The following is a 50,791-nucleotide window of genomic DNA, read 5'->3' as shown; positions in this document are numbered from 1 at the left end:
CTTCGGGAGGCAGGGGCCGGAGGTTCGAATCCTCTCACTCCGACCAATTAATCAAGGCGCCCCAGGGCGCCTTTTTTGTTTCAATACAGGTGCTTGCGGGTCATCGGCGCTGACGGATCGGTGGCGACAGCGGTGATGTATCCGCCGGATCTCAAGCGCTCCTGGGGGGAAGCCCGAGAATCCGCCGCGCATCTGCAGGTGTCGCGACCGGGCGATCATGCTTGTGGCAAAGCTCAACCGTGCGTCTGACCAGCGCGGCATTCGAGGGCGCAAGCGTCTCCCGGTCCAGCCGGATGTTGTCCTCGAGCCCGGTTCTGCAATGTCCGCCCGTCTCGATGCACCACTCGTTGAGCGTGATCTGATGCCGTCCGATCCCGGCAGCGCACCATTCGGCGTCCGGCGTGAGGCGGCGGACGGTCTTGACGTAGAAGTCGAAAACCTCCCGGTCCACGGGCATCGCGTTCTTCACGCCCATCACGAACTGAATATATAGCGAACCCGGTATCCTGCCGTCGCGGTTCATGGCGGCCGCCTGAAAGATATGCCCCAGATCGAAGGCCTCGACCTCGGGCTTCACATCATACTTGCGCATTTCGGACGCCAGCCAGTCGATGAGTTCCGGGGCATTCTCATAGATCCTGTTGGGAAAATTGTTGGACCCGGTCGTGAGCGACGCCATTTCCGGCCGGAGCGGCAGCATCCCTCCGCGTTCCTTGCCAGTGCCGGTGCGCCCGCCGGTCGAGAACTGGATGATGATGTCGGGACAGTGCGTGTCGAGCGCCTCTTTGAGGCGCGCAAACCGTTCGGGATCGGTTGTCGGGCTCTCGTCGTCATTGCGGACATGGCAGTGGGCGATGGATGCGCCGGCCTCGTAGGCTTCCTGCACGGATTCGACCTGTTCCGACACGGTGATCGGCACGGCTGGATTGTCTTTCTTCCTGGGCACGGAGCCGGTGATGGCCACGCAGATGATGCAGGGTTTTGCCACGGCGATTTACTCCTGTTTGGTATCGATATCGGGGTGTGTTGCCCGGAAGATATCGGCGTCACGCCATTTGCGGCTCAGGGCGCCGAGTGCCGGGTAGCGGTCCATTTCAAGATGATCCGCGAGGGCGATTTCCAGGAAGTCATGCATGACGACCGTGGAAATGACCGTTTGGGGCAGATCGTCGCCTTCGGGGCGGTGCGAGAAATGCGCATCGAGCCAAGCCAGCCCCGAGCGCACCTGCCCCAGGTTATGATCGACCCAGGGTTGGTGGATCTTGTCCTCGGGGCGCATCACCATTTCGTAGCGGGCGGCAGCGGCCTTGTCCATGACACCGAGGCAGACCGCCAGAATGCGCAGATCCGCCCTGCGATCCGGTTCTTGAGGAGGCAGCAAAGCGCGCTTTGGCCCTGCGACCTGGTCGAGGTGGTCCAGGATGGCGCTGCTTTCGAACAGCACTTCGCCGTCGTCGAGGATGAGCGCGGGAATCCGGCCGACCGGGTTGACCTTGCGCACGTCCTCGAGATTGTGCCACGCGGTCAGCGGCCTGCGCTCGAACGGCATTCCCAGGACATTCAGGCTGACCGCTACGCGGCGGGTGTACGGGGAAAGGTATCGACCAATCAGGATCATGGGGGTCTCCCTTTTTCTGACGCGTATTCAATGGCTGTCCCAAGCATGTCCGCGTCCAGAGGCCGCTTGGCGATGCCGGTCATGAGGCTGTTGCGGTTTGCAATCGCGACCGCATGAAACAGGCCGCGAGGCCGACAGCCAGGCTTCCGAACAGGGCAATATCAAGCGCGACAGGCCGGCCGTGCTGGGTGAGGGTGACGTATCCGATGGCGACAACGAACAGGAAATAGCCCCGCCCGACCCATCTTAGCTTCATGAAGCAGAACCCGAATGCGGCGATGGCGCAGGCAAACTGCGTCGCGAGGACCTCGAGGATCGGCATGATGACCAGGAAATCGACATTCGGGAAATCCAGCAGCGGTTTGTTGAAGACGACCGCGAAGGGAATGATGAATGTCGTGCTGGCGATCTGGAGCGACCGAACAACCGTGGACCAGAAGGACGCGCGCGCCAGTTTCGCCGCTGCAAGAACCGATACGGCCACCGGCGGCGACAAGGTGGAGAACACAGCGAAATAGAACACGAAGAAATGGGCGCGCAGCAGGTCGACGCCCACCTCCTGAAGGAAAGGCACCACAGCGAGCGACGCCACCACATAGGCGATGGGCGTCGGAAGCCCCATGCCCAGCACAAGCGACAGCATCATCGCTCCGATCAGGAGAAGGATCTCGCTGTCGGGCAGCATGGTCGCCAGCAATGTCGCCAGGCGGCCGGACAGGTTGGTGCTGGTCATGACCTGTCCCAAGGGGCCTATCGCAAGGATGAGGAGCGACAACAGCGTGGTCAGAACCAGGCCTTCGCGAAGAGATGACACGAGATCGGCGGCGGAGGGGCGGTAGCGGCCCTGAAGAAGCGAGAGGCCCAGGGCAACGGCAATGCCCGCCAAAGCGGCATATCCCGCGGACCGGAAGCCCAGCAGAAGCCAGATCACGACAACGAAGGACACGAGGAAGGTGGGCGCCATCCGCCAGATCAGCTGATGATCCACGGGTTCATCGAGTTTCGGCAGGCCCCGGTAGAGCGCGTAGTTTCCCACCGCAAAAGCGACACCCGTGAGATAGAGCAGGCCCGGAATCAGTGCCGCAAGTGCGACCTGAACGTATGGAAGCCCGAGGAATGCCGCGATCAGGAAGCCGCCGAGGCCCAGGATGGGGGGAAGGATCTGACCCGCCGAGGATGCGGATGCCTCGATGGCGCCGGACATGGCTGCGCCGAACTTGTGGCGCTTCATCATGGGGATCGTGAAACGACCGCTCAAAACGACATTGGACACGGCCTGCCCCATGACGGCACCGATCGAGCCGCTCGCGATGATCGCCGGCAGCGCCGCACCGCCGCGCACTCTTCGTCCTGCGGCTTTGCCGAGTTCGATCGTCAGGCGGAGCATGCCTGCCCCTAGCAGGGTCGTTCCGAACAGGACAAGCAGGTAGATCTGGTCTGCGGCCACCCCGGAGAACTGGAAGAACCCCTGGTTCGTGTTCAGGGAGACGTAGTTCATGATGAAGGCGTCCGAGTATCCCGGATGCTTCAGAAGCGTAATCGGAATATGCTGGCCGAAGAAGAAATAGAGGATCGAACCGGCGCAAAGGCTGGCCAGCAGCAACCCCCAGTGAAACCAGGTGAGATAGATGATCCCGATCATTGTCAGGAAACCAGAGATGACCGTCACCTGATCGAAGAACGGGGCATTGAGGACGATCCAGTCCAGATACCATCGCAGGTATGCGAGTCCCGCCAGGCCGCAGAACAGGGCGAGAATGACGCCAACTTTCTGAAGGGCCGGGGCGCGCCTGGGGCTGTCGCCCTCCTCCGAGAGCTGCGTCGGGTTGCCGAGTTCGCTCAGCGCCAGCAGGCCACTCATCGCGACGATGCCGATCGCGAAGTTCACGTAGAATTCCGGCCCATGCGACACGAGGCCGAAGACGGAGACAGCGAGGTATCCCACGAGGCTCAACCCCACGAACCATACCGCGAATTCAACTAGGCGGCCGGATACGGACATTTTGGACATGGCTACAACCTGGTGAGACATCGATCGGTCCTATCTTCGAGACATCGTTGAAGCGGCAGAAGGCGTTCACGCCTCCTGCCTTCGCGGATTGCGGACAAGTGTTCAGTTATCGGGGTATTTGACCGGCGAGAAATCCGCTGCCCGCTCCCAGATGCCGAGCTCCTTGTAGGCCTTGATGGCGCCGGGATGTGCTGTTTCCTCGGAGAGACCGTCGATCATGGTGGCCTCCGACCAGAACTTCCAGAAGCCGGTGCCGGTATCACGCAGGGCCGGGCCATGCTTGTGCACCGCCATGACGAGCTTGTAGGCCTTGTCGTCAGGGAACTCGGGGTGAACCGCTTGATAGGCGCGGTTCACGCCAGCGAGGAAATCTTCCTTCTGACCGGGCATGCTGCCCGCCGGGACGTTGACCTTGATCAGCGTCATCCCGAACTCTTCGTTGACCGCATCGATCGCCTCCTCGGTCACGCCGAGATACGTGATCGCCTTGCCGGACGCCTCGATCTTGCTGGCAAGATCGTTGGTCCACCACAGATCGTTGTCGGCGTTGGTCAGAAGCGCCACAAGCGCCGCGTCGGTGGTGCCGTCGATAAGCTCCTGCGTCATCACGGGCGGCGTCACGTTGCGGATGTCGGTATTCTCATCCGTGATCCCGTATCCATGTTCCAGCAGAAGAGACGCAGCCATGCCCCAGTCGCTCTGGGTGGGCAGGCCAAGCGAGATGCGTTTTCCCTTCAGGTCCTCGATGGATTTGATCGAGGGATCAAGCGTGATGAAGAACTTCCCCTGGGCGACACCGCCGATACCGAACAGCAGCTTGAACTTGATCGGCACCGCCTGCGGCATGAACTTTTCAAGCCCTTCCCTGCCGCCCTGGAAAGCGGCCTGGATCACCGTGTCTTCAGTGCCGAAGACCGTTGTCTTCCAGCGCGCCTCTTCGGCCATGGCCCGGACATTATACATGAAGCCCGGGGTCTCCTGTGCGGCCGGCAGGATGTCGGACTCGTCTCGAGCCATCCGGGCCGCCAACACCGTGTTGGTCTGCACCACGCCGCAGCCAAGAGGACATGCCAGCATGGGGATGACCTCTTCGGAAGCGGCCATCGAGCCGGTCACGACACCCGCCGCGATCGTCGCGGCCGATACGAGGGACCGAATATTCCAAAATCTACCTTGTTTCATTTTATCCTCCCTTATTATGAATTTTCGCGCCCATGTTCTTCCGGGTGCTGTTGTCGGTCGCTTTGGTTTTTGCTCCACCTCCTCCGTTGGCGTTACTTGAGTGTCCGGCCGCCATCGACGTAGATGGTCTGCCCGGTAATGAAGCGCCCGGCGGGCGACATCAGGAGAAGAGCGCTTCCCAGAAGGTCGCCCGGCTCTCCGAAGCGCCCCATCGGGATCTGAGCGAGTGCGTATGCCCTGGTTTCAGGGTCAGCCAGCAAGGTGGTCTCGGTCATCGGAGTCCTGATCACCGCGGGGCCGATCGCATTGACGGTGATGCCCTTGCGGGCCCATTCCATCGCGAGAATCCGCACGAGCTGCGCCAGTGCTGCCTTGCTGGGCGAATAGGCCGCGTAGGTCTCGTTCACGACGCGGCTCGACACCGACGCCAGGTGGACGATCTGGCCGCCACCGTCCTGCGCCATCATGACCCGCGCCGCGCATCGGGAAAGGTAGAAGGCGCCGGTCACGTTGACGGCCATCGTCTGGACGAAGTCCTCAGACGACATCTCGACCGCGGGCGCGAACCGTGCGATGCCGGCACTGTTGAGAAGTGAATCCAGGCGACCGGCGCGTGACCGGATCAGTTGGAAAACATCCTCGACGCTCTGTTCGTCGGTCACGTCGAGGGACGTGGAGAAATGCCCGCTCCCCTCGAGTTGCGAAACGGCCTCTGCGGCCTCTTCGGTCAAGCTGTCGGCCAGCACGATGCGCGCGCCGCGTTGTGCCAGGCCTTTGGCAAGCTCGAGTCCCAGCCCGCGCGCACCTCCGGCGACGAGAACGACACGGTCCGAAACATCGAAGATGGGATCGGTCATGACCTAGGCGCTCGCGGCTCGACCCATCGGATCGTTTGGCTTGTGGTGCAGCATGGCGCGCGCATAGTCGATATCCGCGACCTCGCGCCCGAGTTCGTTGATGATCCGCCCGGCGCGTTCAACCAGTTGCCGGTTGCTTTCGGCAAGCTCGCCCCTGGCATAGAAAACCGTATCCTCGAAGCCGGTTCTCATGTTGCCGCCCATCGCGACGGCCATCGTCGTGAGCGGCAGTTGCGAGCGCCCGACCGATACGATCTGCCAGTTCGAGTTTTCGGGGATCGCCTCGAGCATCGTGAGCAGGTATTTCGGTTCGGCCGCCACGCCGCCATTGATGCCCAGGACGAAACTGAAATGCATCGGGTCGGTCAGGATGCCTTCGTCGCGAAGCTGCATCATGTTCAGGATATGGCTGACGTCATACACTTCGAGCTCGTTGATGATCCCGCGCTCGCGACAGCCGGTGATGAACTCTCGATTCCAGGCCTTGGAATTGTCGAACAGGAACTCAGCGTCCTTGTGCTGAAAGTGGAACGTGCCCGCGTTGACGGTCAGCATGTCCGGCGCCGGATCAAGGTCCAGCAGCGCCATCCGCTCGGCCTGCGTGAAGCCGGTCCAGCGGCCATCCCCCTCGCGCCGGATGCCGATTCCGTTTCCGACCTGGGTGATCATGTCGGGGCACCTTTCCTTGATGCCCGCGATCACCTCGCCGTAGATCACCGGGTCGCAGGAGGTGCGCCCTTCCTTGTCGCGCACATGGATATGGGCGATCGTCGCGCCCGCCTCGTAGCATTCGGCGAAGGCGTCAATGATGTCTTCGGGCTGTTCGGGAAGGGCAGCGTTCGCTTCCTTCCCATGCAATCCGCCGGTGGGTGCGACCGTCAGCACCACCTTGTCGGTTGATTGAAGTCTCGGTTTCATGCGCTTCCTCCCATATCCCCGTTCCCACCAGGATCGCGTGCCGTTCCCGTTCCCTGATGGCTCTCCCTAGTCTGGCGCGACACTGAAAAGGACCTGGCCGAACTCGACCAGCTGACCATTTTCGGCACCGATGCTCTTGATCGTTCCCGCAGTTTCGGCGTGGACCGTCGTGAACAGTTTCATGACCTCGATCATGCAAAGCGGGTCACCCTTCTGAATGCGCGAACCAACCTCGACGAAGGGGGGCTCATCGGGTGAGGGGGCAACGTAGAAGGTTCCGACCATCGGCGCGCGGACCAGCTCGCCGCCCGCGTCCGCAGAAGGCGCCGAAGCCGCAGGCGTCTCTGCGCTTGCCGGTGCCGCCGTGCTGGCCGGTGCCGGTTGCGCGCTCTCTGCCGCTGCCGGGGATGCCGCCGCCGTCGAAGCGACCGAACCCCCGCTGCCATGCCGCCGCACGACCAGTTTGACGCCTTCCGTCTCCAACACGACCTCGTCGCATGATGACGAGTCGATCAGGCTCAGAATTTCGCCTACTTCCCGATACTTGAGCATGGACCTCCCCTTATTCTTCTTCCATGAGCCAGGTTGCCGATATCTCTTCCGCCGCCTCCAGCAGCGATGGGACGTGCTCGACCGCCAAGGAGATCGGCATCCGCGCCTGTGGAGCGGACACCGCGATGGCGGCACAGACCTTGCCGCGTGAATCGCGCACCGGGACCGCCGCACAGACGACCCCGGCCAAGAATTCCTGATTGTCGATCGAATAGCCGGATGCGCGGATCTCGGCGAAATGCTCTTCCAGCCGCTCAGGATCCGTCATGGTGTTGTCGGTGTAGCCATGCAGATCCGACAGCGCCAACAGGTGTTCCCGACGCCGCTTGGGCTGATGAGCGAGAAGCATCTTGCCCATCGACGTGCAATGCAGCGGCACCCGGGAGCCGACGCTGAAGCGCAGGCCGAACGGCCAGGATGACTCGACACGATCCGCATAGAGAAGCGCCCCGCCGGAGATGAGCCCGAAATTGCAGGTTTCCCCGGTCACTTTCGAGAGCCGCTCGAGAACGGCGCGCTTGGACCCGTGCCGGACCGATGCCTGCACCACGTTCAGGGCAAAGCTGAATAGGCGGGGGCCGGGAACATACCCGCGCCCGCCCGGCTCGTGCACAAGCAGCCCGTCCATGTCCAGTTGATGCACGATCCTGTGCACCGTCGGCTTGGGCATGTCGAGCAAGACCGCCAGTTCCGAAGTGGTGAGCGGGCGGTCCGAGGAGCCGACGCACTCCATCACCGCGAATGTCTTTTGGGCAATACTGGTCCGGTCGCCTGCCGGGCTGCTGATGATGTCGGGGGCTGTCACGAAGTTGGTCTCCAGATGTCGAATCGAACTACAAAATACCAAACAATGAAATTTTTTGTTTTACAATATGAAATTTCGATTGCCATTGATCTTATTTCTGGCAGGTTAAGTGACATCGAAATCTGATCACTCGGGATTGATGTGAAGAAAGTTCTGATCGCAAACAGAGGCGAAATCGCGCTGCGCGCCGTGCGTGCCTGCAACGCGCTCGGCCTTGAATCGGTGGCCGTCTATTCCGCCCCCGACGCGGCCTCTCCGCATGTGTGGGCGGCCACTCATTCCGCATGCATAGGACCGGCGCCAAGCGCGCAAAGCTACCTGAATGCGGATGCGCTGTTGCATGTCGCGCTTTCTCATGGATGCGACGCTGTTTATCCGGGCTATGGTTTCCTGGCGGAGAATGCCGATTTCGCGGAACGCTGCGAAAAGGAAGGGCTGGTGTTTATCGGCCCTGACGCCGAGACAATTCGCCTGATGGGCGACAAGGCGGCCGCCAGGAAGACCGCCAAGAAACACGGTGTGCCCGTTGTTCCGGGTTCCGAGGGGGCCGTCAGCAGCGCCGATGCCAGCGCTGCGGATATCGAGAGCATCGGATTTCCGATACTCATCAAGGCGAGCGCAGGCGGCGGCGGCCGAGGTATGCGGATCGCGCAGACCCCCGAGGAGTTCCCAGGCCTTTTCGACCAGGCCAGCCGCGAGGCGGAACAGGCCTTTGGCGACCCGTCAGTCTATCTCGAGCGTCTGATATCGAAGGTCCGCCATATCGAGGTGCAGGTTTTCGGCGATGGGAAAGGCAATGCCGTTCATGTCGGTGAACGCGACTGCACCGTGCAGCGGCGCCACCAGAAACTGCTTGAGGAAGCCCCGTCTCCGGTTCTGACCGGGGAAGAGCGCGCGGAGCTTCACGCCAGTGCGGTGCGGCTTGCCGAAGGTGTGAAATATCGCGGCGCGGGCACCGTCGAGTTCATTTTCGACCCCCGAACGCGCGAGTTTTTCTTTATCGAGATGAACACCCGCATTCAGGTGGAACACCCCGTCACGGAGATGCTGGCCGGTGCGGATCTGATCGCGGAACAGTTTCGGATTGCGCGCGGTGAAGGCATCTCGGTTGAACCGCCGCAAAGCGGGGCAGGACACGCCATCGAGTTCCGGATCAACGCCGAGTCATTCGAGAACGATTTTCGCCCTTCCCCGGGCCGCATCCGGCAATGGGAACCGCCGCGCGGCCCAGGTGTGCGCATCGACGGGTTCGTCACATCAGGAAGCACGGTGCTGCCCTATTATGACTCGATGGTTGCGAAACTGATCGTTCATGGCGCTGATCGCGCGCAGGCTCTGGAGCGCGCGCGCGCAGCCTTGTCGACCTTCAGGGTCGAGGGCATCGAGACGACCCTCGGCCTGCATCGCCACATCGTCTGCAACCCGGATTTCATCGAAAGCGACATCCACACCAAGTGGGTCGAAGAACGCTTCCTGCCGCAACTTCACGGGAGAGACCAATGAACCGCTCCATCCGTCTTGTGGACGTAACGCTGCGCGATGCCCATCAATGTCTGTGGGCGACGCGCATGACGACGGGCATGATGCAGGACATCGCCCCTCGACTCGATCGTGCCGGTTTTGAGGCGATCGACCTTGTCGGCGGCGCGGTTTTCGATGTGTGTGTGCGCTACCTGCACGAGGACCCGTGGGAACGTATGCGGATCCTCAACAGCTGGGTGACCGAAACCCCGCTGATCATTCACACGCGCGGTCAAAGCCTGTTCACCTTCGAGTTCTTCCCCGACGATATCGTCGAACTGGCCGCCGAGCGTTTTGCCGCGAACGGTATGCGGTATCACACGCCGTATGACGCGCTCAACGACATGCGCAACCTGGAGATCCCCATTCGTGCCGCCAAGAAGCACGGCATTCATGTCGTGGGCGGCGTGGTCTTCACCTACAGCCCGGTCCATACCGACGACTATTACGTCAAGAAAGCCAAGGAGCTGATCGCGCTTGGCGTCGACGGGATCTTCCTGAAGGATGCCAGCGGCCTGCTGCGGCCCGAGCGCGTGGCGACACTTGTTCCCGCGCTCAAGAAAGTCATGGGCAAGATGCCATTGCAGATCCATACGCACTGCAATTCGGGGCTGGCACCCTATGTCGTTCTTCAGGCCGTCGAACATGGCGTGGACGTTGTGCATACGGCGACTTCGACGCTGGCGAATGGCGTTAGCCACAGCCCGACAGAAACGGTTGCCCGGAACCTGCGCCGCCGGGGTTTCGATGTTGAGATCGATCTCGGACCAATCGAGGAAGCCGCCGAGCGCCTGGCCTTCATCGCCGCGGCCGAAGACAAGCCTGTGGGCGAGGTGAAGGAATATGATGAATTCCATTTCTGCCATCAGTGTCCGGGTGGCATGGTGTCGAATCTTGCCTACCAGCTTGAAACGATGGGCCTTGATGGAAGGCTGAACGAGATTCTCGAAGAGGCATGGCATGTTCGCGAAGATCTTGGGTATCCGATCATCGTCAGTCCCTTCGCGCAATATATAGTCACTCAGGCGATCCTGAACGTGATGGGGCGCGATCAAGGCAGGGAGCGATATGACTCGGTTCCCGATGAAGTGCGGCTCTATGTGCGAGGCGGTTACGGTGAGATCGCGGGAAACATCGATGAAAACCTCTATGACAAGATCACCCGCGGGGCCGAGCCCATCACCGAGCGTCCGGGCGCACGCCTTGCGCCCGCAATCAAACGGCTGCGTGATAGCCGCGGACCGTTCGACAGTGATGATGATCTGCTGCTGGCCGCATTCTACGGCGAGCGCGAATACGGCGCCCTGAAACAGGCGGGCCCGATCGATACGAATTACCCGCTGGGAGAGACGCCCCTGCTGACCCTGATCAAGGGCATTGCGGCCAAGCCGGACATTTCGGGGTTTCACTACATCGAGAAAGCCGTTCGGTGACACGGCATTCCTGTTGCGCGCCGCTGACAGGAATGGTCCCGTCGATGCCGTTTCGGGCGGACCCGGCTGCGCCCTGCGGGTTCATCCGCCGTTAACCGGTTTTGGCGGAATGCATTGACCGCAAAGGGATTTCGTGGCTCAATCATTGCGGGTATTTTCGGGTTTAAGCAATGTTCATGATTGCAGGGTTGCTGGGTTTGATGGCGGTTGGGGCGACGGCCTTTTTCGGATTCGACTTCGGTCCGGAAGATGATCAGGATGCCTCGCTGTGGCCGCCGGAAACCGTGCATGCGGGCGGTCAGAAAACCGATCTTCTCGATTCCATTCCGGACGAGGCGGGGGACGAAGCGGAACCTGCTTCAGGCGATGAATCCGAAGGCGATGGCGCAGGCGAAGCCACGGACGATATCGCAGCCGCCTTGGCCGAAGAGCCGGGCGATGCGACCGGGGGCGAGGACCTTGCCGTGCTGCAGCCCGGCGCGCAGCCGGGCGAGATTGCCTGGGGCGATGATACTGACGATACGCTGGCGGGTGGCGAGGGCGACGACCAGATCAACGGCTATGGCGGCGACGACCTTGTCGAGGGCGGGTCGGGCGATGACCAGCTATACGGACAGGACGGGCAGGATACGGTTCTGGGCGGCGAGGGCGACGACCTGCTGCATGGCGAGGCGGGCGATGACGCGCTGGCCGGAGAGGGCGGCCAAGATGCGCTTTATGGTCATGGCGGTCAGGACACGATGTCGGGCGGCACGGATGACGACACGCTGCATGGCGGCGAGGACGATGATCTGCTCATGGGCGATGAGGGGAAGGATGCGCTGCATGGCGGGTTGGACGATGACACGCTGATCGGCGGATTGGGGCAGGATACGCTGTTCGGCGGGCCGGGCAGTGATGCGATCATCGGCGTAAGCGAGGGATTCGGAGCCCCGGATTTCGAGGATCTGGACGGGCGCGACTATCTCAATGGCGGCGATGACGACGATACGATCCTGATCGGCAAGGACGATATCGCCACCGGCGGCGCGGGTGCCGACAGTTTCGTGCTGGGTGACTGGATCACGCAGGAACATCAGGCCGAGATCACGGATTTCTCAGCCGCCGAAGACGCGCTGATGGTGATCTATGACGACAGCACCGATCCCGATCCCGAGCTGGCCATCGAACCCGACGAAGGGGATGCCGATGTGCAGCACCTCGTGCTGAACGGCGAGCGGATCGCGCTGCTGACCGGCGCGGCGGGGCTGAGCCTGAACGACATCACGCTGATCCCCGAAAGCGCGCTGCCCCACGCGCCGGTGATCTGACGACGGGTCCGGTTCCGGCTGCGGGTCCGCATCGGGACAGGGCGGCGATTGCCCCTTTCCTTTCCGGCCGATTTCTTCTATACGCGCCCATCCCCTGCCCTGAGCGGGGGATTTCTCCATAGGACCCTGCTGGACGACATCCCGGCTTGTGCCCTCGACCCTCTGACCAGAAGGAGACCCCGATGTCGATTACTGCTGAAGAAAAAGACCGCGTCATGAAGGAATATGCGACCAAGGAAGGCGACACCGGTTCGCCCGAGGTTCAGGTCGCCATTCTGACCACGCGGATTTCCACACTGACCGAGCATTTCAAGACCCACAAGAAGGACAACCACGGTCGTCGTGGCCTTCTGAAGATGGTCGCCCAGCGCCGCAAGCTGCTGGACTACCTCAAGGGCAAGGACGAGGGCCGTTACCAGGACCTCATCAAGCGCCTCGGCATCCGCCGCTGACGATTTCGGTCCTCACAGGACTGCCAGCGCCCGCTCTCGACAGAGCGGGCGTTTTGCGTTTGCGCGGGCCGCTGGCGGTGCGGATTGAGCGGCTTCGGTCCGATTCGCGGGGGCGGCTGTGATCGTTGCTTTCAAAATCGGCCAAACTCCTGTAATGCGCGCCCATCTGTGACGTGATGCCTTTGACCCCGGGCGCATGGGAATGGATTGGGGTCGGCGGCAATGGGGCCGCCATTGTAACGGGGGGCCGGGATACGCCCGGACATCCCCCAACTAGGAAAACACGATGTTCAAAGAAGTGAAAAAATCGATGCAGTGGGGGGAAGAGACCCTCACACTTGAAACGGGCAAGGTGGCCCGTCAGGCGGATGGCTCTGTCATCGCCACGCTTGGGGAAACCTCGGTCATGGCCAACGTGACCTTTGCAAAGGAACCCAAGCCCGGTCAGGATTTCTTTCCGCTGACCGTCCATTACCAGGAAAAATACTATGCCGCGGGCAAGGTGCCCGGCGGCTTCTTCAAGCGCGAGGCCCGTCCGACCGAAAAGGAAACGCTGACCGCGCGCCTGATCGACCGTCCGATCCGCCCGCTGTTCGTGAGCGGCTTCAAGCACGAAGTGCTGGTGATGTGCACCGTGCTGTCGCATGACCTTGTCAACGATCCCGACATGGTGGCGATGATCGCCGCGTCGGCTGCGCTGACCATTTCGGGCGCGCCCTTCATGGGGCCGATTGCGGGTTGCCGCGTGGGTTACGAGGATGGCGAATACATCCTGAACCCCGATGTCGAAGACATGCACGACCTGCGCAACAACCCCGATCAGCGTCTCGACCTTGTGGTTGCCGGCACGAAAGATGCCGTGATGATGGTCGAATCCGAAGCCTACGAGCTGACCGAAGACGAAATGCTGGGCGCCGTGAATTTCGCGCATGAGCAGATCCAGCCGGTGATCGACCTGATCATCGACCTGGCTGAAGATGCGGCCAAGGAGCCTTTCAACTTCACCCCGCCGGATTATTCCGAGCTCTACGACGCCGTGAAGGCCGCGGGCGAAGACAAGGTGCGCGCTGCCTATGCGATCACCGACAAGCAGGAACGCACCACCGCCGTCGCCGCCGCCAAGCAGGCGATCAAGGATTCGCTGAGCGAAGAGCAGCTTGAGGATGCCAATCTTGGCGCCGCGCTCAAGAAGCTGGAAGCCAGCGTTCTGCGCGGCGATGTGGTCAAGACCGGCAAGCGGATCGACGGGCGCGCGCTCGATACGGTGCGCGATATCCGTTCGGAAACCGGCTTCCTGCCGCGCACGCATGGTTCGGCGCTGTTCACACGCGGCGAAACCCAGGCGCTGGTCGTGACCACGCTGGGCACCGGCGATGACGAACAGATCATCGACGCGCTGCACGGGAACTTCCGTTCGAACTTCCTGCTGCACTACAACTTCCCGCCCTATTCGGTCGGTGAAGCGGGTCGCGTTGGCCCTCCGGGCCGCCGCGAGATCGGCCACGGCAAGCTGGCATGGCGCGCGCTTCAGGCGGTTCTGCCTGCGCCCACCGATTTCCCCTACACGATCCGCGTCGTGTCCGAGATCACCGAATCCAACGGCTCCTCGTCGATGGCGTCGGTCTGTGGCGGTTCGCTGTCGATGATGGATGCGGGCGTGCCGCTCAAGGCGCCGGTTGCCGGTGTGGCGATGGGCCTGATCCTGGAAGAGGATGGTGAATACGCCGTTCTGACCGACATTCTCGGCGACGAGGATCACCTTGGCGACATGGACTTCAAGGTGGCTGGCACCGAGAATGGCATCACCTCGCTGCAGATGGACATCAAGGTCGCGGGCATCACCCCCGAGATCATGAAGAAAGCCCTGGCCCAGGCCAAGGACGGCCGGATGCATATCCTTGGCGAGATGTCCAAGGCGCTGAGCGAAGCGGGCGATTTCTCGATCCACGCGCCGCGCATCGAGACGATGACCATCCCCACCGACAAGATCCGTGAAGTGATCGGTTCGGGCGGCAAGGTCATCCGCGAGATCGTGGAAGTGTCGGGTGCCAAGGTCGATATCAACGACGAGGGCATCATCAAGATCGCGTCGCCCAACAACGAGGCGATCCAGAAGGCCTATGAGATGATCCATTCGATCGTCGCCGAGCCCGAAGAAGGTGCCATCTACAAGGGCAAGGTCGTGAAGATCGTCGATTTCGGCGCCTTCGTGAACTTCTTCGGCAAGCGGGACGGTCTGGTGCATGTCAGCCAGATCGAAAACCGCCGCCTGAACCATCCCTCGGATGTGTTGCAGGAAGGTCAGGAAGTCTGGGTCAAGCTGCTGGGCTTTGACGATCGCGGCAAGGTGCGCCTGTCGATGAAGATGATCGACCAGGAGACCGGCGAAGAGGTCAAGAAAGAGGAAGGCGCAGAGGGCTGAGCCTTCTGCCGATTCCGCGACTAGAGCGAAGGCCCCGTGCGAATGCCGGGGCCTTCGTTGTTTTCGGCCTAATCGCGGCGTTTTGTCGCAGCGGATTTATGCCGATGGTAGGGATTTCCTTACGGGACAGAACCCGGTTTTTTCCCCATGATCGTAGGCGGAAGCGCGCATATTGTGAGTAATGTAACGATTGATTTGTTAACAGGTTCCGCCTGCGCCATCACTCACGGAGAATGCGCGACGGTTCGGCCCCGGCGGGTGTCCCTGCCGGGGCCTATTTGTGCGCATCCTCGAGAATCATGTCAGCGGCTTTTTCAGCGATCATGATGGTCGGGGAATTGGTGTTGCCGCTGACGATGGTCGGCATCACGCTGGCATCCACCACCCTCAGCCCGTCGACCCCCCGCAGCCGCAGCCGCGGGTCCAGTGGCGCGCTGTCATTCGCGCCCATATGGACCGTGCCGACCGGGTGAAAGATGGTCGTGCCGATATCGCCCGCGGCATGGGCCAGTTCGGCGTCGTCCTGCGCGGCGATGCCGGGTTTAACCTCTTGCGGGGCATAGCGGCGCATCGGGGCCTCATCCATGATGCGCCGGGCCAGCCGGATCGCGTTGGCGGCCACCTGCCGGTCGCCATCGGTCGAGAGGTAGTTCAGTGCGATTTCGGGCGCCGCGGCGGGATCGGGCGAGGTGATGCGGATATGTCCCCGGCTTTCGGGGCGCAGGTTGCACACGCTGGCGGTCATGCCGGAAAAATCATGCAGTGGTTCGCCGAAGGCATCGAGCGAGAGCGGCTGCACATGGAATTCCAGGTCGGGTGTCGCAAGGTCGGCGCGCGATTTCGCGAACGCGCCCAGCTGGCTGGGGGCCATCGACATCGGGCCGCTTCGTTTGATCATGTATTCCAGCCCGATCATCGCCTTGCCCCAAAGCGTCGCGGACAGCGTGTTGAGCGTCTTGGCCCCGGTCAGGCGCCAAGAGCAGCGCAGTTGCAGGTGATCCTGAAGGTTGCCGCCGATCGCGGGCATGTCGCGCAGCGTTTCGATGCCGTGCGATTGCAACAGATCGCCCGGCCCGATCCCCGAGAGCTGGAGGATCTGGGGACTGCCGATCGCCCCGGCGCAAAGGATCACCTCGGCGCGCGCGCGGGCGGTCTTGCGGCTGCCGTGCTGGTCGTACTCCACGCCCACCACGCGGCCCTCTTCCAGCAGCAGGCGCCGCGTATGCGCTTGCGTCTCGACCGACAGGTTCTCGCCCGAGGCGGCGCCCAGAAAGGCGCGCGCGGTGTTGAGCCGCCAGCCCTTGCGCTGATTGACCTTGAAATAGCCGACGCCCTCGTTGTCGCCGGTGTTGAAATCATCGCTCGCGGGCAGCCCGGCGGCTATTGCGGCGGCTTTCCAGTCGTCCAGGACATCCCAATGCAGACGCTGGTTATCGACCCGCCATTCGCCGCCCGCGCCGTGCATGTCCGACGCGCCATCGACGTAATCCTCTGAGCGTTTGAAATAGGGCAGCACATCGTCCCAGCCCCAGCCGGTATTGCCCATCTGCCGCCAGCCGTCATAATCCGCGGCCTGACCGCGCAGATAAAGCATTCCGTTGATCGAACTGCACCCGCCCAGAACCTTGCCGCGCGGATAGACCAGCGAGCGCCCGTTCAGACCGTCCTCGGGAACGGTGCGGAAACACCAGTCGGTGCGCGGGTTGCCGATGCAGTAGAGATACCCCATCGGAATTCGGATCCAGTGATAATTGTCGCGTCCGCCGGCCTCGAGCAGAAGCACCTTGTGACCCTTGCCGCTGAGGCGGTTGGCCAGAACGCAACCGGCGCTTCCCGCGCCCACGATGACATAATCCCATTTCATGGCGGAACGATTGACGATCGGGGCGGGAATGGCAAGATGCCGCGTCAGACCGGCAATGCCGTGGTGCTGAACACCGTGCGCAGCGCGAAGCTCGATTGCATCTTGGCGACGCTGGGCAGGCGCGTGAGGTATTGGCGGTGGATGCGGGCGAAATCCTCGGTGCTTTCGGCGACGACCTTGAGGATGTAATCGGCCGCCCCCGCCGTCAGGTGGCATTCCAGCACATCCGGAATTCGCGCAACGGCCTTTTCAAAGGCTTCCAGCACCTCGTCGGCTTGCGTGGCCAATGTGATCTCGACAAAGATGGTGGCCGAGACGCCCAGCTTGCGGGCATCGAGAAGCGCCACGTAGTCGCGAATATAGCCTTCGGCCTCGAGCCGCTGCACCCGGCGGTGACACGCACTGGCGGAAAGGTTCACATGCTCGGCGAGATCCGCATTCGAGATGCGGCCACGCCGCTGAAGCAGCTCGAGCAAGCGACGATCCATCGCGTCGAGGGCCATATGTGCAATACCTTTCACATTCGGGTCGATTATTGCGAAGGATATTCACAAAAACCCTGTTTTGGCGAGGGAAATTTCAAAGCAATTGCGCGGCGGGTGCGGCATGCTCCGCGCATCATCATGGGAGGGATTCGCACATGAAAATCGGTTGCCCGACAGAAATCAAGCCGCAGGAATTTCGCGTTGGCATGACGCCCAACGCCGCGCAGGAGGCCGTGGGTCATGGCCATGAGGTTTTCATCCAGGCTGGTGCCGGCAAAGGCGCGGGCTTTGAGGATGACGCCTATGTCGCCGCTGGCGCGCGCATCATCGACACCGCCGAAGAGATCTTCGCCACCTGCGACATGATCGTGAAGGTGAAGGAGCCCCAGGCCGTCGAGCGCAAGATGCTGCGCGAGGAGCAGCTGCTGTTCACCTACCTGCACCTTGCCCCCGATCCCGCCCAGACCAAGGATTTGCTGGCATCCGGTTGCACCGCGATCGCCTATGAGACCGTGACCGACCGCAATGGCGGGTTGCCGCTGCTGGCGCCGATGTCCGAGGTTGCGGGCCGCCTGGCGCCGCAGGTCGGCGCATACACGCTGCAAAAGGCCAATGGCGGGCGCGGTGTGCTGATGGGCGGCGTGCCCGGTGTCGGCCCGGCCAAGGTGGTCGTGATCGGCGGCGGCGTGGTGGGTACCCATGCGGCGCGCATCGCTGCGGGCATGGGCGCGAATGTCACCGTTCTGGACCGCTCGCTGCCGCGCCTGCGCTATCTTGACGACGTGTTCGGCGATACCTTCAACACCGGCTATTCATCCGCCGGCCTTCTGGCCGAGCACCTGACCGAGGCCGACATGGTGATCGGGGCGGTCCTGATCCCCGGCGCCGAGGCGCCCAAGCTGGTGCGCCGCGATCAGTTCCCGTCGATGAAGCCCGGCGCGGTGCTGGTGGACGTGGCCATCGACCAGGGTGGCTGTTTCGAGACATCCAAGGCGACAACCCATGCCGATCCGATCTACGAGGTCGACGGGATCATGCATTACTGCGTCGCCAACATGCCGGGCGCCGTGGCGCGCACTTCGACCATCGCGCTGGGCAATGCCACCATGCCCTTCATGCTGGCGCTGGCCGACAAGGGCTGGAAACAGGCCTGTGCGGACGATCCGCACCTGCTGAACGGCCTCAATGTCCATGCCGGGCAGCTGACCTATTACGCGGTCGGCAAGGCGCTGGGCATCGACGTGATCTCGCCCGAGAAGATCATCAAGAGCTGACATCGCAACCTTTGAACAGCGATGCGGGCCGCCCTTTGCCGGGGCGGCCCGTTTTCGTTCAGGTGGCGAAATGGCTTGAGGCATGGCCACCGCCCCGCTAGATCATCCCGCAAAGGAGCGCAGACCATGAGCCTCAATACTTTCGGACATCTGTTTCGTGTCACCACCTGGGGCGAAAGCCACGGGCCTGCTCTGGGCGCGACGGTCGATGGCTGCCCGCCGGGGATCGCGATTGACGAGGCGTTCCTTCAGCAATGGCTCGACAAGCGCCGGCCGGGGCTGAACAAGAACACCACTCAGCGGGATGAACCCGACGCGGTGCGTATCCTGTCGGGCGTGTTCGAGGGGCAGACCACCGGCACGCCGATCCAGCTGATGATCGAGAACACCGACCAGCGCTCGCGCGATTACGGCGAGATTTCCCAGACCTTCCGCCCCGGCCATGCCGACATCACCTATCACCTGAAATACGGGCTGCGCGATTATCGCGGCGGCGGGCGCAGCTCGGCGCGCGAAACGGCGGCGCGGGTGGCCGCCGGTGGCGTGGCCCGCGCGGCGCTTGACGCGCTGGTGCCGGGGATCGCGATCAAGGGCTACATGACGCGCATGGGTGACATGGCAATCGACCGCGAGCGGTTCGACTGGAACGCGATCGACGGGAATGATTTCTGGATTCCCGATGCCGAGGCCGCACCCGAATGGGAGGCCTATCTGAAGAAGCTGCGCAAGAACAAGAACTCGGTCGGGGCCGAGGTCGAGGTGGTCGCGCGTGGCTTGCCGGCGGGGCTGGGCGCACCGGTCTATGGCAAGCTTGATACCGACCTCGCCGCGGCGATGATGTCGATCAACGCCGTGAAGGGCGTCGAGATCGGCGAGGGCATGGCCGCCGCGCGTCTGACCGGGACGCAGAACGCCGACGAGATCTTTATGGGCGAACACGGCCCGGAATTTTCATCGAACCATGCAGGTGGCATCCTTGGCGGGATATCCACCGGGCAGGACGTGGTGGTACGCTTCGCCGTCAAGCCGACCTCGTCGATCATGACTCCGCGCCGCTCGATCCGCATGGATGGCAGCCCGACCGAGGTGGTTACCAAGGGGCGGCATGACCCTTGCGTGGGTATCCGCGCCGTGCCGGTGGGCGAAGCGATGATGGCCTGCGTGGTGCTGGATCACCTGCTGCTGCATCGCGGCCAGGTGGGCGAAGGTCCGCGCGGCAGGATCGGCTGAGACGCTGATTCGTTTCGCGTACCCTCAGGCGCGCACCTGTTTCTGGCGCGACAGCTGCACCGCCAGGATGCCCATCGTCACCACAAAGACACCCAGAATATCCCAGCGCCCGAGGCTTTCGCTCAGCACCAGCGCGGCGATCAGCACGCCGAGAAACGGGTTGAGAAAGTGGAAGGTCGCCGCCTTGATCGCGCCGATCCGGTTGACCAGACGGAACCAGACCAGCGTCGCCGCCAGCCCCGGAACGAGCGTGGTATAGACGAAGGCCGCAACCAGTTGCCAGCTCCAGTCGACCTCGAGGGTTTCGGTCGTGAGCCCGGCGAGGCCCAGAAAGAAACTGCCGACCAGCATCTGCAAGCCCACCACCATCAGGAAGTTCCCCCCCGATGTCGCCCCGCGCACCGACAGCGTGGCCAGCGTCAGCGCCAGCACCCCGGCGAAGCACAGCGCGACGCCGTAGATATCCGCGCCGCCCTGAAGACGCGAGCCCATGATGATCGCCACACCGATCAGCCCGGCCACCAGCCCCAGACCACCCAGCCAGCCGCTGCGCTCGCCGAAAATCACCCAGCTGGCCAGCCCCACCATCAGCGGCATGGCCGAGGCGATGATGGTGGCCAGCGAGGCTTCGATGGTCTGCATGGCGACGAAGTTGAGCCCTAAATACAAGGAGTTCTGGCAAACCCCGAAAATGATCGTCGCGCGCCACTGGCCGCGTGTCAGCCGCCAGCTCTGACGCAGGGCCAGCGCGATGGCCACCCCCATCAGTCCAGAGATCAGGAACCGCAGGCTGAGCGCTGTCAGCGGCGGCGCGGCGGCCACGATGATCCTTGCCGAGGTGAAGGCGCTTGACCACATCACCGCAAAGGCCACACCCATAGCGATTGCCCGGATGTCCATCGTTGTCGTCTCCTGAAACTGAAAAGGGCCGCCCTGTCGGGGCGACCCTTTCGTAAACCAGTGGTCTTTGCAAGGTCAGCCGTTCACGCTGTCCTTGAGGGCCTTCGCGATGGTCATCTTGACCACCTTGTCGGCGTCTTTCTTGATCTGCTCGCCGGTGGCGGGGTTGCGCACCATGCGCTCGGGGCGCTCGCGGCAGTAGATCTTGCCGACACCCGGCAGGGTCACGGCGCCGCCGTTCGACACTTCGCGCGTGATGATGTTGATCACGGCATCCAGTGCGGCGTTCGCGGATTTCTTGTCGCTGCCCATTTCCTCGGCCAGAGCGGCAACGAGTTGGGTTTTGGTCATCGGTTTTGCCATTTCATGGTCTCCTTCAACTGCCCGGTCTTTGGGCCTCGTGTGCAGAATTTAACTGTATGTTGTGACCAAACACAACGAATAGTGGCGAAAAGCAAGCCCTTTTCCTGCATTTTGGGGGGATTTTGCCGATCTACAAGAAGGCTGTTTCGTTGAAGCTGCGCAATTTCCGGCTGTGGATACGTTCAAGGGGCATCTGCCGCAAGGTTTCGATGGCGCGAATACCGATCATCAGGTGGCGCGCCACCTGCGTCTTGTAGAAATCCGAGGCCATGCCGGGCAGCTTCAATTCGCCATGCAGCGGCTTGTCGGAGACGCACAGAAGCGTGCCGTAAGGCACCCTGAAGCGGAAACCGTTGGCGGCGATCGTGGCGCTTTCCATGTCCAGCGCGATGGCGCGCGACTGGCTCAGGCGCTGCACCGGCCCGGTCTGGTCGCGCAGCTCCCAGTTGCGGTTGTCGAGGCTGGCCACGGTGCCGGTGCGCATCAGCCGCTTGAGGTCATACCCCTCAAGCTGGGTTTCGGCCTCGACGGCCTGTTCCAGCGCGATCTGGATTTCCGCCAGTGCCGGGATCGGCACCCAGGAGGGCAGGTCGGCATCCAGCACGCGATCCTCGCGCAGATAGGCATGAGCCAGCACGAAATCGCCCAGTTGCTGCGTGTTGCGCAGCCCCGCGCAGTGGCCGACCATGATCCAGGCATGCGGGCGCAGCACCGCGATATGGTCGGTCGCGGTCTTGGCGTTCGAGGGGCCGACGCCGATATTGACCAGCGTGATCCCCGACCCGTTCTCGCGTTTGAGATGAAAGGCGGGCATTTGCGGCTGCTTATCGCAGTGGGGCATCACGTCATCGGGGCCGGTGACGATGGTGTTGCCGGTGCTGACGAAGGCGGTGTAGCCGCTGTCGGGATCAGCCAGCATGCGCCGGGCATAGGCTTCGAATTCCGAGACATAGAACTGGTAGTTGGTGAACAGGACGTGGTTCTGGAAATGCTCGGGATCGGTGGCGGTGTAATGCGACAGCCGCGCCAGCGAATAATCCACCCGCTGTGCGGTGAAGGGCGCCAGTGCCTCGGCGCCATCGGGGCCGGGCTGAAAGGTGCCGTTGACGATGTCATCATTCGTGGTGCCAAGGTCGGGCACATCGAAAATGTCGCGCAGCGTGAACTTTGCCGCGCCTTCCTGCGGGACGGTGATGCCGGGATCGTTGGCGACGGCGAAATGGATCGGCATCGGCGTATCGGAAACCCCGATCGTCACCGGAACGCGGTGATTGTCCAGCAGCAGGCCGATCTGCTGGCGCAGGTAATGGCGAAACAGGTCGGGCCGCGTGATCGTCGTGGCATGGGTGCCGGGTGCTGCGACATGGCCAAAGCTCAGCCGGCTGTCCACCTGCGCATGGCTGGCGGTGGTGATGCGGATCTCGGGGTAATAGGCGCGGATGCGCTGCATGGGCAGGGCGCCGCGCAGGGTATTGGCGAACTCGTCGCACAGGAACCGCGCCGCGCCCTCATATAGCACGATCAGCCGTTCGACCGCCGCGCGCGCGTCGGTAAATTCTTCCGATCCGGGCAGATCGGGTGTTCTGAACCCGGCGGGGCTGTCCGTCGCCATGACGCGTATTCCTTCACGCTGTTCGGATATCGCCCCCGCACGTTGACACGGCCACTGGCGGCGATCAAGCTGATGGGCGAAACGGATGCGCGCGGATGGGAAACTCATGGATTACGAAACCGTCACTCCCGAGGCGTTCGGCGCATCGCTGCGCGGTTTCGGCTTCAATATCCTGGTCAGCGACGTGTTGCGAACGGCGGAGTTCCTGCGCACGGTCTTTGGCCTCGACCTGCACCGCGTCAGCGCGGATTTCGCCATCGTGGCGCAAGGCGACAGCGTGATGCAGCTGCATGGCGACGGCACCTACCACGCGCATCCGCTGCCGGGGCTGCTGCCGGAGAATCCGCCGCGCGGCGCGGGGATCGAGATCAGGCTTTATGATTGCGATCCCGACCTTGCCGCCAGTCGCGCCGAGGCCGCGGGCGGCACGATCCTGCAACCACCCACCGACAAGCCACACGGGCTGCGCGAGGCGGTGATCCTGTGCCGGGATGGCTATGCCTGGGTGCCTTCGCGCCCGCTGAACGAATCTGACCAAGGAGAGACAACATGAGCGTGACGCAACTGACCCCGAACCTAGATCATCGGGCCGAGCGGGTGGATCTTGCCGCCGCGTTCCGCTGGGCGGCGCGGCTCAACATGCACGAGGCCGTCGCCAATCACTTCAGCCTGTCGGTCAGTGACGATGGCACGAAATTCCTGATGAATCCCAACCAGATGCATTTCGCCCGGATCAAGGCCAGCGACCTGATCCTTGTCGATGCCAACGATCCCGAGACGCTGCAAAGGCCCGGTGCGCCCGATCCCACCGCATGGGGGCTGCATGGCGGGCTGCACCGGCATTGCCCGCAGGCGCGCTGCGCGATGCATGTGCATTCGATCCATGCCACCGTGCTGGCCAGCCTTGCCGACAGTTCCCTGCCGCCGATCGACCAGAACTGCGCCACCTTCTTCAACCGCACCGTTATCGATGACGGGTATGGCGGGCTAGCCTTCGAGGACGAGGGCGAGCGCTGCGCGCGCCTGTTCGACGATCCGGCGCGAAAGGTGATGATCATGGGCAATCACGGGGTGATGGTGATCGGCGACAGCGTGGCCGACACGTTCAACCGGCTCTATTATTTCGAGCGCGCCGCCGAGACCTATATCCGCGCGCTGCAGACCGGGCGCCCGCTGCGCATCCTGCCCGACGAGATCGCTGAAAAAACCGCGCGCGAGATCGAATCCTATCCGGAGCAGGGCGAACGCCATCTTGCCGAACTGCGTGCGATCCTTGACGCCGAAGGGTCGGACTACGCCGCCTAGGTTCAGGCCGGGCGCAGGCCGGTTTCCACCAGAAGGCCCTTGCGCTTGGCCTCGTAATAATAGCCGCGCGCATACCACATGATCGCGGCGTCCGGGTCACCATCGGCCACCATGTAAGCGCCGCGCAGGTATTTGCCCGCGTATTTCAGGTTGGTTTCGGCATCCAGCAGGTCATCGGGCTGGCCGCGGAATCCCATCGTGCGCGCGGTCTGGGGCAGAATCTGCAACAGCCCGTAATAGGGGCCGTTGCGCGCCCAGGGGCGATGCGTGCTTTCGCGGATCGCCAGGCGGTGCACCAGCGACCGGGGGATCTCGTAATGATCGGCGTACTGGTTGATCAGGCGGCGCAGTTCCGGGGTCTCGTTGGGATAGAGCGGCGTTGCCATCATGTTGCGGGTGGCGGTCGTCGGGGTCTGGCGCGCGCCGCAACCGGCAAGGGCTGTGGCAAGGCCAAGGCCAAGAACGAGGGCGGAACGTCGGCTGTAACGCTGCATGAGGCCTCCGGGCTGTTGCGCGATGCAATCTGCCCGGATCGGCGCGTATGCGCCAGCCTCTTTGCACGCCATCCGCGAAAGATCGCCCATGCGCCCTTGCCTTTGGCGGGATGATGGCCAATTCATCCCCCATGACCAAGACACTTCTTTCCTTTGGCCACGGCTACAGCGCGCGTGCGCTGACACGTCTCCTGCTGGATGCGGGGGGCTGGACGGTGTTTGGCACTACCCGCAGCCCCGACAAGGCCGAGGTCTTGCGGGGCGAGGGCGTCCATCCGATCCTGTGGCCCGATGGCGACATGCGCACGGCGCTTGAAAGCGCGACGCATGTCCTGATCTCCGCCGGACCGGATGCCGATGGCGACCCGGTGCTGAACCACTGCCGCGACGAGATTGCCGCCATTGCACCAGGGCTGGAATGGGCCGGTTACCTTTCGACCACCGGCGTTTATGGCGACCATCAGGGTGACTGGGTCGCCGAGGACACGCCGCTCACGCCCTCGACCCGGCGCGGCCAGATGCGTGTCGCGGCCGAGGCCGCATGGGGCGCGGTGCCCGGCTTGCCGCTGCATATCTTCCGGCTGGCGGGAATCTATGGCCCCGGCCGCGGCCCCTTCGAGAAGGTCCGCAAGGGCACCGCGCGCCGGATCGTCAAGCCGGGGCAGGTTTTCAGCCGCATCCATGTAGAGGATATCGCGCAGGTGCTCGCGGCTTCGATCGCGCGCCCCGATCCCGGCGCCGTCTATAACCTCTGCGACGACGACCCGGCGCCGCCGCAGGACGTGATCGCCTATGCCGCCGAGCTGCTGGGCCTGCCGGTGCCGCCCGAAGTGCCCTTCGATCAGGCCGAGATGAGCCCGATGGCGCGCAGCTTCTATGCCGAATCCAAGCGCGTCGACAACAGCCGCATCAAGCAGGATCTGGGCATCCGGCTGATCCATCCCGACTACCGTTCGGGGCTGCGCGCGCTCTTGAAGGACAGCGGCGGCGCATGATGCCATGCGGCAGCGTGGCGCGCCCGGTGAGGTGATTTACCCTATGGCGTCACATCGCGCGACCGCTAAGCTGACCCTTTGAGGTCGCGGGTTTCGGGATGCGTATTCATATTGGTCTTCTTCTGATTTCTTTCATGCTGTTGCCCGATACGGGGCTGGCGCATGCGTCGGAGCAGGGCTTCGTGCTGCTGCTGCCGACCGATATCTATATCGGTGCCGGGGTGGCGGCGGTGGTGCTGACGCTGGTGCTGCTGGCGTTCCTGCCGGGTTGGGTGGCGGCGCGGCTGTTCCGCCCGGTCGGGATTATCCACCGTCCGCGCGGGATCGGGTTGCACCATGTGACAAGCTGCCTGTCGGCGCTGCTTCTCTGGGCGCTGGTCTGGCGCGGTTTCACCGGGGCGCATGACCCGACGGTCAATCCCCTGCCGCTGTTCGTCTGGACGCTGTGGTGGGTGGGCCTTGTGACCTTGCAGGGGCTGCTGGGCGATCACTGGCGCTATACGAACCCCTGGACAGGACCGGCGGCGGTGCTGGCGCGGCTGACCGGGTCGCGCGCGCCGCTGCGCTATCCTGCTGCGCTGGGCCACGGGCCGGGAATCGTGATCTTCCTGGGCTTCGCGTCCTTCCTGCTGGCCGATCCGGCCCCGGCCGATCCGCACTGGCTCGCCAGCGTGGTGGGCGGCTACTGGTATCTGACGTTGATGGGGGTCACGCTGTTCGGGCCAAGATGGCTGTTGCGGGCCGAGGCGCTGAGCATCCTCATGCGCTGTTATGGCCGCATGGGCCTGTTCGGGCGCGCGCGCGGGCGGATCAGCGCCGGGCTCTGGGGCTGGCAGCTGTCGTCGCTCGGGCGCGTGCCGCTGGGGCTTGCGCTTTTCATGGTGCTGCTGCTGGGATGTGGCAGTTTCGACGGCGTGAACGAGACCTTCTGGTGGCTCGCCGTCCTGGGGATCAACCCGCTGGAGTTTCCGGGCCGGTCCGCCGTGGTGACGCAGAACCTGATCGGGCTGGCACTGGCCAATGCGGCGCTGATCGCGGTCTTCGCCACCTGCCTCTGGCTGGGCGAGCGGATCGCGGGCACGCGCCGCTCCGCTGGCGATGCGTTGCGCCTTTTCGCGCCTTCGATCCTGCCGATCGCGCTGGGCTATCACCTGGCGCATTACCTGACCAGCTTCCTGGTGGATGGCCAATATGTGCTGGTTGCGCTCAGCGATCCGCTGGGGCGCGGCGATGACCTGTTGAACCTGGGACCGTTCTTCGTGACGACCGGGTTCCTCAACACGCCCGCCACGGTCAAGGCGATCTGGCTGACACAGGCGGGGGCCGTGGTTCTGGGCCATGTGATCGCGATCCTGCTGGCCCATGCGCAAGCGGTGCGCGCCTATGGCAGCAACCGGCGCGCGGTACTGGCGCAGGCGCCGGTGGCCGCCTTCATGATCGCCTACACTTTTTTCGGCCTCTGGCTGCTGGCGTCGCCGCGTGGCATATAGGCCGTCTCAGGGTCTGGACATTCACCGTCCCGCTTCGCAGACTCCGCGCCAACGGGGCCTCGGCGGGTCGGCAGGCCCCAAAACCGGGAGAGACAAAGGCATGACGACCAAGACCACCAAAGGCAGCACGCGCCGCGCCGCGCTCAAGACCCTTGCGGGCGGTGTCGCCGGGGCGGCCAGCCTGCCGCTCTGGGCGCGCTATACCCATGCGCAAAGCAGCGAACCGATCCGTATCGGTTTTCAGGTGCACCGCACCGGCATCGGCGCCGCCTACGGGCGCTGGTATGACCGCACGACCCAGGCGGCCACCCGGCTGATCAACGAGGCCGGCGGCATCAATGGCCGCCCCATCGAGATCATCGCCGAGGATGACGGCACCGATCCCAAGCGCGGCGCCGAAGTGGTCGAGAAATTCGCCAACCAGCATGGATGCGACATCGCCTTCGGGACGCTGTTCAGCCATGTGGTCACGGGCTCCGCGCCGCGCGCGGGGGAACTGAAACTGCCCTATTTCGTGGTGTCCGAAGGGCATCACGTCGCTTCGGGCAGTCTCAACCGCTACACGCTTCAGCCGGGCATCACCGATGTCAAAAGCCAGGTGTTGTCGATGGCGCCCTTCGTGGCCGAGAACCTTGGCAAGAAGGTCACGATGATCTTCCCCGATTATGCCTTCGGCCACGATCACCGGGATTTCTTTTCGCAGGCAATCGAGGCGCATGGCGGCGAGGTGGTGGCCAAGCTGGCGATACCGCCGACGGAAACGTCCTTTACCCGCTATTTCCCCAAGATCCCGCGCGAGACCGAGGTGATCTATCACGTCATGGTCGGCCCCGGCGTGCTGACCTTCGTCAAGGAAATGGGCGAGTTCTTCGGCCCCTCCGCGCCGCAGCTGTTCGGCTTCATCGACAGTCTCGAGGCGGTCGCCATCGACAGCCCCGGCCTCGAATTCCTGGAAGGCAGCCACTTCTGGGAAGGGATGCCGCGCCACCGCCAGCCCGACCAGACCGAATTCGAGACGTTTTACCGCGAGCAGGTGGGTGTTGATGATCGCGGCGCGTCGGTCAGCGATCCGACGGATGTGTCCACGTATGGCCATATGTTCGGCTGCTGGGAGACGCTTCACGTGGTCAAGGCCGGGATGGAGGCCGCAGGCTATCAGGGGCCGGGCGACCGCCCCGCGCTGATCGAGGCCATCGAGGCGATGACCGATCTGCCCCATTCCAGGGAATACCCGCAAGGTCCCAAGGTATTCAACGGCAAGACCCACCAGGTGTTCGGCCAGCAGCACATCACGCGGCTGGAAAAGGGCAACCTGGTCAAGGTGCATACTACCTCGATCGAGGACACGTTCTATCCCGACGAGGTCGACTACACCACGCAGCCGCTTTGACGCTGCTTTGGCGCGGCCCTGCGCGGGCCGCGCCGACCGTCCGGCGGGTTCAGAACACCACGCCGGGCAGCCACGTCGCCAGCGCGGGCACGGCCCAGATCACGGCGATGGCCACAATCTGCAACAGGATGAACGGCGCGACACCCTGATAAATCTGCCCGGTGGTGATCTCGGGCGGGGCGGCGCCGCGCAGGTAGAACAGCGAGAACCCGAAAGGCGGCGTCAGGAAGCTGGTCTGCAGGTTGATCGCGATCAGGATCGCCAGCCAGACCGGATCATGCCCCATCAGGATCAGCACCGGAGCGATCAGCGGCAGCAGGATCACGGTGATCTCGACGAAATCCAGAAAAAAGCCCAGAACGAAGATCATTGCCATCGCGAAGATCAGCGCCCCGGTCGGCCCGCCGGGCATGGATTCAAGGATGTGTTCCACGCGCTCTTCGCCGCCCAGCCCGACGAAAACCAGCGAAAATACGCTGGCCATCAGGATCGTGGCAAAGATCATCGCGGTCACGGTCATCGTGCTGGTGACCGCCCCGGCCAGAACATCGCGCTGTCCCAGGCGGCGCAGTGACGCCAGAATGGCCGCCATGCCGACCAGCGCCAGAACTCCGTAAACGGCACCCAGCGCCCAGGCTCCCGTGCCCGCGTCGCTGCGTTGCAGGCGCACCGGCGCCAGACCGGCGGCAAAGGCCAGGATCAGCAGCGCCGCGACACCGGCGCCGATCAGGCGCGGGCTCACGCCCTGGCGCGCGCCTGCCATCAGGATCGCGCCGATCGCGCCTACCGAGGCCGCTTCGGTCGGGGTGGCGATGCCGCTCAGGATCGCGCCCAGCACCGCGATGATCAGCCCCACGGGGGGCAGGATCGCGCGTCCCACCTCGCCAAGGCCGGGGCGGCCTTCGGATGCGGGCGCGGGAGGCATGTCCTGCGGGCGGATCACGCCGCGCGCCAGAACGTAGAGGATATAGATCGCCACCAGCGTCAGCCCCGGCACCAGCGCGCCGGCAAAGATCTGGCCGACCGATATGGTCTCGACGGAAAACTTGCCCTGTTCGTATTGCGCCTGCTGATAGGCGCTCGACATCACGTCGCTCAGGATGATCAGAAGGGTCGAGGGCGGGATGATCTGCCCCAGCGTTCCGGCGGTGCAGACCAGCCCCGAGGCCAGTCGCGGATCGTATCCGGTGCGCAGCATGGTCGGCAGCGCAATCATGCCCATGGCGATCACCGTGGCGCCGACGATCCCGGTCGATGCCGCCAGCAGCGCCCCCACCAGGATCACCGATATCCCGAGCCCGCCGCGCAACTGTCCGAAAGTGCGGCCCATCGTGTCGAGCAGGTCCTCGGCGATGCGCGAGCGTTCAAGGATCACGCCCATCGTCACGAAAAGCGGGATCGCGATCAGCACCTCGTTGGTCAATACGCCGAACACCCGTTGTCCCAGCGCGCCCAGCAGGTTGATGTTCATCGCGCCGCTGGCCCATCCCAGATAGGCAAACAGGATGGCGGTGCCGGAAATGGCAAAGGACACCGGGAAGCCGGACAGGATCGCGCCCATCAGTGCGGCGAACATCAGAAGGTCAAGGTATTCAGCGATGATCATGCCGTGCGCCCCTCTTGAAGCCTCAGAAGGTTGCGCAGGAAGCAGGCCAGCGACTGCACGATCAACAGGATGCAGAACGCCGGGATCAGGGTCTTGAGAAGGAAGACTGCCGGGATGCCGCCCACCGAAATCGCGCCTTCATGGATCGCCCAGGCGTTGCGAACCGACGGCCAGGACCAGTAAAGCAGCGCCAGAATCGAAGGCACAAGCAGCACCGCGTGACCGATCACGTCGATCCAGGCCTTGCCGCGTGCGCTGGCGCGTGCCTGGAAGATGTCGACGCGCACATGGTCGTCCACCAGCAGGGTATAGCCCGCGCCCAGCATGAACAGCGTCGCATGCATGTAAAGCACGCTTTCATTCACCGCGATTGAACTGAATCCATAGACATAGCGCATCAGAACGATGGCGAACTGCACCAGCACCATCAAGATGGCCAGCCAGCGCACCGTGCGCCCGACTCCGCGGTTCACCATGTCCAGCCGGTCGGCCCAGCGTTCCATCAGCAGCCCTCACCCTCATGCGTGTTGTGGCCGCCCTGCGGCCGATGCGGCCCGGCGCGCATGGTCCTGCGCGCCGGGCCTGTGGCTCCGTCAGTAACCCAGCACCTTGGCGCGGGCGTTCATATGCCCGTTATCCGCATAGGTCATATAGGCACCGACCGAGTCGCGATAGGCCAGGAAGCTCTCGGTGATACGCCCGACCAGCTCGTCGCTGTCGCCGCGCAGCTCTTCGATCACGTCGGCGGCGGCATCGCCCATCGCCATCACCACCTCGTCGGGCAGCTTGCGGGGGATGACGCCTTCGTTGTCGACAAGCTCCTTGAAGGCAAGGGCGTGCTTGGTCTCGTACTCGGTCCACACGTCGTTATAGAGGCTGGCGCAAGCGGTGCTCACGACGCTCTTCAGGTCGTCTGGCAGGGCGTTCCACGCATCGGCATTGACGCCGCATTCCTCGGCCGACGAGGGCTCGCCGACGCCGGGCCAGTAATAGTTCTTGGCCAGCTGGTGGAACCCGAGCGCGGAATCCGTCCAGGGGCCGATGAACTCGCCCGCATCCAATGCGCCCGATTGCAGCGCCTGGAACATCGCCGGGCCGGACATCGCCTGCACCGCCATGCCGATCCGTGCACACATTTCCGAGGCAAGGCCCGTGGTGCGGTATTTCAGCCCCTTGAGATCGTCGACCGAGTTGATCTCGTTGCGGAACCAGCCGAACCATTGCGGCCCGGAATTGCCGCACAGGAACGGCTTGATGCCGAAACGGCCATACATCTCGTCATAGAGTTCCTGGCCGCCGCCATGCACCATCCAGCCGACCTGTTCATCGGCGCGCAGGCCGAAGGGCTGGGAACCGAACAGCAGGATGCCCTTGGATTTCGAGCCCCAATAGGCGGGAACCGCGTGATAGATATGCGCGGTGCCTTCGGCCACGGCATCGAACACGCCCGGTCCGGGCACGATCTCGCCCGCCGCATGGAGTTTCACCTCCAGCCGGCCACCCGACAGGGTGGTGATCCGGTCCGCAAGGGTCTGCGCGGCAACGCCCGGCCCCGGCAGATTCTTGGGCCATGCGGTGACCATCGTCCATTGGGTGATGTCCTGCGCCACGGCGGGTGCGGCCAGCGTGCTTGCCGCCGCGCCGATCGTGCCGGCCTTGATGAAGTCACGTCTTTTCATGTCAGTACCTCCTTGATTTGATAGGGTTGTTCATTTTGTCGTTCCCGGTTCTTCAGCCGGATTTCTGCTGTTGGCCTCGAGCAAGTCAAGAGTGATCGGGCAGCGTTGCCCATCATGGAACGCCTCCAGCACCTCGCCAAAGACCTGCCCGCCGCCAGCTGCCTCGAAAAGCGTCATGGATGAGCGAAGCTTGAGCGCATCCGTCGGGCCAAGAATGGCCTCGGGGTCGCGGCCCGCATGGGCCAGCATCGCCTGCGAAATGTCTTGCAGGCGCGGGCCAAGAATTGGATCGGCCAGAAAGGCGCGCGCCTCTGCAAGGTCCGCGATCCCGTATTTCTGCGCCGTCGCCGAGCGCCCCAGCCCGCGCAGCTGCGCAAAGACGAACCACATCCAGTGGCTGTCCTTGCGCCCTGCGCGGATTTCCTCCAGCGGCCGGGGCCAGACGCGCGCCTGCGCTTCGATGAAGCGCAGGAGGCTCACTTGAGGATGCCCGGCAGGTTCAGGCCGTGTTCGCGCGCGCAATCCAGCGCGATGTCATAGCCCGCATCGGCATGGCGCATGACGCCGGTGGCCGGGTCGTTCCACAGAACGCGTTCGATGCGGCGGTCGGCGTCTTCGGTGCCATCGCAACAGATCACCATGCCGGAATGCTGGCTGAACCCCATGCCAACGCCGCCGCCGTGATGCAGGCTGACCCAGGTCGCGCCGCTGGCGGTGTTCAGAAGCGCGTTCAGCAGCGGCCAGTCGCTCACGGCGTCGCTGCCGTCCTTCATGCCCTCGGTCTCGCGGTTGGGCGATGCGACCGAGCCCGAATCCAGGTGGTCGCGCCCGATCACCACGGGGGCCGAGAGTTCGCCGTTGCGCACCATCTCGTTGAAGGCCAGCCCCAGCTTGTGGCGCAGGCCCAGCCCCACCCAGCAGATCCGCGCCGGAAGCCCCTGAAAGGCGATGCGCTCGCGCGCCATGTCCAGCCAGTTATGCAGATGCGGGTCGTCGATCAGTTCCTTGACCTTGGCGTCGGTCTTGTAGATGTCCTCGGGGTCGCCCGACAGCGCGCACCAGCGGAACGGCCCGATCCCGCGGCAAAAGAGCGGGCGGATATAGGCGGGCACGAAGCCGGGAAAGGCGAATGCGTCCTCCATCCCCTCGTCCTGCGCCACCTGCCTGATATTGTTGCCGTAATCCAGCGTCGGCACACCTGCGTTCCAGAAATCGACCATCGCCTGCACCTGCACCCGCATGCTCGCGCGGGCGGCCTTTTCCACGGCCTTGGGTTCGGTTTCCTGACGCGCGCGCCATTCGGCCACGGTCCAGCCCTGCGGCAGATAGCCATGCACCGGGTCATGGGCGCTGGTCTGGTCGGTGACGATATCGGGGCGCACGCCGCGCCTGACCAGTTCGGGAAAGACATCGGCTGCATTGCCGATCAGCGCCACGGATTTGGCCTCGCCCGCGCTGGTCCAGCGCTCGATCATTTCCAGGGCCTCGTCCAGATCGCTGGTGATCTCGTCCACATAACGCGTGCGCTTGCGGAACTCGGCGCGGCTTTCGTCGCATTCCACGGCCAGGCAGCAGGCCCCGGCCATCACCGCCGCCAGCGGCTGCGCTCCGCCCATGCCACCCAGGCCCCCGGTCAGGATCCAGCGGCCCGTCAGGTCGCCGTCGTAATGCTGGCGCCCGGCCTCGACGAATGTCTCGTAGGTGCCCTGCACGATGCCCTGGCTGCCGATATAGATCCAGGACCCGGCGGTCATCTGGCCATACATCATCAAACCCTTCTTATCGAGCTCGCTGAAATGGTCCCAGTTGGCCCAATGCGGCACCAGGTTGGAATTGGCGATCAGGACGCGCGGCGCGTCCTTGTGGGTGCGAAACACGCCCACCGGCTTGCCCGACTGCACCAAAAGGGTCTCGTCCTCTTCCAGCCCCTTCAATGCGCCGACGATGCGGTCGAAATCCTCCCATGTGCGCGCGGCGCGTCCGATGCCGCCATAGACCACCAGCTCATGGGGGTTCTCGGCCACATCCGGGTGCAGGTTGTTCATCAGCATCCGCATCGGGGCCTCGGTGACCCAGTGCTTGGCGCTGATTTCGGCGCCGGTATCGGGATAGATATCACGCGTGTTGTGACGGGGATCGGTCATGTTTGGTCCTCCCTCAATGGGCCAGCAGATGGCCGGCAATGATGTTGCGTTGAATTTCGGACGAGCCTTCGTAGATGCGCATGATCCGCAGATCGCGCGTCAGCCGTTCGATGGGGAAATCGCGGGTATAGCCATAGCCGCCGTGAATCTGCAGCGCGGTGTCGGCGACCATGTCGGCGGCCTCGGAGGCCTTCAGCTTGGCCATCGCCGCCGCATCCGAAAACCGCTCGCCCAGCTCGCGCTGCCGCGCCGCTTCCAGCGCCATCAGCCGCGCCGATTGCAGCTCCAGCGCCATGTCGGCCAGCATCCAGCGGATGCCCTGCTTGTCGCTCAGCGCCTCGCCGCCGATCACCCGCCCCTTCGCGTAATCGCTGGCGGCATCCAGCGCCGCCTGCGCCATGCCGATACATTGCGCGGCCACCTCGACGCGGCCATTGTCCAGCACCTTCATTGCCGTCTTGAAGCCCTGTCCAGCCTCGCCCAGAAGCGCATCTTCGGGCAGTTCGCAATCGATATTGAGCGTGAACACATGCCCGCCCTTGAGGCCCATCGTCCGCTCGGGCGCGCCTGGCTCGAACCCCGGCGTGCCCTTCGGAACCACAAAGGCCGAGATACCCCGATGCCCGGCCTCGGGATCGCTCACCGCATAGACCACGACGAAATCCGCGATCCCGCCATTCGAGATGAAGCATTTCGTGCCCTTGAGGTGCCATCCGCCATCCGTGCGCCGCGCGCGGGTCTTCATGTCGGCGGGGTCGCTTCCGGCGGTCGGCTCGGTCAGCGCGAAGGCGCCCAGCATCTCGCCCGTGGCGGCCTTCGGCAGGATCGCGGCGCGCTGCGCGTCGCTGCCACCGATCAGGATCGAATCCGTCGCCAGGTAATGCGCCGTCAGCGCCGATACCGTCGAGCCACAGCCACCGGCCACGATCTCGACCGCCCGCAACAGCGCCTGCGCCGAAATGCCGGCGCCGCCATGCGCCTCGGGCAGGTTCGCGCCCAGCAGACCGGCTTCGGCCAGCACCTCGATCTGCGCATGAACGAAAGCGCCGGTTTCATCGGTCTCGGCCGCTTTCGGGGCGATCCGCTCGGCGACGATCCGCTCCAGCATGTCGCAAAACAGCCGCTCTTCCTCGCTGAGCATGTGAAACAGCCCGCTCATGTCAGCACTCCCGCTTTTCTCAGGTCATCCAGTTCAGCGGCATCGACACCGCACAGGTCGCGCAGGATGCTTTCGCCATCCGCGCCCAGTCCGGGGGCCGATACGCGCGCGGCGGGCTTCTCGTCGTCAAAGCGCACCGGCTGCGCCACCACGGCGGCGTGTCCCAGCACGTCATGGGGCAGATGGGCGATCAGCTCGCGGCTCTGCGCATGTTCGCTGGCGCTGGCCTGCGCGATATCCCAGATCGGCGCGCTCGGCAGCTGTGCCTCGGCCAGGGCCGTCATCGCCGCTTCGGTCGATCTTGCGCGGCTCCAGCCTTCGATCATCGCTTTCAGCTCGGGCTCATGGGTGGTGCGCGCCTCGTCCGTGGCAAAGCGAGAATCCTGCGGCAGGTCCGGCTGCCCGATCAGCTCGGCAAGGCGCGCGAATTGCGCGGGCGTCAGCACGGCGATCACCACCTGCCCGTCCTGTGTTGCGAAGCAGCCGAACGGGGTCGACAGCGGATGCCGGTTGCCCACGCGCTGCGGTGTCTCGCCACCGTAAAGATACTGCGCATGGCTGGTGGTCAGCAGCGAAAACAGCGCGTCATACATCGCCACGTCCAGCGTCGCGCCCTGTCCGCTGCGCGCCTTTTGCACCAGCGCCGCCATGATCGCCCAGGATCCGAACAGGCCGCCCATCAGGTCGGCGATCGATTCCCCGGTCTTCAGCGGCGCGCCACCCTCTTCGCCGGTGGCCGCCATCAGCCCCGACATCGCCTGCACCACAAGGTCATAGGCGGGCAGGTCGCGAAACGGCCCGGTCTGCCCGAAACCCGAGATCGAGCAATAGACCAGCCCCGGATGATCACCGCGCAGCCTTTCAGGCCCCAGCCCGATCTTTTCCGCCACGCCGGGTCGGAAATTCTCGACCACCACGTCGCAGCCCGCCGCGATGGCGCGCGCCAGCCGCAGGCCCTCGGGGTCCTTCAGGTTCAGGGCGATGCTCTTCTTGCCCCGGTTGTTGAGGGTGAACAGCGCGCTTTCCCCCTCGTTGAAGGGGCCGATATGGCGGTAATCGTCGCCGCGCGGCGGCTCGAGCTTGATGATCTCGGCGCCGAGGTCGGCCAGCAGCGCGGTGCAATATGGCCCTGCCAGCACGCGAGTCAGGTCCAACACGCGGATACCTTCAAGCGGCTTCATGACAGCGCTCCGCTGCGGCCCAGATCGTCCAGCCGCTTCAGGATGTCCGCCAGATGCGGGCGCAGCGCCCCGGCGCGCTCGTGCAGATAGGGCCAGGGCGGCGATTCCTCCATATAGGTCGATTGCGCCAGCTCCATCTGGATCGCGTGCAGCCCCTCGGCGGGGCGCCCGTAATGGCGCGTGGTCCAGCCGCCCTTGAACCGCCCGTTCATGACGCAGCTATAGCCTTCGGCGGCCCGGCAGGTGGCGTCCACCGCCTCGGCCACGGCGGGCGCACAGGTCGCGCCCTCATTGGTGCCGATGTTGAAATCGGGCAGGGTGCCCTCGAACAGGAAGGGAATGTGCGAGCGGATCGAATGGCAGTCATAAAGGATCGCGACCCCGTGGATCGCCTTCACCCGCTCCAGCTCGGCATCAAGCGCGGCGTGATAGGGCGCATGCCATGTTTCGCGCCGGTATTCGACTTCGCCTCCCGATGGCGGTTCATCCCAGATCGCCTCGCCATCGAAATCGGTCAGCGGCACCAGCCCGGTGGTGTTCTGCCCCGGATAAAGGCTCTGGCCGGACGGGTCGCGATTGGCGTCGATGACATAGCGATGGAACGTCGCGCGCACCGTTGTCACGCCTTCCAGCAAGCCGTCATAGAGCTTGTGAATGTTCCAGTCGGTATCGCTCAGCCCCTTGCCGCGCGCATTGAGCCTGGCGCGGATGTCCTGGGGCACATGCGTTCCGGTATGGGGCAGGCCCAGAACCACCGGGCTTTCGCCGCGTGTCACCTCGACCGGATTCATCGCGCCATTCCTTCTTCTGTTCCGAAATATCCCGGGGTGAATTGGCCGCAGGCCAAGAGGGGCAGCGCCCCTTTCTTCCTTGCCCCGCTGCGCCGCCGCCGGCCGCTCACAGCGTCATCTCCAGCCCGGCGGCCACCACAAGATCGCCCTCGCGAACAAGCGCCGCCGCCTCCTGCAGGTCGGGCGCCAGATAGCGGTCCGCTTCCAGCGCCGGGATCGCTTCGCGCAGCCGCGCGATCACCCTTTGCAACGGCGCGCTGGTTTTCAGCGGCGCGCGAAAGCCGATGCCCTGTGCGCCGCAGATCGCCTCGACGCCAAGGATCGTGTTGAGGTTCGCATTCATCCGCGCCAGGCGCCGCGCGGCATGGGCGGCCATGCTCACATGGTCCTCCTGGTTGGCGCTCGTGGGGGTGCTATCGGTGGTGCAGGGATTGGCCAGGTGCTTGTTCTCGCTCATCAGCGCGGCGGTCGTCACCTCGGCGATCATCAGCCCCGAATTGAGCCCCGGCGCAGGCGTCAGGAAGGGCGGCAGGTCAAAGCTCAGGTTGGGGTCCACCATAAGCGCCACGCGGCGCTGCGCGATGGCGCCGATCTCGGCGATGGCCATGGCGATCTGGTCGGCGGCGAAACCCACCGGCTCGGCGTGGAAATTCCCGCCCGACACGATGCGCCCCTCATCGACCAGGACCAGCGGGTTGTCGGTGACCGCGTTGGCCTCGATCTCCAGCACCTCGCCTGCGCGGCGCAAGAGGTCGATCGCCGCGCCGCTCACCTGCGCCTGGCAGCGGATGCAATAGGGGTCCTGCACGCGCGAATCCCCCTCGCGGTGGCTTTCGCGGATCTCGCTGCCATCCATCAGCGCGCGCTGCGCGCGGGCCGCGGCGATCTGGCCGGGATGGCCGCGCAGCGTGTGGATCGAATCGATCAGAGGCGCGGTCGATCCCATGATCGCATCGGTCGACAGCCCCGAGGTCACGATACAGCCCTGCGCATTGCGCCATGCATTCCACAGCCCCGCCAGCGCGCAGGCGGTCGAAAACTGCGTTCCGTTGATCAGCGCCAGCCCCTCCTTCGGGCCAAGCACGATGGGTGCAAGCCCCGCCTGCGCCAGCGCCTTGCCACCCGGAAGGCGCGTGCCATCGCGAAGCCTCGCCTCGCCTTCGCCGATCATCACCGCCGCCAGATGCGCCAGCGGCGCCAGGTCGCCCGACGCCCCGACCGAGCCCTGGTCGGGCACCACCGGGGTGACATCACGCGCCAGCATTTCCTCGATCAGGGTGATCGTGCGCCACGCCACGCCCGAGGCCCCGCGCCCCAGCGACATGAGCTTGAGCACCATCATCAGCCGTGTGGTGGGCGTGTCCAGCGCCTCGCCCACGCCGCAGCAATGCGACAGGATGAGGTTGCGTTGCAGGGCTTCGGTCTGATCGGCGGGGATCTTGACGCTGGCCAGCTTGCCAAAGCCCGTATTGACCCCGTAAACCGCTTCATCGCCCTCGGCGGCCTTTTGCACCAATGCGGCGGCCGCCTCGACAGCGGGGCGACAGGCGCGGTCCAGAACCACGCTCAGGCTGCCCCGCCAGATCGCTTCCATCCGCGCCAGCGTCACTTTGCCGGGAACCAGCGTCTCGGTCATCCTTCACCTCCGAAAATCCGCCGGTAAAGCGGGTTGAAACCGATGCGATAGGCCAGCTCGGCGGGCTGCGCCGCGTCCCAGATCGCCAGATCCGCGCGCCGGCCCGGCGCGATCGTGCCGCAATCATCCAGCCCCAGCGCTTTTGCGGCGTGGCAGGTGACACCGGCCAGCGCCTCTTCTGGCGTCATGCCGAACAGCGTGCAGCCCATGTTCATGCTCAGCAACAGCGACGACATCGGCGAGGAACCGGGGTTGCAATCGGTCGCCAGCGCCATCGGCACGCCATGTTCGCGAAAGGCCGCGACCGGGGGTTTCTGCGTTTCATGAAGCGTGTAGAACGCGCCGGGCAACAGCACCGCGACGCTGCCCGCCTCTGCCATCGCGGCGGCGTCGTCCTCGTTGGCGTATTCCACATGATCGGCCGATAGCGCGCCATAGCGCGCCGCCAGCCGCGTGCCGCCGATATGGCTCAGCTGCTCGGCATGAAGCTTGACCGGCAGGCCCAGCCGTTTCGCGGTGTCGAACACACGTCCGATCTGTGCCGTGTCAAAGGCGATGCCCTCACAGAACCCGTCCACCGCATCGACCAGCCCCTCGGCGGCGGCGGCCTCCAGCGCGGGCAGGCAAATGTCGTCGATATAGGCGTCGGGGCGGCCCTTCATCTCGGGGGGCAGGGCATGTGCGCCAAGGAAGGTGGTGACGATCCTGACCGGGCGCAGCGTCGCGATCCGGCGCGCGACGCGCAGCATCCTGAGCTCGGTCTCGATATCGAGACCATAGCCCGATTTCACCTCGATCACGCTTGCGCCCTCGGCGATCAGCGCATCGGCAAAGCGCAGCGCACCGGCAAGCAGCGTGGCTTCGTCGGCATCTCGGGTGGCGCGCACGGTCGACACGATCCCGCCACCGGCGCGCGCGACTTCCTCGTAGCTTGCACCGCCAAGGCGCATCTCGAATTCGCCGGCGCGGTCGCCGCCATGCACGATATGGGTGTGGCAGTCGATCAGCGCCGGAGTCACCAGCCGCCCGCCCAGATCCTCGGTCGTTGCCCCGGCATGTTCGGCGGGCAGGTCCGCGGCGGGACCGACCCAGCGGATCAGGCCGTCTTCGATTGCGATTGCCGCGTTCTCGATCAGGCCATAGGGCCTGTCGCCAACCATCGTCGCCACTGTCGCGTTTTGCAGGAGCATTGCACAACCTTGTTGATCTGCGAGTCGTTTCATGTGATTATGTCTATACATATTCCAACGGTCAAGACGGGAAAATGGCGATGACACGAATCTGGGCTGAACAGGCGCTTTTGCCCTCGGGATGGGCGCGCGACGTGGCGGTGGAGCTTGACGCGGCGGGGTGCATCGCCTCGGTCGCTGATGGGCAGGAGCCGCGCGCGGATGATTACCGCAGCGGCATTCTTCTGCCCGCGCCCGCCAATGCCCATTCCCATGCCTTTCAACGGGCGATGGCCGGTCTCACGGAATCGCGCGGCCCCGATCCGCGCGACAGTTTCTGGACCTGGCGCAAGCTGATGTATCGCTTTCTTGACCGGCTCGATCCCGATCAGGTGCAGGCCATCGCCGCACTCGTGCAGATGGAGATGCTCGAGGCGGGCTATGCCACCAATGTCGAATTCCACTATCTTCACCATGCCCCCGGCGGCGTGCCCTATGACACCCTGTCGGAAATGGCGCAGCGTATCGTTGCCGCCACGAATGAGACCGGCATAGGCCTCACGATCCTGCCTGTGCATTACCGCTTTGGCGGCTGCGACGGGCGCGAGCTGACCGCCGGACAGATCCGTTTCGGCAACGATCCCGACCGCTTCGCGCGGCTGGTCGAAGAGTCCCGCGCGGCGCTTGGCGCGCTGCCGGATGACGCGCGCCTTGGCGTCGCGCCCCACAGCCTTCGGGCCGTGACCCCCGAGGATATCGCCCGCGCGCCCGATCTGGCGCAGGGCGGGCCGCTGCACATGCACCTTGCCGAACAGGTGGCCGAGGTCGAAGAGGTGCAGGCGGCCCTGGGCGCGCGCCCGGTGGAATGGCTGCTCGACAATGCGCAGGTGGACGGGCAATGGTGCCTCATTCACTGCACCCAGATGCAGCCGCATGAAACCGAGGCGCTGGCGGCCTCGGGCGCGGTGGCGGGGCTGTGCCCGATCACCGAATCAAGCCTTGGCGACGGCATCTTCGATGGTGTGCGCTGGTTGAATGCGGACGGGCGCATCGCGGTCGGGTCGGATTCGAACATTCGCATCGCCCTGTCCGAAGAACTGCGCACGCTGGAATACTCCCAGCGCCTGCGCGACCGGTCGCGCGCGGCGCTGGCCAATGCGCAGGCCAGCACCGGGCGCCGCCTGTTTGAAGCGGTCTGCGCTGGCGGCGCGCGCGCTTCGGGGCGCGACAGCGGGCGCATCGCACCCGGTGCTCTGGGCGATCTGGTGGCGCTCGATGCGGGGCATGTGGACCTTACCGGCCAGAGCGGCGACATCCTGCTGGATTGCTGGATCTTCGCGGGCAATGACGCGATGGTGCGCGATGTCTGGTCCGCGGGGCGTCACCTTGTGCAGGGCGGGCGCCACCATGCGCGCGACCGTATCACCGCCGCCTATGCACGCGCGATGGCGCCGCTGCGGGGGGCGCTCTGATGGCCACCGGCGCGCCGCCGCCCAAAGGCTGGCAGGCCATCCATGACGAGGTGCTGCGCCGCATCCATGCGCGCGACTGGCCCCCCGGCCATGTGATCCCCAACGAGGTGGACCTTGCGCGCGAGTTCGGCTGTGCGCGCGCCACGGTGAACCGCGCGCTGCGCGCCCTGGCCGAGGAAGGCATCCTCGAACGCCGCCGCAAGGCGGGCACCCGCGTCGCCCTGCACCCGGTCAGCCGCGCCACCGTCGATGTGCCGGTGATCCGCCGCGAGATCCAGGAGCGCGGCCAGCGCTACGATTACCGCCTGCTCGACCGCGGCACCGCGCAGCCCCCGGCGGCGATCCGCGCCACGCTGGGCGCGGGCGAGGCGCTGCATGTCACCGCGCTGCACAGCGCCGATGGCGCGCCCTACGTGTTCGAGGATCGCTGGATCAGCCTGACCACCGTGCCGGACGCGGCGGCGGAATGCTTCACGTCGCTCAGTGCCAATGAATGGCTGCTGGCGCGCGCGCCCTATACGCATGGCGATATCGCCTTTTCAGCCGAGGCCGCGTCGGATCGCGATGCCGAACTTCTGGACAGCTCCGCCGGAGCGCCCCTGTTCGTGATCTGGCGCACCACCTGGGATCATGACCGGGCGATCACCACCGTGCGGCTGGCCTATGCGCCGGGCTATCGCATCCGCACGCGGATCGGCGGCGTGGCGGCTGGCGGCGGTCAGGCCTGAACCGCCTGTCGCGCGCGATCAGCCGTCGTTCTCGCGCGCATAGACATCCTCGTAACGGATGATGTCGTCCTCGCCGAGATAACTGCCGGTCTGCACCTCGATCAGCGCCATCGGCACCTTGCCGGGGTTCTCCATCCGGTGCACCGCGCCCAGTGGCACATAGACCGACTCGTTCTCGCTGACCAGTTTCACCTCGTCGCCGATCGTCACCCGCGCGGTGCCCGAGACGACGATCCAGTGTTCGGCGCGGTGAACATGGCTTTGCAGGCTCAGCGCCGCGCCCGGCTTGACCACGATCCGTTTGACCTGGAAGCGCTCCGACAGGGCCAGCGTCTCGAAATAGCCCCAGGGCCGGTGATCGCGGGCAAAGCTGTCGGCCTGGCTCACGCCCTTGGCGCGCAGCGTCTTGACGACCTGTCCCACGTCCTGGGTGCGCGACATGTCGGCCACCAGCACCGCGTCGGGCGTCGCCACGACCATCGTGTTGCTGAGCCCGAGGCCGACCACCTCCAGCCCCTCGCTTTCCGAGCGCAGCAGCGTGTTCTCGCAATCTATCGCCGTCGCCGGCCCCGACAGGCACACGCCATTCTCGTCCGACCCGGCCTCCTGGCTGACCGCTGCCCAGCTGCCAAGGTCCGACCAGTGATGCGCATAAGGCACCACCGACAGGTTCCCGGCGCGTTCCATCACCGCGAAGTCGATCGAGATGCTCTCCGCCTTGGCCCAGGCTTCGGGATCGAGCCGCAGAAAGCCAAGATCGGGGCGGGCCTTTTTCACCGCATCGCGCACCGGGGCCATCAATTCGGGGGCATGGGCCTCGAAGGCGGCAATCACGTCGCGCGCGGCAAACAGGAAGATCCCCGCGTTCCACAGGAAATTGCCCGCCTCCAGCATGTCGCGCGCGACATCTGCATCGGGCTTCTCGACGAAACGGCGCAGCGCCACGGCGCGGCCCGACCCGTCGGGCGCCTCGCCCAGTTCCAGGTAGCCATAGCCGGTCTCGGGATGGGTCGGCGTGATCCCGAAGGTCACCATCTGCCCGCTCGCGGCGGCCTCGGCCCCGGCGGCGATGGCGGCGTGAAAGGCACCGGTATCGGGGATGACGTGATCCGACGGTGCCACCAGCATCAGCGCGTCGGGGTCGCTCGCGGCCACATGCAGCGCCGCGGCCAGAACGGCGGGCGCGGTGTTGCGCGCCTCGGGTTCGATCAGCACCGCGCCCGGCTCGACACCGGCCTCCAGCATCTGCTCGGCCACCATGAATCGGAAATCGGCATTGGTCAGCACCACCGGCGCGGCGAATGACAGCCCCGCGCCTTGCCCGCTCAGCCGCTTGGCGCAGCCCTGCAGCAGGCTTTCATCGCCCAGGATACGGGCGAACTGCTTGGGATAGCCCTTGCGCGACAGCGGCCAGAGCCTCGTGCCCGAACCGCCGCAAAGAATGACCGGAGTGATCGTCTGCATCTGTCAAAAATCCCGTCGCATCATGTGAACGCCCGCATTGTCCTGCCGGTCCTTTGGGGCAAGCCAAAGGCGCGCCGCGGGCATTCTGTTGACCTTCGCGCTCAGCTTTCGCGCTCCACTGCCGCCACCACATCGCCCAGCACCCGATCCAGCAGCGCCGGATCGACGGCCTCGGCCATGACCCGGATCAGCGGCTCTGTCCCCGACTTGCGGATCAGGAGCCGGCCGTCCTTGCCCAGCGCCTTTTCGCCCTTGGCGATGGCCTCCTGCACCGAATCCGCGTCCAACGGGGCCTTGTCGGGCTCGTAGCGGACATTGATCAGCTTCTGCGGCACCGGCTTGAACACGCGGGCCAGCTGGCTGGCATTCTGGCCGGTCTCGACCATGCAGGCCAGGAATTGCAGCGCCCCGATCAGCCCGTCGCCGGTGGTGGCGTAATCGGTCATCACGATATGCCCCGATTGCTCGCCGCCCAGAGAATGCCCGCCCTGTCGCATCGCCTCGACGACATGGCGGTCGCCCACCGCCGTGCGCTTGAGGTCGATCCCGTGGCCGTTCAGATGCCGTTCGAGGCCAAGGTTGGACATCACCGTCGCCACCAGCGTATTGCCCGCCAGACGGCCCTGTTCGGCCCAGCGCGTGGCGATCAGGCCCATGATCTGGTCGCCATCGGCGACATGCCCCTTCTCGTCGATCAGAACCACCCGGTCGGCATCGCCATCAAGGCATATGCCGATATCGGCGCGGGTCTCGATCACCTTCTTGGCGGCGGCATCGGGATGGGTCGAACCGCAATTGCGGTTGATATTGGTGCCGTCCGGCTCCACGCCGATGGCGATCACCTCGGCGCCCAGCTCCCACAGGACGGCAGGCGCGGTCTTGTAGGCGGCACCATTGGCGCAATCCACCACGATCCGCAGCCCGTCCAGACGGCGGCGCGACGGAAATGTCGTCTTGGCATATTCCACGTAGCGCCCGCGCGCGTCGTCGAACCGCTTGGCACGGCCGATATTCTCCGGTGCGGCGGCCTTGATGCCGTTCTCCATCAGCGCCTCGATCCCGGCTTCGGCCTCGTCGCTCAGCTTGAAACCGTCGGGGCCGAAGAACTTGATCCCGTTGTCCGAGGCCGGGTTGTGGCTGGCCGAGATCATCACCCCGACATCGGCACGCAGACCATGCGTCAGATAGCCGATCGCCGGGGTCGGCATCGGCCCCAGCAGGAACACGTTCATCCCGGTCGATGTGAACCCGGCGGTCAGCGCGTTCTCGATCATGTAGCCCGAAAGCCGCGTATCCTTGCCGATCACCACCCGGTGCTCCTGCGTGTCGCGCCGGAAATAGCGACCCGCCGCCGCGCCGAGCTTCAGTGCGATCTCGGCGGTCATCGGCCAGCTGTTGGCGCGTCCGCGCACACCGTCGGTGCCAAAGAGTTTCTGGGCCATTGGCCGTGGTCCTTCGTTCCTGTCATGCCTCTGGCATGGTTTTGCCGCTTCTCCTTACCCGTGTGCCGCGCTCCTGTCCAATGGCGGATGCGGGGCGCGGCGGCCTGTTCCGCTGCCCCGGCGGGCATTCGCGCCACGCCCCGCGCGCCTTTCTCGCGTCGTCGATTGACGCAGGCGCGGGCGAACTGCATTAAAGGCGCGCGGGGAATGCGGGTCTTGAAAGGTATGCGGTCATGAAAATCGCGATGATCGGAACGGGCTATGTCGGGCTTGTCTCGGGGGTGTGTTTCTCGGATTTCGGGCATGACGTGGTCTGCGTCGACAAGGACCCCGACAAGATCGAAAAGCTGGAACGAGGCGAGGTGCCGATTTTCGAGCCCGGTCTCGAAACGCTGCTCGAAAAGAATGTCGAGGCGGGCCGCCTCTCGTTCACCGGCGACCTCGCGCAGGCCGTGCGCGGGGCCGAGGCGGTGTTCATCGCGGTCGGCACGCCCACGCGGCGTGGCGATGGCCATGCCGATCTGGGCTACGTGATGGCCGCCGCCGAGGAAATCGCCCGCGCCGCCAGCGAATATGTCGTCATCGTCACCAAATCCACCGTTCCCGTCGGCACCAACCGGCAGGTGAAACAGGCGGTGAAAAAGGCCAATCCCGATCTCGACTTCGATGTCGCCTCGAACCCCGAGTTCCTGCGCGAAGGGGCGGCGATCGAGGACTTCATGAAACCCGACCGCGTCGTCGTCGGCGTGCAGACAGACCGCGCCGCCGAGGTGATGGCCGAGATCTATCGCCCGCTCTACCTGCGCGAGTTCCCGATCATGACCACCGATCTGGAAAGCGCCGAGATGATCAAATACGCCGCCAACGCCTTTCTGGCGACCAAGATCACCTTCATCAACGAGATCGCCGCCCTGTGTGAACGCACCGGCGCCGATGTGAAACAGGTGGCGCGCGGCATGGGGCTCGATGGGCGCATCGGCAACAAGTTCCTCCATGCCGGTCCCGGCTATGGCGGCAGCTGTTTTCCCAAGGACACCCGCGCGCTGGCGCGCACCGGGCAGGAACATGGCGTGCCGCTGCACATCACCGAATCCGTGATCGCCGTGAACGAACAGGTCAAGCGGCGGATGACCGACAAGCTGCTCGACCTTTGCGGCGGTTCCTTCAACGGCAAGACGGTGGGCGTTCTGGGGGTCACCTTCAAACCCAATACCGACGACATGCGCGAGGCGCCCTCGCTCTCGATCGTGCCCGCGCTGGTGGGTGGCGGCGCCAAGGTGCGCGTCTGCGATCCGCAAGGGCGGCGCGAGGGCGAAAACCTGTTGCCAGGCGTGAACTGGATGGATGACCCCTATAAATGCGCCCACAAGGCGGATCTTCTGGTGATCCTGACCGAATGGAACGAGTTCCGCGCCCTCGATCTCAAGCGCATCGCGCGCAAGATGGCCACGGCGCGGCTCGCCGATCTGCGCAACATCTACACCGCGCGGGATGCGAAACGCGCGGGCTTCCTCGCCTATGAAAGCATCGGGCGCGCGGGCTATATCGCGCCCGACGCCGACGAAGCCGAAACCGGCTAGGCGCCCGGCGCGATCAGGATCGCGCGGAAATCATTGACATTCGTCAGGGTCGGCCCGGTCACCACCTGGCCGTCGATCGCGGCGAAAAAGGAATGCGCGTCGTTCTGCGCCAGCGCCCTCGCCGCATCCATCCCCGCCGCCCGTGCGCGCTGCAACGTATCCGGCCCGATATGCGCCCCCGCCACCTCGGCGGCGCCATCGACCCCGTCGGTGTCGCAGGCCAGCGCGTGAATGCCCGCCGCGCCCTCCAGCGCCATCGCCAGCGCCAGCGCGTATTCCGCATTCGGCCCGCCCACGCCCTCGCCGCGCCGCGTCACCGTCAGCTCACCCCCCGACAACAACAGCACCGGCGCATCCCCCGGCGCCAGCGCGTCGCGGATCTCCAGCGCCAGCGCTGCGTGATCGCGCCCCAGCTCGCGCGCCTCGCCCTCCAGCGCATCGCCCATCACGCGCACCGTCATGCCCTCCTGCCGTGCGATCTCGGCCGCCGCCTCCAGCGACTGCGCGGGTGCCGCGACGATCACGTTCGCGACCCTTTCCAGCCTCGGATCGTCCGGCCTGACCACGCCGCTCGGCCCCGCGAGCACATCCGCCACCGCGCGCGGCAGGTCGATGCCGTGCCGCTCCAGCACCGCCAGCGCCTCCTGCGGCGTGCTGTCATCGCCCACAGTCGGCCCCGAGCCGATCATCGCCGGATCGTCCCCCGGCACATCCGAGATCATCAGCGCCAGCATCCGCGCCGGATAGGCGGCCGCAGCCAGCTGCCCGCCCTTCACCCGGCTCAGATGCTTGCGCACCAGGTTCATCTGTCCGATCGCCGCCCCCGACGCCAGCAGCGCGGCATTCACCGCCTGCTTCTCCTCCAGCGTGATCGCGCCCGCCGGCTGCACCAGCAGCGCCGAGGCCCCGCCCGATATGAGCGCCAGCACCATGTCGCCCTCGCCCAGATCACCCAGCATCTCCAGCATCCGCGCGCTCGCCTCCATGCCAGCCTTGTCCGGCACCGGATGCGCGGCCTCGACGATCTCGATGCCCCGGCAGGGCCGCGCATACCCGTAACGGGTGATGACCAGGCCCTCGCAGGGGCCGTAAACGGCCTCCACCGCCTCGGCCATGCGGGCACTCGCCTTGCCCGCCCCCACCACCACAAGCCGCCCCTCGGGGCGCTCGGGCAGGGCGCGGTGCAGGCTCTGCATCGGATCGGCCACCGCCACGGCGCGATCGAAAAGCCGCCTCAGGAATGGGATCGGATCGCTCATCGCCGCCGCCTCCTCATGCAGTCGCGCGCCCATCCTAACGCGCCCCCCGCGCCGCCGACAGCCCCCATGTCGCACCCTTCATCTGGCCCCAAATACCTCGGGGGAGTCGCGCCATGGCGCGACGGGGGCAGCGCCCCCATGCACCATCCGCCAAAGCGTGCGCAGCTTGACAATCAGCGGCGCGCGCGCGACAGACGCGACCATGATGATGACCTTTCTCCAGGTGGCCCTTGGCGGCGCGATCGGCGCGATGCTGCGCTTTGGCAGCGGGCTGGCAATGCTGCGCCTGGCTGGTCCCGGCTTTCCGCTAGGGGTGCTGACGGTCAATATCATCGGCTCCTTTCTCATGGGCCTCTTCAGCATCTTCGCCTTTCATCGCGGGATGCAGCATTTCAGCCCCTTCGTGATGACCGGCGTCCTTGGCGGCTTCACCACCTTCTCGGCCTTCTCGCTCGAGGCCTTCACCCTTTACGAGCGCGGCCAGATCGGCGCGGCGGGGCTTTACGTTGCGCTTTCGGTGATCCTGTCGCTGGCGGGTCTGGCGCTTGGCGTCTGGCTCGGGCGCGGGGTCTGGGCATGAGCGGCGTTCAGACCCTGACCGTGGGCGCCGATGACGGCGACCAGCGGCTCGACCGCTGGCTGCGCCGCCAGTTTCCGCAGCTTCAGCAGGGCCGCATCGAAAAGATGTGCCGCAAGGGCGAGCTGCGTGTCGATGGCGGCCGGGTCAAGGCCAACACGCGGCTCGAGCCGGGTCAGCAGGTGCGCGTGCCGCCCTTGCCCAGCCCGGACAAGCCCGCCCCCGCCTCGGCCAGATCCGCGATCAGCGACGCCGACGCGCGGATGATCCGCAACGCGGTGATCTACCGCGACGACCATATCATCGCCCTCAACAAGCCCCCCGGCCTTCCGGTCCAGGGCGGCAGCAAGCAGACCCGCCATGTCGACGGCCTCGCCGAGGCGCTGCGCTTTGATGCCGAGGAGAAACCGCGCCTCGTTCACCGGCTCGACAAGGACACATCGGGCGTGCTGGTGCTGGCGCGCAGCCGCAGCGTCGCCAAGGCGCTGACCGCCGGGTTCCGCCACCGCGACACGCGCAAGATCTACTGGGCCGCCGTGGCCGGTGCGCCGGTGCCGCGCATGGGCACGATCCGCTTCGGTCTCGTCAAGGCGCCGGGGCATGGCGCATCGGGCGAGGGCGAAAAGATGCTCTGCCTGCATCCGCGCGACGTGGACAGCACCGAAGGTGCCAAGCACGCCACCAGCGATTACGCCGTGATCGAGGCGGCGGGCACGCGCTGCTCATGGGTTGCGCTCGTGCCCGTCACCGGGCGCACCCATCAGTTGCGCGCCCATATGGCCGAGATCGGGCATCCCATCATCGGCGATGGCAAATACGGTGGTTCCGGGCAGGAGAACATGGGCGACGGCTGGGGTGCGCAGCTTGGCGGCGAGGTCAGCCGCAAACTGCACCTCCATGCCCGCTCGCTGACGCTCGAACACCCGGTCACGCGTGCCATGCTGCACCTGAGCGCGCCGCTGCCCGAACATATGCTGCGCACCTGGGAGATGTTCCAGTGGATTCCCTCCGAGGCCCCCGAGAACCCCTTCGAGGCGTTTGAATGACCCTGCCGCCGCTGCGTCTCGTGATCTTCGACGTGGATGGTACGCTGGTCGACAGCCAGGCCGATATCCTCGCGGCGATGGGCCATGCCTTTTCATTGGCGGGGCATCCGCTGCCGCCGCGTGCGACGGTGCTGTCGATTGTCGGCCTGTCGCTCGATGTGGCGGTGGCGCGTCTCGCGCCAGAGCTCGACGCCGCGCTTCACGCCCGCATGGTCGATTGGTACAAGGAAGCCTATATCGCCCTGCGCGCGCAGACGGGCGCGGCGCAGTCCTCGCCGCTCTATCCCGGCGCGCTGGCGGCGATCGAGGCGCTCCATGCCCGGCCCGAGATCCTTCTCGGGGTGGCCACGGGCAAATCGCTGCGCGGCCTCGACAAGCTGTTCGAGGCGCATGACCTCGGGCGCTATTTCGTGACCCGACAGGTCAGCGATCACCACCCCTCCAAGCCGCATCCCTCGATGATCGCGGCGGCGCTCTCGGAAACCGGGATCGCGCCGGGCAATGCAGTGATGATCGGCGATACCAGCTATGACATGGATATGGCGCAGGCCGCCGGGATCGCCGCGATCGGCGTCGGCTGGGGCTATCATCCGCGCGAGACGCTGGCGCGCACCGCCGCGCTTGACGTGATCGACGATTTCTCGCAGCTCACCCCCTGTCTCGATCTTCTGTGGGAGAAAGCCTCATGAGCGAATGGAAGGCCCGCCGTTTCTGGAAAGCCGCCGAACCGGTCGCTGAGGCGGGCGGGTTCACCGTCCGTCTCGATGGCCGCCCGGTCAAGACACCGGCCAAGGCGCCGCTCATCGTGCCCGCTTTCGCCATGGCCGAGGCCATCGCCGCCGAATGGGACGCGCAGGGCGAACAGATCGACCCCAATGCGATGTCCGTCACCCGCGCCGCCAATGCCGCGATCGACAAGGTCGCCCACCAGCATGCCGAGGTGGCGCAGATGCTGGCCGACTACGGCGACTCGGATCTCTTGTGCTATCGCGCCGAAAGCCCGGTGGAACTGGTCGAACGCCAGCAGGCGACATGGGATCCGCTGCTTGACTGGGCCGCCGATACGCTCGGCGCGCGGCTGCGCCCGGTAACGGGGGTGATGCATGCGCCCCAGGATGGTCAGGCGCTGGCCACGCTGGCGCGGCAGGTTCAAGCGATGGATGCCTTTACCCTGACGGCGTTTCACGACCTTGTCAGCCTTTCGGGGTCGCTGGTGATCGGTTTCGCCGCGCTTCATAGTGCGCACGATACCGCGGCGCTCTGGCAGGCGTCCCGAGTCGATGAAACCTGGCAGGAAGAACTCTGGGGCCCTGACGAAGAAGCCCGCGATCATGCGGCACGCAAGGAATCCGCCTTCTACGCGGCGAAAAGGTTT

47 protein-coding genes (1 of these 47 cut by a window edge) are annotated in these 50,791 nt (G+C 64.9%); 20 read left to right on the top strand and 27 right to left on the bottom strand.

Annotated features, from left to right (window positions below; all coding sequences use genetic code 11):
• Positions 1-151: 151 nt before the first annotated feature.
• The 8 genes from ROH8110_RS17985 to ROH8110_RS17950 all read right to left on the bottom strand — a co-directional run bounded on the left by ROH8110_RS17985 (position 152) and on the right by ROH8110_RS17950 (position 7,943).
• Positions 152-988: a 3-oxoadipate:acetyl-CoA acetyltransferase gene (locus ROH8110_RS17985; protein ID WP_085819172.1), complete on the bottom strand. Its 837-nt coding sequence runs from the start codon at positions 986-988 to the stop codon at positions 152-154.
• 6 nt (positions 989-994) lie between these two features.
• Positions 995-1,618 (bottom strand): glutathione S-transferase family protein, encoded by a 624-nt coding sequence (locus ROH8110_RS17980; RefSeq protein ID WP_085819171.1) that lies wholly within the window; start codon positions 1,616-1,618, stop codon positions 995-997.
• 79 nt (positions 1,619-1,697) lie between these two features.
• Positions 1,698-3,629, bottom strand: coding sequence for a TRAP transporter permease (locus ROH8110_RS17975; protein WP_170156476.1), 1,932 nt, complete (start codon positions 3,627-3,629; stop codon positions 1,698-1,700).
• Between the two features lie 102 nt (positions 3,630-3,731).
• The gene (locus ROH8110_RS17970; RefSeq protein WP_085819169.1) at positions 3,732-4,811 is read right to left on the bottom strand and encodes a TAXI family TRAP transporter solute-binding subunit; all 1,080 of its coding nucleotides are present in this window, start codon (positions 4,809-4,811) and stop codon (positions 3,732-3,734) included.
• A 92-nt stretch (positions 4,812-4,903) separates the two neighbouring features.
• Positions 4,904-5,668 (bottom strand): SDR family NAD(P)-dependent oxidoreductase, encoded by a 765-nt coding sequence (locus tag ROH8110_RS17965; protein WP_085819168.1) that lies wholly within the window; start codon positions 5,666-5,668, stop codon positions 4,904-4,906.
• 3 nt (positions 5,669-5,671) lie between these two features.
• Positions 5,672-6,586, bottom strand: coding sequence for a beta-keto acid cleavage family enzyme (locus ROH8110_RS17960; RefSeq protein ID WP_085819167.1), 915 nt, complete (start codon positions 6,584-6,586; stop codon positions 5,672-5,674).
• Between the two features lie 66 nt (positions 6,587-6,652).
• A complete protein-coding gene (accB, locus tag ROH8110_RS17955; RefSeq protein WP_085819166.1) occupies positions 6,653-7,138 on the bottom strand; it encodes an acetyl-CoA carboxylase biotin carboxyl carrier protein in 486 nt (161 codons plus the stop codon).
• A gap of 10 nt (positions 7,139-7,148) precedes the next feature.
• Entirely contained in the window at positions 7,149-7,943 is a 795-nt protein-coding gene (locus ROH8110_RS17950; protein ID WP_085819165.1) for an IclR family transcriptional regulator, read from the bottom strand.
• Between the two features lie 141 nt (positions 7,944-8,084).
• On the opposite strand from ROH8110_RS17950, the gene ROH8110_RS17945 reads away from it, so the two are divergent.
• The 5 genes from ROH8110_RS17945 to pnp all read left to right on the top strand — a co-directional run bounded on the left by ROH8110_RS17945 (position 8,085) and on the right by pnp (position 15,081).
• On the top strand, positions 8,085-9,446 hold the full coding sequence (locus tag ROH8110_RS17945; RefSeq protein ID WP_211330772.1) for an acetyl-CoA carboxylase biotin carboxylase subunit: 1,362 nt from the start codon (positions 8,085-8,087) through the stop codon (positions 9,444-9,446).
• Positions 9,443-10,897: a pyruvate carboxylase subunit B gene (locus ROH8110_RS17940; RefSeq protein ID WP_085819163.1), complete on the top strand. Its 1,455-nt coding sequence runs from the start codon at positions 9,443-9,445 to the stop codon at positions 10,895-10,897. Before ROH8110_RS17945 ends, ROH8110_RS17940 begins: the two co-directional genes overlap by 4 nt.
• Before the next feature lie 170 nt (positions 10,898-11,067).
• Positions 11,068-12,207, top strand: coding sequence for a calcium-binding protein (locus ROH8110_RS18990; RefSeq protein ID WP_085819162.1), 1,140 nt, complete (start codon positions 11,068-11,070; stop codon positions 12,205-12,207).
• Between the two features lie 182 nt (positions 12,208-12,389).
• Positions 12,390-12,659, top strand: a complete 270-nt coding sequence (rpsO, locus tag ROH8110_RS17930; protein ID WP_085819161.1) for a 30S ribosomal protein S15 — start codon at positions 12,390-12,392, stop codon at positions 12,657-12,659.
• 286 nt (positions 12,660-12,945) lie between these two features.
• Positions 12,946-15,081, top strand: a complete 2,136-nt coding sequence (pnp, locus tag ROH8110_RS17925) for a polyribonucleotide nucleotidyltransferase (protein ID WP_085819160.1) — start codon at positions 12,946-12,948, stop codon at positions 15,079-15,081.
• Between the two features lie 274 nt (positions 15,082-15,355).
• Here pnp and ROH8110_RS17920 read toward each other — a convergent pair whose 3' ends face one another.
• Together ROH8110_RS17920 and ROH8110_RS17915 are read right to left on the bottom strand one after the other, a co-directional pair.
• Positions 15,356-16,945 carry a GMC family oxidoreductase gene (locus tag ROH8110_RS17920; protein WP_085819159.1) on the bottom strand — a complete coding sequence of 530 codons (1,590 nt, stop codon included), beginning with the start codon at positions 16,943-16,945 and terminating at the stop codon, positions 15,356-15,358.
• 44 nt (positions 16,946-16,989) lie between these two features.
• Positions 16,990-17,448, bottom strand: a complete 459-nt coding sequence (locus tag ROH8110_RS17915; RefSeq protein ID WP_085819158.1) for an Lrp/AsnC family transcriptional regulator — start codon at positions 17,446-17,448, stop codon at positions 16,990-16,992.
• 137 nt (positions 17,449-17,585) lie between these two features.
• On the opposite strand from ROH8110_RS17915, the gene ald reads away from it, so the two are divergent.
• Both ald and aroC read left to right on the top strand, forming a co-directional pair.
• On the top strand, positions 17,586-18,704 hold the full coding sequence (ald, locus tag ROH8110_RS17910; RefSeq protein ID WP_085819157.1) for an alanine dehydrogenase: 1,119 nt from the start codon (positions 17,586-17,588) through the stop codon (positions 18,702-18,704).
• A 126-nt stretch (positions 18,705-18,830) separates the two neighbouring features.
• Entirely contained in the window at positions 18,831-19,934 is a 1,104-nt protein-coding gene (gene aroC / locus ROH8110_RS17905; RefSeq protein ID WP_085819156.1) for a chorismate synthase, read from the top strand.
• A gap of 24 nt (positions 19,935-19,958) precedes the next feature.
• Here aroC and ROH8110_RS17900 read toward each other — a convergent pair whose 3' ends face one another.
• The 3 genes from ROH8110_RS17900 to ROH8110_RS17890 form a co-directional block, all read right to left on the bottom strand.
• On the bottom strand, positions 19,959-20,834 hold the full coding sequence (locus ROH8110_RS17900; RefSeq protein WP_085819155.1) for a DMT family transporter: 876 nt from the start codon (positions 20,832-20,834) through the stop codon (positions 19,959-19,961).
• 75 nt (positions 20,835-20,909) lie between these two features.
• Positions 20,910-21,197, bottom strand: coding sequence for an HU family DNA-binding protein (locus tag ROH8110_RS17895; RefSeq protein ID WP_085819154.1), 288 nt, complete (start codon positions 21,195-21,197; stop codon positions 20,910-20,912).
• A 130-nt stretch (positions 21,198-21,327) separates the two neighbouring features.
• A complete protein-coding gene (locus ROH8110_RS17890) occupies positions 21,328-22,809 on the bottom strand; it encodes an AMP nucleosidase (protein WP_085819153.1) in 1,482 nt (493 codons plus the stop codon).
• A gap of 106 nt (positions 22,810-22,915) precedes the next feature.
• Between ROH8110_RS17890 and ROH8110_RS17885 the strand changes: the two genes are divergently transcribed.
• Both ROH8110_RS17885 and ROH8110_RS17880 read left to right on the top strand, forming a co-directional pair.
• Entirely contained in the window at positions 22,916-23,362 is a 447-nt protein-coding gene (locus tag ROH8110_RS17885) for a VOC family protein (RefSeq protein WP_085819184.1), read from the top strand.
• Positions 23,359-24,114, top strand: coding sequence for a class II aldolase and adducin N-terminal domain-containing protein (locus ROH8110_RS17880; protein ID WP_085819152.1), 756 nt, complete (start codon positions 23,359-23,361; stop codon positions 24,112-24,114). The genes ROH8110_RS17885 and ROH8110_RS17880 overlap by 4 nt, the downstream gene beginning before the upstream one ends.
• 2 nt (positions 24,115-24,116) lie before the next feature.
• On the opposite strand, the gene ROH8110_RS17875 is transcribed toward ROH8110_RS17880, so the two are convergent.
• The gene (locus ROH8110_RS17875) at positions 24,117-24,608 is read right to left on the bottom strand and encodes a lytic transglycosylase domain-containing protein (protein ID WP_085819183.1); all 492 of its coding nucleotides are present in this window, start codon (positions 24,606-24,608) and stop codon (positions 24,117-24,119) included.
• 131 nt (positions 24,609-24,739) lie between these two features.
• On the opposite strand from ROH8110_RS17875, the gene ROH8110_RS17870 reads away from it, so the two are divergent.
• From ROH8110_RS17870 to ROH8110_RS17860, 3 genes are all read left to right on the top strand, one after another.
• Complete coding sequence (locus ROH8110_RS17870) at positions 24,740-25,603, top strand: SDR family oxidoreductase (RefSeq protein WP_085819151.1); 864 nt, start codon at positions 24,740-24,742, stop codon at positions 25,601-25,603.
• Positions 25,604-25,701: 98 nt separating this feature from the next.
• Positions 25,702-27,093 (top strand): hypothetical protein, encoded by a 1,392-nt coding sequence (locus tag ROH8110_RS17865; protein WP_085819150.1) that lies wholly within the window; start codon positions 25,702-25,704, stop codon positions 27,091-27,093.
• Between the two features lie 100 nt (positions 27,094-27,193).
• The gene (locus tag ROH8110_RS17860; protein WP_085819149.1) at positions 27,194-28,483 is read left to right on the top strand and encodes an ABC transporter substrate-binding protein; all 1,290 of its coding nucleotides are present in this window, start codon (positions 27,194-27,196) and stop codon (positions 28,481-28,483) included.
• Positions 28,484-28,532: 49 nt separating this feature from the next.
• Here the strand turns inward: ROH8110_RS17860 and ROH8110_RS17855 are convergent, their stop codons facing one another.
• The 10 genes from ROH8110_RS17855 to hutI all read right to left on the bottom strand — a co-directional run bounded on the left by ROH8110_RS17855 (position 28,533) and on the right by hutI (position 39,869).
• On the bottom strand, positions 28,533-30,083 hold the full coding sequence (locus ROH8110_RS17855) for a TRAP transporter large permease (RefSeq protein ID WP_176236628.1): 1,551 nt from the start codon (positions 30,081-30,083) through the stop codon (positions 28,533-28,535).
• Positions 30,084-30,085: 2 nt separating this feature from the next.
• Positions 30,086-30,592 (bottom strand): TRAP transporter small permease subunit, encoded by a 507-nt coding sequence (locus ROH8110_RS17850; protein WP_085819147.1) that lies wholly within the window; start codon positions 30,590-30,592, stop codon positions 30,086-30,088.
• Positions 30,593-30,682: 90 nt separating this feature from the next.
• Positions 30,683-31,768 (bottom strand): TRAP transporter substrate-binding protein, encoded by a 1,086-nt coding sequence (locus tag ROH8110_RS17845; protein WP_085819146.1) that lies wholly within the window; start codon positions 31,766-31,768, stop codon positions 30,683-30,685.
• Between the two features lie 30 nt (positions 31,769-31,798).
• Complete coding sequence (locus tag ROH8110_RS17840; protein WP_085819145.1) at positions 31,799-32,248, bottom strand: DUF1810 domain-containing protein; 450 nt, start codon at positions 32,246-32,248, stop codon at positions 31,799-31,801.
• Positions 32,245-33,912, bottom strand: coding sequence for a urocanate hydratase (gene hutU / locus ROH8110_RS17835; RefSeq protein WP_085819144.1), 1,668 nt, complete (start codon positions 33,910-33,912; stop codon positions 32,245-32,247). The genes ROH8110_RS17840 and hutU overlap by 4 nt, the downstream gene beginning before the upstream one ends.
• A gap of 13 nt (positions 33,913-33,925) precedes the next feature.
• Positions 33,926-35,071 carry an acyl-CoA dehydrogenase family protein gene (locus ROH8110_RS17830; RefSeq protein WP_085819143.1) on the bottom strand — a complete coding sequence of 382 codons (1,146 nt, stop codon included), beginning with the start codon at positions 35,069-35,071 and terminating at the stop codon, positions 33,926-33,928.
• Positions 35,068-36,252: a CaiB/BaiF CoA transferase family protein gene (locus ROH8110_RS17825; RefSeq protein ID WP_085819142.1), complete on the bottom strand. Its 1,185-nt coding sequence runs from the start codon at positions 36,250-36,252 to the stop codon at positions 35,068-35,070. The genes ROH8110_RS17830 and ROH8110_RS17825 overlap by 4 nt, the downstream gene beginning before the upstream one ends.
• Complete coding sequence (gene hutG / locus ROH8110_RS17820) at positions 36,249-37,043, bottom strand: N-formylglutamate deformylase (RefSeq protein WP_085819141.1); 795 nt, start codon at positions 37,041-37,043, stop codon at positions 36,249-36,251. The genes ROH8110_RS17825 and hutG overlap by 4 nt, the downstream gene beginning before the upstream one ends.
• Before the next feature lie 106 nt (positions 37,044-37,149).
• A complete protein-coding gene (gene hutH, locus ROH8110_RS17815) occupies positions 37,150-38,679 on the bottom strand; it encodes a histidine ammonia-lyase (RefSeq protein ID WP_085819140.1) in 1,530 nt (509 codons plus the stop codon).
• Positions 38,676-39,869 (bottom strand): imidazolonepropionase, encoded by a 1,194-nt coding sequence (gene hutI / locus ROH8110_RS17810; protein ID WP_085819139.1) that lies wholly within the window; start codon positions 39,867-39,869, stop codon positions 38,676-38,678. Before hutI ends, hutH begins: the two co-directional genes overlap by 4 nt.
• 80 nt (positions 39,870-39,949) lie before the next feature.
• Here hutI and ROH8110_RS17805 point away from each other — a divergent pair, with 80 nt between their 5' ends.
• A complete protein-coding gene (locus ROH8110_RS17805) occupies positions 39,950-41,320 on the top strand; it encodes a formimidoylglutamate deiminase (RefSeq protein ID WP_085819182.1) in 1,371 nt (456 codons plus the stop codon).
• Complete coding sequence (hutC, locus tag ROH8110_RS17800; protein WP_085819138.1) at positions 41,320-42,048, top strand: histidine utilization transcriptional repressor HutC; 729 nt, start codon at positions 41,320-41,322, stop codon at positions 42,046-42,048. Before ROH8110_RS17805 ends, hutC begins: the two co-directional genes overlap by 1 nt.
• Before the next feature lie 18 nt (positions 42,049-42,066).
• Here the strand turns inward: hutC and ROH8110_RS17795 are convergent, their stop codons facing one another.
• Both ROH8110_RS17795 and glmM read right to left on the bottom strand, forming a co-directional pair.
• Positions 42,067-43,512 carry a mannose-1-phosphate guanylyltransferase/mannose-6-phosphate isomerase gene (locus tag ROH8110_RS17795; RefSeq protein WP_085819137.1) on the bottom strand — a complete coding sequence of 482 codons (1,446 nt, stop codon included), beginning with the start codon at positions 43,510-43,512 and terminating at the stop codon, positions 42,067-42,069.
• 101 nt (positions 43,513-43,613) lie between these two features.
• Complete coding sequence (gene glmM, locus ROH8110_RS17790; RefSeq protein ID WP_085819136.1) at positions 43,614-44,954, bottom strand: phosphoglucosamine mutase; 1,341 nt, start codon at positions 44,952-44,954, stop codon at positions 43,614-43,616.
• A gap of 35 nt (positions 44,955-44,989) precedes the next feature.
• On the opposite strand from glmM, the gene ROH8110_RS18785 reads away from it, so the two are divergent.
• Positions 44,990-45,148: a hypothetical protein gene (locus ROH8110_RS18785; RefSeq protein ID WP_170156475.1), complete on the top strand. Its 159-nt coding sequence runs from the start codon at positions 44,990-44,992 to the stop codon at positions 45,146-45,148.
• 39 nt (positions 45,149-45,187) lie between these two features.
• A complete protein-coding gene (locus ROH8110_RS17785) occupies positions 45,188-46,534 on the top strand; it encodes a UDP-glucose dehydrogenase family protein (RefSeq protein WP_085819135.1) in 1,347 nt (448 codons plus the stop codon).
• Here the strand turns inward: ROH8110_RS17785 and ROH8110_RS17780 are convergent.
• Positions 46,531-47,793, bottom strand: a complete 1,263-nt coding sequence (locus ROH8110_RS17780) for a glycerate kinase type-2 family protein (protein ID WP_085819181.1) — start codon at positions 47,791-47,793, stop codon at positions 46,531-46,533. The genes ROH8110_RS17785 and ROH8110_RS17780 overlap by 4 nt on opposite strands.
• Positions 47,794-47,995: 202 nt before the next feature.
• On the opposite strand from ROH8110_RS17780, the gene crcB reads away from it, so the two are divergent.
• The 4 genes in view from crcB to ROH8110_RS17760 are tightly spaced (each overlapping or abutting the next) and all read left to right on the top strand, a layout consistent with a single transcriptional unit that may run on beyond the window.
• Complete coding sequence (gene crcB, locus ROH8110_RS17775) at positions 47,996-48,373, top strand: fluoride efflux transporter CrcB (protein WP_085819180.1); 378 nt, start codon at positions 47,996-47,998, stop codon at positions 48,371-48,373.
• Complete coding sequence (locus ROH8110_RS17770) at positions 48,370-49,416, top strand: RluA family pseudouridine synthase (RefSeq protein WP_085819134.1); 1,047 nt, start codon at positions 48,370-48,372, stop codon at positions 49,414-49,416. The genes crcB and ROH8110_RS17770 overlap by 4 nt, the downstream gene beginning before the upstream one ends.
• Complete coding sequence (locus ROH8110_RS17765) at positions 49,413-50,105, top strand: HAD-IA family hydrolase (RefSeq protein ID WP_085819133.1); 693 nt, start codon at positions 49,413-49,415, stop codon at positions 50,103-50,105. Before ROH8110_RS17770 ends, ROH8110_RS17765 begins: the two co-directional genes overlap by 4 nt.
• Positions 50,102-50,791 carry the 5' portion of an ATP12 family chaperone protein gene (locus ROH8110_RS17760; RefSeq protein ID WP_085819132.1) on the top strand. The gene runs 42 nt beyond the window's last position, so the window shows 690 of its 732 coding nt (coding positions 1-690); it begins with the start codon at positions 50,102-50,104; the stop codon falls past the right edge of the window. The genes ROH8110_RS17765 and ROH8110_RS17760 overlap by 4 nt, the downstream gene beginning before the upstream one ends.

Source organism: Roseovarius halotolerans (assembly GCF_900172255.1).
In the GTDB taxonomy this organism is placed as follows: domain Bacteria; phylum Pseudomonadota; class Alphaproteobacteria; order Rhodobacterales; family Rhodobacteraceae; genus Roseovarius; species Roseovarius halotolerans.
Note: the sequence above shows the minus strand (reverse complement) of the source record. Positions and strands in the feature narration are given on the sequence as shown.

What these genes read in the sequence shown, in the direction of transcription:
- ROH8110_RS18785 (WP_170156475.1), top strand. Translation starts at nt 44,990, where the DNA reads ATGGTTTTGCCGCTTCTCCTTACCCGTGTGCCGCGCTCCTGTCCAATG.
- ROH8110_RS17845 (WP_085819146.1), bottom strand. Translation starts at nt 31,768, where the DNA reads ATGAAAAGACGTGACTTCATCAAGGCCGGCACGATCGGCGCGGCGGCA.
- ROH8110_RS17940 (WP_085819163.1), top strand. Translation starts at nt 9,443, where the DNA reads ATGAACCGCTCCATCCGTCTTGTGGACGTAACGCTGCGCGATGCCCAT.
- ROH8110_RS17980 (WP_085819171.1), bottom strand. Translation starts at nt 1,618, where the DNA reads ATGATCCTGATTGGTCGATACCTTTCCCCGTACACCCGCCGCGTAGCG.
- ROH8110_RS17890 (WP_085819153.1), bottom strand. Translation starts at nt 22,809, where the DNA reads ATGGCGACGGACAGCCCCGCCGGGTTCAGAACACCCGATCTGCCCGGA.
- ROH8110_RS17915 (WP_085819158.1), bottom strand. Translation starts at nt 17,448, where the DNA reads ATGGCCCTCGACGCGATGGATCGTCGCTTGCTCGAGCTGCTTCAGCGG.
- hutI (WP_085819139.1), bottom strand. Translation starts at nt 39,869, where the DNA reads ATGCTCCTGCAAAACGCGACAGTGGCGACGATGGTTGGCGACAGGCCC.
- ROH8110_RS17770 (WP_085819134.1), top strand. Translation starts at nt 48,370, where the DNA reads ATGAGCGGCGTTCAGACCCTGACCGTGGGCGCCGATGACGGCGACCAG.
- ROH8110_RS18990 (WP_085819162.1), top strand. Translation starts at nt 11,068, where the DNA reads ATGTTCATGATTGCAGGGTTGCTGGGTTTGATGGCGGTTGGGGCGACG.
- hutH (WP_085819140.1), bottom strand. Translation starts at nt 38,679, where the DNA reads ATGACCGAGACGCTGGTTCCCGGCAAAGTGACGCTGGCGCGGATGGAA.
- ROH8110_RS17880 (WP_085819152.1), top strand. Translation starts at nt 23,359, where the DNA reads ATGAGCGTGACGCAACTGACCCCGAACCTAGATCATCGGGCCGAGCGG.
- ROH8110_RS17765 (WP_085819133.1), top strand. Translation starts at nt 49,413, where the DNA reads ATGACCCTGCCGCCGCTGCGTCTCGTGATCTTCGACGTGGATGGTACG.
- ROH8110_RS17900 (WP_085819155.1), bottom strand. Translation starts at nt 20,834, where the DNA reads ATGGACATCCGGGCAATCGCTATGGGTGTGGCCTTTGCGGTGATGTGG.
- ROH8110_RS17965 (WP_085819168.1), bottom strand. Translation starts at nt 5,668, where the DNA reads ATGACCGATCCCATCTTCGATGTTTCGGACCGTGTCGTTCTCGTCGCC.
- ROH8110_RS17795 (WP_085819137.1), bottom strand. Translation starts at nt 43,512, where the DNA reads ATGCAGACGATCACTCCGGTCATTCTTTGCGGCGGTTCGGGCACGAGG.
- ROH8110_RS17920 (WP_085819159.1), bottom strand. Translation starts at nt 16,945, where the DNA reads ATGAAATGGGATTATGTCATCGTGGGCGCGGGAAGCGCCGGTTGCGTT.
- ROH8110_RS17875 (WP_085819183.1), bottom strand. Translation starts at nt 24,608, where the DNA reads ATGCAGCGTTACAGCCGACGTTCCGCCCTCGTTCTTGGCCTTGGCCTT.
- ROH8110_RS17860 (WP_085819149.1), top strand. Translation starts at nt 27,194, where the DNA reads ATGACGACCAAGACCACCAAAGGCAGCACGCGCCGCGCCGCGCTCAAG.
- ROH8110_RS17975 (WP_170156476.1), bottom strand. Translation starts at nt 3,629, where the DNA reads ATGTCCAAAATGTCCGTATCCGGCCGCCTAGTTGAATTCGCGGTATGG.
- glmM (WP_085819136.1), bottom strand. Translation starts at nt 44,954, where the DNA reads ATGGCCCAGAAACTCTTTGGCACCGACGGTGTGCGCGGACGCGCCAAC.
- ROH8110_RS17865 (WP_085819150.1), top strand. Translation starts at nt 25,702, where the DNA reads ATGCGTATTCATATTGGTCTTCTTCTGATTTCTTTCATGCTGTTGCCC.
- hutG (WP_085819141.1), bottom strand. Translation starts at nt 37,043, where the DNA reads ATGAATCCGGTCGAGGTGACACGCGGCGAAAGCCCGGTGGTTCTGGGC.
- aroC (WP_085819156.1), top strand. Translation starts at nt 18,831, where the DNA reads ATGAGCCTCAATACTTTCGGACATCTGTTTCGTGTCACCACCTGGGGC.
- rpsO (WP_085819161.1), top strand. Translation starts at nt 12,390, where the DNA reads ATGTCGATTACTGCTGAAGAAAAAGACCGCGTCATGAAGGAATATGCG.
- accB (WP_085819166.1), bottom strand. Translation starts at nt 7,138, where the DNA reads ATGCTCAAGTATCGGGAAGTAGGCGAAATTCTGAGCCTGATCGACTCG.
- ald (WP_085819157.1), top strand. Translation starts at nt 17,586, where the DNA reads ATGAAAATCGGTTGCCCGACAGAAATCAAGCCGCAGGAATTTCGCGTT.
- ROH8110_RS17780 (WP_085819181.1), bottom strand. Translation starts at nt 47,793, where the DNA reads ATGAGCGATCCGATCCCATTCCTGAGGCGGCTTTTCGATCGCGCCGTG.
- ROH8110_RS17895 (WP_085819154.1), bottom strand. Translation starts at nt 21,197, where the DNA reads ATGGCAAAACCGATGACCAAAACCCAACTCGTTGCCGCTCTGGCCGAG.
- ROH8110_RS17825 (WP_085819142.1), bottom strand. Translation starts at nt 36,252, where the DNA reads ATGAAGCCGCTTGAAGGTATCCGCGTGTTGGACCTGACTCGCGTGCTG.
- ROH8110_RS17885 (WP_085819184.1), top strand. Translation starts at nt 22,916, where the DNA reads ATGGATTACGAAACCGTCACTCCCGAGGCGTTCGGCGCATCGCTGCGC.
- ROH8110_RS17830 (WP_085819143.1), bottom strand. Translation starts at nt 35,071, where the DNA reads ATGAGCGGGCTGTTTCACATGCTCAGCGAGGAAGAGCGGCTGTTTTGC.
- pnp (WP_085819160.1), top strand. Translation starts at nt 12,946, where the DNA reads ATGTTCAAAGAAGTGAAAAAATCGATGCAGTGGGGGGAAGAGACCCTC.
- hutC (WP_085819138.1), top strand. Translation starts at nt 41,320, where the DNA reads ATGGCCACCGGCGCGCCGCCGCCCAAAGGCTGGCAGGCCATCCATGAC.
- ROH8110_RS17960 (WP_085819167.1), bottom strand. Translation starts at nt 6,586, where the DNA reads ATGAAACCGAGACTTCAATCAACCGACAAGGTGGTGCTGACGGTCGCA.
- ROH8110_RS17850 (WP_085819147.1), bottom strand. Translation starts at nt 30,592, where the DNA reads ATGGAACGCTGGGCCGACCGGCTGGACATGGTGAACCGCGGAGTCGGG.
- crcB (WP_085819180.1), top strand. Translation starts at nt 47,996, where the DNA reads ATGATGATGACCTTTCTCCAGGTGGCCCTTGGCGGCGCGATCGGCGCG.
- ROH8110_RS17785 (WP_085819135.1), top strand. Translation starts at nt 45,188, where the DNA reads ATGAAAATCGCGATGATCGGAACGGGCTATGTCGGGCTTGTCTCGGGG.
- ROH8110_RS17870 (WP_085819151.1), top strand. Translation starts at nt 24,740, where the DNA reads ATGACCAAGACACTTCTTTCCTTTGGCCACGGCTACAGCGCGCGTGCG.
- hutU (WP_085819144.1), bottom strand. Translation starts at nt 33,912, where the DNA reads ATGACCGATCCCCGTCACAACACGCGTGATATCTATCCCGATACCGGC.
- ROH8110_RS17970 (WP_085819169.1), bottom strand. Translation starts at nt 4,811, where the DNA reads ATGAAACAAGGTAGATTTTGGAATATTCGGTCCCTCGTATCGGCCGCG.
- ROH8110_RS17805 (WP_085819182.1), top strand. Translation starts at nt 39,950, where the DNA reads ATGACACGAATCTGGGCTGAACAGGCGCTTTTGCCCTCGGGATGGGCG.